The sequence below is a fragment of the Levilactobacillus sp. HBUAS70063 genome, from assembly GCF_038374745.1.
Taxonomy (GTDB): domain Bacteria; phylum Bacillota; class Bacilli; order Lactobacillales; family Lactobacillaceae; genus Levilactobacillus.
Genome location: NZ_JBANSM010000002.1, coordinates 57672 through 115342 on the forward strand (window position 1 = coordinate 57672; position 57671 = coordinate 115342).

Sequence of the window (57671 nt, forward strand, 5' to 3'; positions counted from 1 at the left end):
TTGATGAAAGCGCTTAACCTTTTCTTTAGCTGATTTGGCCCTGTAAAATCCACCGTTTCGCCGAACAGGCATGGTATAATAAAACCATAATTAACCAGCGGAGGTCTTTCACTTTGAAAAAATGGGTATGGGTCGTGGCAACAATCGTTGTGGCACTGCTGATTGGTGGTTACGCGTATTCGAATCATCACGCGACAGCTAAAGAGTACCAAGCGGCAATGGCCAACGGGCGTACTGCCATTGAAAGTAAACACTACACGCAAGCTGAGAGCTATTTCCAAAATGCTCTCAAGCGGCGTTTAAACGATAAGACGGCACAAAGATACCTGACGCAGACGCAACGGTATGTGGCCGGTGAGGATGCCTTAGAGGCCCGCCATTTTAGCGCGGCTGAATCCCACTACGTTGCCGTCAAGAACACCAAGAAGGGCTCTTCGGTGCTGGTGACGCGGGCCAAGGCACGCTACAAGCAGGTCAAGGTGATTCGCGCCAACGTTAAGCAATTCAAGAAGATCTTGAGCAAGGCCCAGGGTGAGAATCGAGCACTGAACTATGGGCAATCCAATACCACGTTGGATGAGTTGTTTAACAACGCCAAGTTCCGTCAGAGCTACTACAAGGGCTTGTACGCCCAGGCCTTAGCACTGCGGAAGGCTAACAACGCCGGTCAGACCAGCGAGACCAGTTCGGCCGCATCGACCGCCTCATCGTCTTCGGCCGCGGCCAGCAGCAGTGCCACGGCTAGCAGCTCCAGCGCGTCGTTGACCTCTTCCGAGAAACAAGCGGCCAAGAACTACTCCGGTAGCAACGAGTACACCGTGACGCAGAGCCAAAAGGAACTGGACGGCAAGACCATCACGGCCCAACAGATTGCCAGTGCCCGCAAGACGATTGATTCCGCGGGCGGTAATGCCAGCGCCATGAGTGATCAGGACGTGCGGGTCGCCATGCAACAAGCCAACAAGAAGAACTTATCGTTGGCGAAGTACACGAGTCAGTATTTAAAATAAGCGAAAGTTTCGGGGGAACGTTGCTGCGGCGGCGTTCCTTTTTGTATCGTCATTGTGGCGGTCGCTCATGGGGAAACCCAGCGATCGTGAAACGGCGGTATTTCGGCAATTTGGAAAGAAACCTTACCATTTTGAACTTATGAGTCTTAGAATTTGACAGGATGGTAAGTTTAGCAAACAAATAGTTTATCCGGGTGTATAATGGAGTTAATCAGCAAGCAGGTGATATAATCGCCGGAACGTCGGGCTTTAGCCGGTGTTTTGGCCGAAAATATCAGGATTGCCCCACAAAACTTCACAAGTCGTTTTTCACGCTAAATTGGTAAGCGTGATTTACTATATATCTAGAATCAGGAAATTCTACTAAGGGGGGTAGAGTAATGGGCCTGATAGCTGGCTAGGTGAGCACCAATCTTGGGGGATGGGGCGAGACCTAAAAACTGATTTGATTCCCGAATCACCACGAAGCCAGGTGCCGGGTACATTACAGAAAATTATGATTATCAACAAACATATCATGCGTACGACCAATGAGAAGCAAGTTCTTCAGCAGATTGTGAACGCAGGGCCAATTTCGCGTAGTCAGATTTCCCGAAATCTTAGTTTAAATAAAGTGACGGTTTCCGATATTTACAGCCAGTTACTGCATGAAGGCCTGATCCGTGAGGTTGGTCACGGGGTCAGCACGCGTAACGGTGGCCGGAAGCCGGTCATGGCATTGCTAAACGTGGGGTATGGCTATGTCGTTAGCATCAACATTTTACGTCAACGGTTCTCGATGATTACCAGTCGTTTGGACGGCCGGTCCGAGAACTACGCCAGTGTGTCCACCCGTGATGTGGATTTAACCACGGTGCTGGATATGATCGATGAGAAGATTGCGGCGACCGTGGCCGATAACGACAGTCGGCTGCTGGGCATCGCGTTTGGGTTAGACGGGATTATTTATGAAAACCAGATTTTAGGGGCGTCCCTGAAGGGCTTCAAGAACTTTGACTTGGCGAAGTACTTCAGCGATAAATTCCAGGTTCCCGTAATCTTGGAAAACTTGGCCAACGAGTCCGCCATTTACGAACGGGACTTTGCGGGCGAGGGCATCTACAAGAACTTAATTTCGGTGACGATTCGTGACCAAGTGGCGGCCGGCATCGTGACGGAGGGTCACCTGTACCGTGGTCACAACGGAGAGGCCGGAAATATCGGCACCTGTCCGCTGGCCGATCGGTATCAGGAAAAAGACGTGCGGACGGTCAACCAGTACGTGGCGGAAGGAACCGTTTTACAGCGGATCATGGCCTATCAGAAGCTTGACCACGTGGACGTCAACCGGATTCGCCGGGACTATCTTGGTCACCGGCCAGAACTGTTGGCGATTCTCGACGAGTTCTCCTTCTACCTGGCCAAGGTGCTCGGCAACCTGTCGAATACCTTCGCACCGGACGCGATTATCGTGAATGCGCCGATTCTGGAGTTGTTGCCGGAGATGATGGACTGCGTCAGAAAGTACGTGGACGAACTGGCCATTATCCGCAAGGCACCCCTGTTGTTAACCAAGAACGCCAAGGAAGCGTCCTTGAAGGGTGGGGCTTCGGCCATCATCCACAAGGCACTGGGCTTGGACGACTTACAACTGACTTTTAGCAATCAGCGGTCGGCAGTTTTAGAGGGCGTCGAATCTTAAAGAGAAATTGAATGGAGTCGCGATGGACGAGGCTGTGAGGCCGCGGTTTGTCGCGGCTTTTTTGTGGCTCTCGGGGGCTGGACCTAGCCGCCGGGTCAACGCGACATTAACGATCAAGAATCCGGGGCAATGCGGTATAATAAAATTAAGATGGGAATGGGGGATTTATAATTGAGTTTATGGGAACGATTTATAGCTAACGTTCGCCTACGCCGCTTCACGGTGCTAGTCGTCCTAATCTTCATCCTGTGGCTCATTCGAGCCGAGATGAACATGATTTTACTCACGTTTATTTTTACTTTCTTGATTCTTCAATTGGTCAAGGCGGTCCGCAAGGTCATCAAGTTACCACCGGCGCTGATTGTTTCGGCGGCGTATATCATCCTGATTGGTGGGCTGTATTGGGTGATTACCACGTACCTGCCAACGTTGATCACGTCGACGGTGAAGGGCATCCAGACGTTGATTAAGTTCTACCAGAGTCCGCAGGCGGATAATAATGAGATTGTTCGGTGGATTTCGGATTACATTAAAGGGTCGGACATCGTCAACCAGCTTCAGAACGGGGCGAAGGTCGTCTTCACCTACGTGTCAACGGTGGGGACGTTCGGCGTCACGCTGTTTATGTCGTTGATTTTGAGTTACTTCTTTACGATTGAGAGTAAACAGATGGCGGCCTTTTCCAAACATTTCCTAACCAGTACGTACGGGTGGATTTTCCAAGATATTAATTTCTTCGCGACGAAGTTTGTGAATACCTTCGGCGTGGTCTTGGAGGCCCAGTTCTTTATTGCCCTGTGTAATACGGTGATTACGACCGTGGTGCTGGCCATCATGCGGATGCCGCAGTTGCCGACGCTGGCGATTATGATCTTCATCCTGAGCCTGATTCCGGTGGCCGGGGTTATCGTGTCGGTGTTTCCGCTGGCTTTCCTGGGATATTCCGTCGGGGGCGTGCGCTACATCGTCTACATTTTGGTGATGATTGTGGTGGTCCACGCGCTGGAAGCTTACGTGCTAAATCCCAAGTTCATGTCGAGCCGAACGGAACTGCCAATCTTCTACACGTTCGTGGTCCTGCTGGCGGGTGAGCAGTTATTTGGCGTCTGGGGCTTGATTGTCGGGGTGCCAATCTTCACCTTCTTCCTAGATATTCTGGGGGTACGACCGGTTCATGGGCTTCATCCGCGGCCTCAGGTCGATGTCCAGAAGATTCGCGAGTACCGGCACCATCACGGCAAGGATAATCGTTCCGACGAAGATGAGAAGTAAAGGTTAAAAATGGCCAACCGCTACCCACAACGGCTAGCCATTTTTTCGGAAACGCGGTAAGTAAGCGGTGTCACGAAAAGAAGCGCACAATAAAGCTGAAATTAACCGCTAGATGGTGTAAAATAACTAGGTATTCTACCAAAGAAAGAGGTTATAAGTGATGGCAAAATTAGTATTGATTCGCCACGGCCAAAGTGAATGGAACTTAGCTAACAAGTTCACTGGTTGGGTTGACGTTGACTTGAGCGAAAAGGGTGTCGAAGAAGCTAAGTCAGCTGGTCAAAAGATCAAGGAATCTGGCATGAAGTTCGACTACGCTTACACGTCAGTTCTGAAGCGGGCAATCAAGACGTTACACTACGTCTTGGAAGAATCCGATCAACTTTGGATTCCAGAAACCAAGACTTGGCGTTTGAACGAACGTCACTACGGTGCTTTACAAGGTTTGAACAAGAAGGAAACCGCTGAAAAGTACGGCGATGACCAAGTCCACATCTGGCGTCGTTCTTACGATGTTTTGCCTCCACTTTTGGACGCAAACGCTGAAGGCTCAGCTGTTAAGGACCCTCGTTACGCTAACTTGGACCCGAACATCGTACCTGGTGGTGAAAACTTAAAGGTTACCCTCGAACGCGTTATGCCATTCTGGGAAGATGAGATTGCTCCTAAGTTGCTTGATGGCAAGAACGTCATCATCGCCGCTCACGGTAACTCATTGCGTGCCCTTTCCAAGTACATCGAACGGATTTCCGACGATGACATCATGAACCTCGAAATGGCAACTGGTGAACCCGTTGTCTACGACTTCGATGACAAGTTAAACATGACTAACAAGACGAAGTTGGGCAAGTAATTACCTGATTAAGTCAGAGCCGCCTCGTTTGTGGAGGCGGCTTTTTCGTGGGAAAAAATGTCACTAGCGGTCACTAGAGGGGCCACTAGCGACCGAAAATTTAGCATAGAGAAAAGAGATTGAATTTTGGCAGACAAAGCAGTAACTCAGATTGAAATGATGAAGATTATCGCGTTATTCCGGAAAGAAGGCTTCAAGGGAGAGTATGAATCCTTCCAACGGGTGAGCGGTACCGACCGCGAGTTTTTCGTGGTCATGAGTAACGAACAAGGTATCAAAGCGTTATTCCGGGCTAGTTTGATGTTGAATGCCGTGGAATTCCAGTATGTGTTGGATGACAAGCATACGTTTGTGACGGAAGACGCGGACGCTAGCTAATTTAAATTACGACTAGACTCCAATGATGGAGTCTATTTTTTTGTAGATAGTAGGTCTGCGACACGCTGAGTAGTAGAATATTTGTTATAAGCTATTTGAAAAAAGTATGTCGATGATTGAGTACCATACAAGAAAACAAGGAGTGAAATTCATGACGGAAAGATTGTATAGTCCCAAAATGCTGGCACTGATGTTATTTACTGATGATCAGTTAAAAGATAGTAGTAGTGATATTATCCATCCAATTAGTGACTCTTTACCGACTAGGGTGGGTGGAACATCTGCTGTAAGATTTCAACGCGATTCTTTTCGAAAAACGATTAACCTCATTGGTTTATCATTTGGACATTTGCTTTACTTTCTAAATCATGACAACCTGCGTATATATTTTCCTCATTTTGTTCAGCTGGGCTATCTAATTGATGATGCTAATAGGGTCCGGCTGAAGGTCAAGCCCGTCCAATTGAAGAGATTCAAATATACTCGGATAAAGAGGAAAAGATCTTCTCGTGTGGAGCAGGCCCAGTTTATTCGTATAAAGAGGAGTCAACGTGTCTGTTTAAAGAAAGGGAAGTCTGTTGAGCCATTGTTAGAAGGTGAATATTTGGACTTCTATAGTTATGATAAGGAGCGAGTTTGGACCCCATTGGAATCTATCTTGATAGTTTACCTGATGAATAGTATGAGAAATATGAGTCGTGGAAAAAATTTTGATATGGCATTTCGATGGAATGTCGACATGCTTGATGGTATATACACAGAAGAATTCTATAGTCAAAAGAGATCAGAAAATATTGGTAGGTCTCAGCTTAAGAGTCAATTTCGTTTCTGGGTTGAAAGTGAAAAGGAATTTTCGCGTTTTGACCGATGGTTGATAGGCCACCCATTTAGCAAGCAGAAAATTCCGTTTTACTTTGTGCCTTTAAAACCGACTATAACGAACGCTATCAACAATGGGGTAATGACTGATAAGCAAATTCTTAGCCTGACGAAGGAAAAATATTCAGCAGATGCTTTAGTCCGCGAGGGTATTGACAATTTTGCTCATGCACTTACTGTCTGGGAAGTGAAGCCACGGTCCAGTCAAGAAGAAATGAAATGGGATCCATACTCTTTTGATTTTGAGGAGGGTTCGAAACTCAGAGGAAAGGAAATGAAGTGGGATCCAGAAGATTTTGATTGGGAAAAGAATCCTTGGAAGGGAGAAAAGCAAGTCAGTTGGCCGCAGGGAGCAAGTATTGATGAATGGATAGGAGGAACAGGAGCGTTTATAGAGAGGGATCCATACGAGGTCTATCATGTGCTGGTACAAAGGTTAAAGAAAATTTCTAAACTTAAAAGAAAGAACGTTGGAAGTACTGATGACTTGACACTGGCTAACAAAACATTGGTTAACGATGGAATGTACAGATGGTTAACGGTTATGTACTATTATCGTTATATTTTAGCAGAAATATTTATGCCAGGGATAGGCTCTGAAACCTATTCTTGGGAAGGTGCTACGGATGAATTTCCTGGGGACATAAATGTCGATTTTTTTGCGATGTATTCAGACTATTTTGACTATTTGAAGAGGCTCCACCTTGATCCAGTCGATCTCTATGGTGTGGATGAGCAATTAGAAAAAGAAGATGCAGCTAATATCCGAGAGTATTTGAAGGCTAGGAGGATTAAGCTTGCGGCGGAAAGAAAACTGGGCGACCAACACGAGTGACTTTACCCAACAAGCTCACTTGATAGTAGTTTTAAGAGGGTGACGGATAAAAGCTTTCTAGATAGCCGCTGTCCCTCTGTAAATTCATTCTCAAAGTAAGTAAAAAAGGCTGACACTACTAATGTAGAGTCAGTCTTTTTGGTACACGTTTAACAGCATGAATGATTATGATTCTCGCACTATAAGACCGAGATTGTTGTAGGTATATTTGATACATAAGTTAATTGCATTGCCCATTCCTACTGCAAGCAGAGCGTGATTGATTTGCGATAAGGGAATTGGAATCCTTTGTAGCGTTGGCGCCGATGCTACAAAGGTATCCGTGGGGTAACGAGTTAACCTAGGATGAAGTATAGGAGGAATTATAATGTTGAATTCAGAAAAAATCATTCATATTCAGAACGGTGACGATACCAGTGTTGTAAATATCTGTGGGCAGTCGCTTCCGGCTTCACTTGTCGTTGAGAGTATGGGATGGAATGCCAATACGAAGCTGACCGATAAAAATGTACAGAGTGCAAATAACTACTTGGAACGATATGGTTTCTTGAAGCACAAACTTGAATTGATTGCAAAAGTCCAACCAATTATTGACCAAGTTGACGAGGGTATCGCTCAAAGCATGGATTCTGAGTGGTATGACCAGGTCATTCAGCCAAAGGTTTCCGTTGCCCTGGGGCAAAGCGGAATATTGGGCAGGAACGCGGGTAGCCGTCTTCAAAAGCTACAGGTAGCCGATAAGATGAATAAGAGAGTAGCTGTTCAGAATTATTGGTTGGATGCCTGTTCACAAGCTAATCGGTGGCGAACGAGGGGCCTGACGCACTACGAAAAGTTCCGTGACCCATTTTACAGAAAATATTATAGTTATTCAGGTGTATATCCGTTGTCCGAGATGTTCCATAAAGCATTGGTTAGGGAGAACCTGATTTCCATTAACTTCCACGGAATTGAACTGAGTGTCGCTGTGGCATTATCGGGATGCAAAAAGCTACAGCATATGTTCGATGCAGGAAAAGATGTCTACCTTATGCTGGGACAACGATTTGCTAAGACGCTAAAACTGGTGGGAAATATTAGCACTAGCGAGGAGGGCCTCAGAGAATTGGCCCGCCGCATTACGTATTTCCTTTTACGAGGGAATACTATGTTGATGAGGACTGTTCTGATGGAATTGCACCAGGTTGATGACGACGATGCCTACGAACGGTTGGTAGAGGTTAGAGATGACTTCTTTACTACCTATCCTGAATTGCAGAATCCGGGGAGCATCATCAATAATATTCTATATACTCCGTGGGGAACTGCACCTTTGCCACGGCATCTCGATCAGCGCACTAAGATGCGGACTGAAATTGAGACAGTGTCTAACACGTTGGTCAAGGAAGCCATGATTTCTTGTTATGAAGCATTGGCAGGCGGTGGCGAAGCCAAGCTGGTATTACCGCTTCAAAATGAGTCGTTATGGAAGATTGCGGACGGGAAGAAAGATAAATTCATGGATAAAATCATTAAATCGTTGGAAGACTTTTTTGAGACTTCGATTCCAAACCTAAATTTGGACTTTGTTAAAGTTCGAAATTTTGGAATTTATTAGTACATGACATGGCTAGCGAGAAGGAGTACTTCGTGAAAAATATTTTAATCCGTGGTCAACCAGGTGCTAATATGGTGAGATTTTTGTGAGTCTCACATTCTATAAATTGATACCAACTTTAGAAAGGGTTGATTTTCTATGTCTAAATTACCGGGGTATGTGTTGGAGAAAATGGCACTGCAACCATCGAATTCTTTAAGCTCTAACCAATTGAGACATTGTGAAAGGTATCTCCGTGGTATGGGTATGTCGACTGCTTTAGATGTTCAAATTGCTGTGCAACCGTTGATTGAGGCATTGGATTCAGAGTCGATTACTTTGGATTATGACAGTTGGCTGACAACGGGTCTAGCACGCCGAGAAGACCAATTAAGTCAAGTTCTTGATGAAATTCGAGATTATGTACCCACATTGGGAATGTATTCGGTCCGCGATGACCAGCAAATTGTTGAGCGATGCCGCCAAATGGGAATTCAGTTGAACTCGCTTAGCACGCAGTGGTTGGTGGAGCACCGTCATGATAGTCCGATTATTCAGCTATTACTGAAAAAACGTAACCTTGATGTATTCTTACATCGTTTTCGTGATCGATTGCGTCCCACGAATGGTGGCCGATATGTTGAGTTGTCTGGACACTGGGACGCCTATGCTTCGTTAAGCGGTCGGATGACGGCACATAATCTACCAATGACGGCTCTGCCTAAGGAGATGCGTAATTACTTTGTGGTGCCTGACCAAGAAAGTTTGATTAGCTTCGATGATAATCAAATTGAACTCCGACTTCTAGCTGGCGCCTCGAACTGTAGACGGCTATTAACTCAAATTCGTAATGGTGATGACATACACTGCTATATTGCAAGCAAGTTGTTTGAGGTTGAAAGCAAGGATGTCACGCCTAATATGCGGAAGACAGCCAAAACGGTGGTCTATGCCTTAATATATGGTGGAGGACCAGAGACATTAGCCGGGATTGTAGCGAAAAACAAATTAAACCTTTCGAAAAATCCGTACCAACTACTACAGTCGCTTTATCCTGAGATGATGCGTCTGTTAAACGAATTTCGTCATAGTCGGTATCTTTATTATGGGTTACGCCAGACACAGTTAGTGCCTCGAATTGGGAGTTCTTGGTTGCGTCCGACATTGCGTCAAAATCTTCCAGTCCAATCGGCTACATCGTTACTTACAAAGCAGGTACTTGTGAGGCTACCAATTGATGTTCATGTGGTGAACGTCATTTATGATGAAATTATTTGCGCTTGTCCAACTCAGAATATTAGTGAATTAAAGTCGACAATGTTGAAAGCCTATGTTAATGCTATTGATGATTTGGGCCTTGTATTGCCTGCCAACAACTTATTCACAATGGAAAAAATAGGAGGAAATTATCATGAATAATAACTTTTTGAATTTGAGTCAATTTTTACCGCTGCAAGAGGGCCATTACGATGGCTGTATGTTGAAAGGTATCGAACAAAGATACTCTTTAGAAAATCCTCAACAGCTAGACTATCTAATTCTTCGTTTTGTGATTGATGGGCGCGAAATCGAAGATCGTTTATTTGGAAAGGGTGATGTACGGTTGATTGATTTTTCTAAGTCATTAATGAAATATGCACAATCTGATGGGAATTCTAACTATGCTATTAATCTAGACGACTGGGTAGACGTTACGTGTTCACTTGATTATGAAAACTATATGCGAAATGACCGTGTGTACCCGCGTACTAGAAATTGGTCATGGAATCCCGGTAGTACAAGTGATGATAGCCGAGGGCTACAAGGCGGACTGAGCCAATATCCGACAAGTAGTGACAACGAATTTAGCGATTTCAATTAGGTATTGAGAATAATACCTTTGTAAGGAGGAAAGTAGTTGTGAAAAGGCAATACCGCGAACGGGCACCCTAAAAACACATAAATAATATAATAAAACTTTTATACTGAAGACTAGTGAAAGGTGAGTTTCAAATGCCTTGTATTTCTTCAAGCTGGTCAGGCAGAGTAAATTATTCGATATCAATTGGAGGCACAGGATGGATAGCTTAATTTCAGATTTAAAAACTGAAGGGGACCCCTTCGTAAGATGCAATGAGAAATTCGTCAAAGAAATCAGAGGGGGTGGTACTGGTGGTATTAACGCCTCATCATACGCAGATGAAGTTAGATTGTTGTGCGAGCAAGCGGGCAAGATTGGTTCGATTGTCTCTTCATTACTGGGATTAGGGTCGCGCAACGAGAGCGTGCAGCTACCAGTTGTTTCAGACGCAGCAATTCAAGCGTTCAAGCAGGCTTTACGATTAGTGATTGGACTAATTACGCAGAAAAGTGGAAACTTTCACTTGGATAGCGAGAAGCTGGTCATCTTTGTTTTGGCCAATATGAAGCTTATCGTAGTAGATGATCAGTTGCTCGTTTACAACTACAGTGAAGGTATCTATGTTGATGCTACTACTTTAGGAAGACCAATTGCATTGTTGCTCAATTATTCGGGTGGCGATGTGTGGACACAGAATGCCGAACAAAAGCTTTTTGAGTTGCTTCGTAGGCGAGCTCGAAAAGTTGATGCCGATGAGATGAATAGACGATATTACATCTTCAAAGATAAAGCGCTGGACTTAAAGAGCCTTGATTTGGTGGATTTTAGTCCAGAATGCTTATCCACAATGAAGTCGCAGGTGAGCCCTTGTAGTATGCCCACCCCCAAGTGGGGAAATTTTCTTTCCACGACGTTTGATGATGATGAAACCGCCACATTTGTGCAAGAGTGGATGGGGTATCAATTGGATCGTGAGCATGCAGGCGAGTCTTTCTTATTCATGATTTCATCTGGAGCGAGTGGAAAGTCTACGCTATTAACAGTTATGCGTAGTCTGGTTGGTGGAGCAAATACCACAAGTACCAAACTACAACAGTTAGGAGGCGACTTTGGGCTGGCACCATTAGTTGGTAAAGCATCACTACTCAGCGATGAATCGCCTGATGGCGCCTTTCCTACTGATATATTAAAGTTATTAACGACTGGTAGCCCAGTTACGGTAAATCAAAAGTATCAGGACGCCAAGGAAATGGTTCTGCGAATTAAGCTGACCTTCGCTTTTAACAGTCTACCGCAGGCGGAACAGACTATAGGCTTTGAGCGTCGGCTAATATTATTACTATTCCCACATACCTTCACAGAGGATGTGGCGAACAAGGACTTGTCTAAGCAGTTGGAACGCGAGATGCCGGGAATTGCTTTTCTGGCAATCAAAGCTTTGAGACACTTGCGTAAAAATGGATATACGTTTACCGAATCGGTAGCGATGAAAGAAGCCAAACGCGAGTATCTTGATAAGGGGAAACCCAATGTGCTGAAGTATCTTGAACGTCGTATCCATCGGTCGCAGAGTGGTAGAGTTCGTAAACCAGATATTTATAAGGACTATCAGTCTTGGGAATCAAGAATGGCTCTACCCGTATTGTCTAACAAGCAATTTTGGAGGGAAGCTAACAGTTACTGGCAGCAAGCTGTTAGAACCGCAAAAGAGCCAGTGAAAGTCCGTGGAGTTGACTACTTGGACCACATTCGCTTGGGAGATGATACAGATGAAAGAGTCAGCAACTAGTGAGGAGTTGAACGATTCTGTGGAGTACAAAATGCTGACGATAGCTAAAGCTGCTAAATTGCTTGGTATTTCGTCAGACGATGTGAAGGAATTGCTTCTTGATCCCGAATTGCCACGGCTAATATTCAATCGAGGCAGGGTGAGATTACCCCGTCGAGGCCTCTTGGATTATATCAAGAGACGTACTCAGAATTGGTATGACTAGTAGGAATGCACTTGAAAAGGAAGCTGTTACAGGCTCCCTTTTTTAGGAGGAAGAGCAATGTCTAGAATTGTAAAGAACCCCTGCAAGGGTAAGCAAGCGCGACCCTGGCGAGCTGAATTTACTCAGGGAAGTGGTAGCCACCGTATGCGGATTTGTCGGGTTTTTGATAGCAAGCGTGAAGCGCAAGGGTGGTTGGCGGAGACGGTTGCGACTCATGCTAGAAACCAGTATTTTAGTCGTGATATGTTGTTGGCAGATTACTTGAAGGTGTGGTTCGCGCTGTTCAAAAAGGGTGTTGCTCCAGCCACCAAAGCAACTTATACGGCAACGCGCAAGCATGTTCAAAATTACTTGCCCACACTAACGTTGGCTGATTTGAGTCGTGTGGTTATCCAAGGATACTTCAATGCCTTGGGTCGCAACCATTCCATTGAGACGTTGCGCAAGGATTTAGTTCATCTTAGAACAGCGTTGGCGGACGCAGTGGCTGATGGGGTCATACCCCACAATCCGACTCAGCGTATACGGTTAGTTGCGAATACAAAGCATACTCGTGGAAAAGACAAGAAAATCATGACTAAGGCCCAATATCAAGCAGTGCGCGATAGGTTGATGAATCAAGAGCTAAGTACAAAGCAAATTCCGCTGATAGTTTTGGCAGTTATCTGTCAGACTGGTTTGCGAGTGGGTGAAGCCCTGGCATTACGCGAAGATGATGTTGATGTTTCACAAAGACTACTCCGTGTGGATGAGAGTTTCGATACCTGTACGCGAGATTTGCGGCCAACCAAGACGGCAAATGCTGTCAGAGATATTCCCATGACTTCGCAGCTAGTGACGATGTTGACATCTTGGCAAAAAATGCACGATGAATGGCTGGCAAAGCGAGGCATCGCCAATCCCAAACGATTACTATTTTTGATGGGCAATGGTGAACTTCCTCGGGCAACTAGCGTCAATTACTATTACCATCAGTTACAAAAAAAGCTGGGGTTTGAAACATTTTTCAGTACGCATACATTGCGACATTTCCTAGTGTCTCAGATGATTCAAAATCCTAGTATCACGCTGACGTATGTCTCTCGATTTCTGGGACATAGTTCTGAAGCGATTACGCAGCAATACTATTTGGGCCTTATTCCCGATGAAATTGAGGGCCAACGTTCTCAAGTGGCTAACGTGATTGCTGAAATTTGAGACTAGTTTTTCTTTGATAGACCCCCTAGGCCACCTAATCCACCCGGTGAATCTATGGTGTGGAAAAAGAGGGGTATAAATATATATTATTATTATGTACAACTGCTTACCTATGAGCTCATGGCCGATTTGGTCATGGGCTTTTTGGATTGGGTGGCCTGGTGGGCTAGGGTGGTCGCCAGAAAAAAACTTTTTAGGAGTGGTGAAAATGGCAACAGGTGACGAACGAAAGCACTTGTCAAAAGCAACGATTGAAGTGACGCAAAAGTCTAAGGGAGATGATGTTTATTGGATCAAGGAAGTGTGGGATACAGCCAAACCAGTTGTTTTAGTGCTGGCTAACTATCCGGCAAGTCACGGCTTGTTGGAACAAGACCTAACGGGCACATTGATTAGAAATGCCACACTTGATATGGAAACGTATGGCGGGGTTATCATTGCTAATCTATTCACTCAAACAGTCAAATGGCCAACTAATAAGAACTTATCAGTGGCTTATGCTGAAGATGGCATGGATGAACTAATGAAAGTTTGCAAGATTGCTGATCGGGTCATTGTGGCTATTGGCTCCCTACCAGATCGTTCAGAGATAGCAATGGCACGTATTCAAGAATTTTGGCAAGCCATTGGAAAGGCAGAAATGTACAAGAAGGTGATGGTGCTGGTAAACGGAAAGGGCAAGCCAGTACATCCACTAGCCATTCGAAATGAGCGTTGGCAACTTTCCGCTTGGCATACTGATTGGATGTCACTAAAGAAAGGAGAAAAGCAAAATGAGTCGAGTGTATCCAAACCCAATGAAGGGCGGCAGGGCGTATAAGGCGGAGTTCACTATAGGGTCAGGTTCTACGAGACGCAGAAAGACCAAAACATTTGATGACCAGAAACAAGCCAAAAGTTGGCTCCATCAGATGCAAGTGGACTTCGATACAGGAACAACCTTTGAGATGGCTAACTGGCCATTCGTTGACTATTACTGGCACTGGGTTCAGTTGTACAAAGCGCCTGTGGTTAGTCCCAATACACTAGAGACATATCGAGTAAGTTACCGCCACTTCAAACGGCTAATGGGAAACGTTAGAGTCGAGCAATTAGACCGTAACAAAATTCAACGTTACTTGAACGTGTTGGGTATGAGTCATGAAACAGCTCGTAAGGACTTAATGCATATACGAGCATGTTTACGAGATGCCGTTGTTGATGGCGTTATAGCCCGTAATCCAGCCCTAGGGGAGTTGAATATTATTGCGGATCCTAGTCTAACTAAGTCGGATGATAGAAAGTTCATGGCTATCAGTGATTTTAGGAAGGTGCGAGATTTCTTGCTGAATTACGATTACCAGATGTATAGCACGAATAGGCTAGCTTTGATGATTATTTCTCAGTCAGCCTTACGAGTGGGCGAGTGCCTAGCCTTAAAGTATGAAGATATTGATTTACTGCATAATACGATTCGAGTTGATGAATCATGGGATAGCGCCCATCACACGTTAAGAGTACCTAAGACTCCCCACGCTAACCGAACTATCCCTATCCCACCTAAGGTTTCACAGATTTTACGTCACTGGATTAGCTTTCATCGAAAACGGTTATTCCAATTGGGTATTGCTAATCCTCAACACTTCTTATTACTAAATCGGCGGGGCGTATTGGTGAGAGCGACAAATATTAATTCAACTTATCATCAATTGCAAAAACGCCTAGGCATCGAGCCAAAGTATAGTACCCATACGTTACGACATACGTTGGCCAGCTTAATGATTGCAGATAAGGATATTTCGATTAATTATATTTCTCAATATTTAGGACATGCGAGTGTTCTAGTGACTGAGAAGTATTACATTGGATTGCTTCCAGAGCAAGTGGAAAAATTCAATACTCAGGCGCTTCGGGTCATTAGTGAATAGTCATTAAGGACAAATGCTTTGGAAGTGTCAGGCAAAGTTCAAGGAAAGGTGATGGCCAAAGTGCTGTTCCGAAAGGATAACGACATCTCTAATATTAAAGATAAAGGTGGTGAGAGTGAGATGAACGAAAAAGTCGAGATATCGGCGTTACATCACTTCTATCGAGGACTTAGTGAATTAGTAGGGGTGGACTCAATGTTGAAAATCTATCAGCAGTATAAGGGCATGCAAATGACGATTCCAACACATCTGTATGATAGAAATTTAGCGGCAAAGAGGGTGAGAAAAGAATACACCGGACGAAATCAGCAAGAGCTGGCTAGAAAATATGGTTACTCTCAAAAATGGATTCGTCAGGTAGCACGAGAGAATGAGAATACAAATAATCATGAGGAGTTGTTGTAAGAATGAAGTATTGTGTGAAATGCGGTCATGAATTAGCTGAAGGAGCTAAATTTTGTCCAGCTTGTGGTAATCCAGTAGCAGTTACAGAAATGCCGGTGGCAAATGATCCTGTGGAGAAAAGCGTGAAGACAGGTGAGCCAACTCAAAAGGCAACAGTTGTTCAGCCTAGTCAAGATACGAAGACGGATTCGGTAGAAGCTGAAGGGGCACAGCCACAATTGGGTTTTGTCGGAAGTGTTCAGTACATTATGCAACATGTATTTGAATTCAATGGGAATACCCCAGAAAGTCGAAAGTCAGTCTTTTGGTGGGGATTCGTGGCAGTCTACTTAGTGAATTTCATTTTGATCTTTATCCCGGTAGTAGGAGAGCTTCTCGCTTGGGCCACTAGTATTTTGTTAGTGTCAGCTATTATGCGGCGTCTAACGTATATCGGAAAGAACGCAGGGATTGGCTGGTTGATGATGATTCCTATTGTCGCTATCTACCCGATTGTTTTGATGTTCATGGATAAGAAAGGGTAAGGCAATGAAGAAAAAAGATATAATCGCATTAGTTATTGTCGTTTTAGTTGTCCTCGCAGGGGGCCTTCTGTTTGTCAAAACGCGAGTGGCTGTTTCTGAGAATCGGTTAGCCGATAACATTACAAAGGCAGTACAAAAGAAAGATGGTAAGCTCTTCTTGAAACAATTTGCCAAGGATAACCAAGAGACTAAATTTAGCGATATTGGTGCTCAAAGCGTTGTGAAAGACATGTACAACAATTCTACGGATGCTAGAAGTGAGATTGGTCAGATTATTGTCGATGGGCGGAAAGTGACTGGAACAAAGGCAACTTATCACTTCGATGTTGAAAGTAAGAAGGTATTAGGAATCTTCAATAGCTATTATCTGACGACCCGCAAGTCGCCGGTTAAGGTTTACAATTACACAGGGTATGGCAGTGATTTTACCGTTAAGCTAACAGACGGCGGTAAAAATCAGACAGTAACTAAGAGCGACCTTAGTAGCGGATTCTTCCCAGGAACCTACAACTTTGACATCACATCCGGTGATACAGAGGGTACTTATTGGATTAGACCCTCTGGTGATGGTGACACCATCGATTTGACCGTTACAGATTATTAGGCATTGAACACAGATAGACCCTCAACTTTGAAATAGTTGAGGGCCTTTTTGCGCTGGCAATGGATCATAGGAACATAGAAGAAAGTAGGTGTTGACGTGATTGACCAAAAGATGTGGCAAGACTGGATTCGGTCAAAGATGGAGAAGATTGGTTGTAAGCGTATTAACGGTGAATTATCCAGTGAAGCCTACAGTCTAGAACGAAGTGAACTGGATGAAAGCTATTTACCCTTACGTTTAGATATTGATGAATTGCCTAAGTTCTTAGTCGTTTATCTGTATGGTGCATACGACAATAAGGTGTTGGGCTACGTTCTGACCAACGACGAGCTAAGTGTCATGTATGCGGCGGGAGTTGTTGTGAATGGTAGGCTGAGTTGGTCAGAATTAGGAGGCGAGGTTGAGTGATTATTGACATATATTTGGCTAAGCGGATTTTGTTGAAAATGGCTGCAGCAGTGATTGTGGAATTAGTTAGGGTTGTGGATATGCAGGCTAAAGAGAATCGGAAACGAGAAGGTGTTTAGATTCAGAATAGAATGTGGTAGATGCCGCTGTGGTGTCTACTATTTTTTTTGCTTTGGGAAAGCATTAGTCGATTTATTTTATATTTGAGGCTTTCTTCTTGTCACTACCTGGCAACTATCCAGAGAAAAGATAGTTACGTAAGTCAGTGTTATCAATGGATCTGGTGTACTGCCTTCAACCCATTCTGGGAAGATGAGATTGCTCCTAAGTTGCTTGATGGCAAGAACGTCATCATCGCCGCTCACGGTAACTCATTGCGGGCCCTTTCCAAGTACATCGAACGGATTTCCGACGATGACATCATGAACCTCGAAATGGCAACCGGTGAACCCGTTGTCTACGACTTCGATGACAAGTTAAACATGACTAACAAGACGAAGTTGGGCAAGTAATTACCTGATTACGTCAGAGCCGTCTCGTTTGTGGAGGCGGCTTTTTCGTGGGAAAAATTGAGAGTGTGGCGAAGAGCGATTAGGCAGTGAGCATTAACGGCAGTGGGCGGATTAGCCAGCATGGCTGATACGACCGCTGGAGTTAAGCGCAACTGGCTGCTCGGTAGCCACACGTTTAGTCACTAGCGGTCACTAGAGGGGCCACTAGCGACCGAAAATTTAGCATAGAGAAAAGAGATTGAATTTTGGCAGACAAAGCAGTAACTCAGATTGAAATGATGAAGATTATCGCGTTATTCCGCAAGGAAGGCTTCAAGGGAGAGTATGAATCCTTTCAACGGGTGAGTGGTACCGACCGCGAGTTTTTCGTGGTGATGAGTAATGAACAAGGCATCAAAGCCTTATTCCGGGCTAGTTTGATGTTGAACGCCGTGGAATTCCAGTATGTGTTGGACGACAAGCATACGTTTGTACAGGAAGATGCGGACGCCAGCTAACAGAAACACGGCCAAACTCGATTGGAGTTTGGCCGTGCTTTTTTAGGACGACGAATTGTCAAACCAAGCGCAAAACTTTATCAAATAAAGATTCCTCAGGGGGGAACGATAGCTTAAAATCTTCTTAGAATGCCGATTTAGTTGGTTCTGGCATTGCTAAACCATTAGTATTCTCGTTAGTACCGCATTGTTCTGATGAATAGGGATCGGGCTAGTAGATTGTCATATTCAGGTCATCTTGAATATTTGCGAACTGTAAGAACCCTGTGCCGTGATCTGGCATAATCGAAAGAAATACTGCGCAAAGATTTAGCGCATGTTCGAAGTGCATTAAAGGACGCTGTGATTGATGAGGTAATTCCTAGAAATCCAGCTTAACTCAGATTAAGATTAATGGCAATCCAACCCGAATCAAATTAGATGCCAAAAAGTTTATGAGTGAGGAAGAATATCGAAAAGTTCGAGGCTTTTTGGAGGATCAGTGGTTCTCGATGCGTCAACTCAATCAAGTAGTGTTACTAGTAATTATGCGGTGGTTTTCGGGTAGGAGAAGCATTGGCCCTGAAGGAGGATGATATTGACTCTGAGACGGTAATTACCTACAGTTGATGAAAGTTATGATGCCCATCACTACCAAATCAAAAATCTCAAAATACAAAATATGATTTGGATAGTTCCAATTTCATCCAAGTTGATGCAACAGCTTAGACGATGGATATTGTTTCATCGACAATCACTATTTCAACGTGGAGTAGAGAATAATAAGCGATTGTTGTTCATGAAGTTTGAGCATCGACTATCGCGGCCTAGTTCGATTAATCGGTCTTATCAGTAATTGCAGTACGATTTTTGATACGAACTGGTATTTAGTACTCACACGATTTGCCGCACTTTAGCATCAATCCAAATTCGTGACCAGGAAGTGAGTGTTAGTTATATTTCTGAGCTTCTAGGTTATAGTTCGAAAGCCGTGACGCGTCAGTATTACCTTGGACTGATTCCAGAAGCGGTTGAGGAGGGACGGGATAAGGTGATTGAGAATATCTAAGTTGGTAACAAAAAAAGAACAGGACATGAAGTGAACCCTTAAAGTTGGACACAGAATTTACGCTGCTTGCTGGATGGCGAGTTCCCGGTACTTTCCGGGGACTTGCCATCCAGTTTTGTTTTGATTCGACGCTTGTTGTAAAAGTTAATCCACTCAGTCATGGCTTGAATCAGGTCTTCCTTGTTCTTAAAATGTTCATCCATAACTTCGACCTTCATAACGTGAAAGAATGACTCAACTGCCGCATTATCCAGACAAGTTGCTTTGCGTGACATGCTTTGAAATACGCGATACTCTTTGAGTGTTTCTCGCCAGAATTTATATTGATATTGGAACCCTTGATCCGTGTGGACGGTTGCTCGATACCCTAGTTTGGGCAATCCTTCTAAAGCTTCTCTAAGCGGTTTTAAAGCGAACTCCACTGTCGGATGGTCACTGATGTTGAAAGCTAATACTTCACCTGAGAAGAGGTCAATAACCGGCTCTAAATAGACCCGTTCACTTTGGCTCATGCTACCGTATCGAAATTCACTGACATCTGTAACGAGCTTCTGGTAAGGACGAGCGGTTTTGAATCTTCGATTTAACCGGTTAGGCGCAATTCTGCCAACGGTTCCTTTGTATGAATTGTACTTACGTTTTTGTCGATTATAAGCTAAACAAAGCCAGTCGTGTTCATGCATTAAGCGTAAGACTCGCTTATGATTCGCCGTGAACCCTCGTTCTTGTAAGGCTTTGGTTAGTCGTCGGTAACCATACTTCTTGGTGTACTTAGGATCTTCCTGTCGAATCTCATCGATTGCCTGGATAATTGGAGAGTCATCTAACCTTTCCTGCTGACGATGTGAGCGTGCGTAATAATACGTACTTCTTGGGACCTTGACTACTCTGAGTATAAGTTTGATGGGTACTTGAAAGACCTGCCTTAACTCGGTCACTGTTTGCGAGATTTCTTGTCTGCTGACTTCTTCTGAGCTAAGGCCTCGAGTTTTTTTAGGTATTCGTTCTCAATCTTTAACATCAAGTTCTCTTGTTTCAGTTGCTTCAGTTCATCGGCAGTAGTAGGTTTATTGCTACTCTTTGAGGACTTTATTTGCTTGTGCTTAACCATAATTTTAGGCTTTCCTCGCTTTCGTTCAAGGCCAACGATCCCTTGTTTCTCAAAGCGCCTTTCCCATTGCCAAATGGTACTTGGCGAAGACCGGTTGAAGTTCAGAGCTGCTACCGGAAGCGAGGCCTGATGTTGTTTTCTCCAGTTTAATACATCGACCTTGAACTGACTAGAATATTCTGGCTTCCGACTCTTTAACTTCAATCCGTCAATACCGTACTTTTGGAAGCGACTAGCCCAAAGGAGAATGGTTCCCTCCTTACTGATTCGGTATTTCTTAGCTAGTGAAGTTGAACCAATACCACTTAAACATTCAGTGACGACTTTAATCCTAAAGTCTAAATTAAACTTAACCATAGTAAAACCCCAAAGATTGGATTTTTCTGTCCAATCTTGGGGGTTCACCTCAACAAATGGCTGTTCTTTTTTGTGAATAATGTCTTTTGAAGAGAGATTAGATGATGAGAGGTTAAGTCCAGAGGATGACTTGACCTTGGTGATTGGAAAAATTTGTCATTTTAATGCCACGTTGATATTTAACTGATGTGTCTGGAACAAAACTGAAGTAGCGGTTTAAGGTAGATCCCGGTCCAAGAAAAATATCCTGAATAACCCCAGTCAGGGGTTCAGTTATAGCAATGAGGTAGCGCATGTTAGCTGTATTAACTTCATCATGAATTCCAGCGAGTTCCTTAGGAGTTTGGACGTTTTGTGGACTATACTTACCCAAATCAACAGTAGGAGAATCTTGAGTCTTAACTTCCAATAGTTGGTTAGGGACATCAGGATATTGAGGATACATGGTTGTTGGAAGTTGGTACCCAAGGTTTTGAACAACTGCTTGTTCGAGAGCTAGACCTCGAGTTCTGGTAGAGTTTCCGAGAATCGATGTGCCAATCAAACTTTGAACCAAGTCTTTAATTTGAGTTAATGGCATAATCTTGTCATTATTGACTGGGAAAGCACGAAAATCGGTGTTGGATTTAGCGTGTTCTTTCAGAAGGTGGCTTAACGAAGATGAGTCTTCAAAAAGTGCAATATGATTAGGACTTTGGTTAACCAAGTGCTTTGCAGATTCTGAGATAATGAGTTGATATTTAGCAGTTGGAACACCGAATTTACCAAACATGTCCACAATCTTATCGGGAGAAGCAATAAAAATAGATTCTATTGTTTTAGTATCCATATTGATCTTGCCAAACACTAAACGAACGTCTTTTGAGCGTAAAGCTTGATAACTATTAAGATATTCTATTTGAACCATATCTGTATCGGGGTTTCTATTCCAGACTTGAAGATTATAATTCTCACCAGAGGTAATGATGTAAGTATCAATGTATTCGCGGAGAAATTTAGGAACTCCTTTGTATACACCTCTGCTTTTAGGTGCTAGAATATTAAATTCTTGTTCGTCAGCGGGTGCCGGTGGTGTATGAGACATCAAGGTTTCTATAACCAAATGCAAAAATTTATTACCATCACTTCTGGGCTTACCAGTTAGTGGAAAAGGCTGTCCAATCAAGGATTGAAGCTTAGTTGCTAATATCTGTGGGGAGGATAAATCTGAAATATTCTTTGGCGGAAGTTTCGCTTCATTGTATAATGTCATAGTATCACCTCAAAGTAAGTATACTTGAAATGATTCTTCCTGAACACGCGAAAAAAGGAGCCAAAGCTTTGGATGCTGTTGAAAAAAAACAAAATGGTGTAGTTTATACACCAGAGTCTTTAGCCAATTACATGGTGAAAAAACTTTTTAATACTTTTATTAAAGACAATGGATGTTACCGAATTCTTGACCCCGCATGTGGTGATGGCGAATTACTTGAAGCTACAGCGCGTTATGCCAAGAAAAATGGCATTGAAGTTAAATTATTTGGGTTTGATACAGACGCTGGTGCTTTAGCAATTGCTAAAGCACGTTTAGAACAATACGATTTCAAATTTAAATTAAGCAATACGGAGTTTTTGGAGTTCTGTTTGAACAATGTCGATTTTAAAGTTGACGGAGTAATTGCTAATCCGCCTTATGTTAGAACACAGGTATTAGGTGGTGATATTTCAAAGGAAATTGCTAAGAATTTCCATCTATCTGGAAAAATTGATTTATATCAAGCGTTTTATGCGGCATTGCCCTATGTTTTAAGTGAAAATGGTGGCATCAGTGTTATTACATCCAATAAGTTCATTATGAATAAAACAGGTGCTGATTTGCGTAAATTTTTGATAAACAATTTCCATATTGATTTATTAATAGATCTTGGCGATACGAAATTGTTTGATGCTGCAGTATTACCAGCAATTGTAGTGGGTAATAAAGAGTTAACCAAGCATCAATCAATCATTGATTTTTATAGAATCTATGAAGCAACCAGTGGTGAAAAAGATGAGAATTTTGAAAACGTAGATAACGTTTATTTGGCATTAGATTCTGGTCAGACAGGTTTTTTGAGCACGGACACCAACAAATATCACGCAACAACTGGTAAGGTTAACATCCCTGAAAATCCAAAGGATGTTTGGGCATTAGCTACGGATGAGGAGTATGCATGGGCAATCAATATGAAGAAATGTTTTGGTTCAGTAATTTCTGACTTTGGCAAGGTTAGGGTGGGCATTAAGACAACCGCAGATAATGTTTTTATAAAAGATAGTTGGGAACATGTTGAACCACACCCGGAAGATGAGTTGATTCATCCTTTGTATTCTGCAAAGAAATCACATAGATGGTTTATAGAAGATGAAGATGCAAAAAAATTAAAGAAAATTCTGTATCCTATGCAGGTAGGTGAGGGGCGTAAAAAGGCCAATCCTATTAACCTTGAAGATTATCCTAAGACTGCTAAATATTTGGCGAAACATTACGAGCAGTTATCTGGAAGATCTTATGTTATTAATGCTGGACGAGAATGGTTTGAAATTTGGGTTCCACAAGACCCGAAGTTATGGCAAAGTCCTAAAATTATTTTCCCAGATATCTCTGAAATACCTAAGTTCATGATTGATATGAATGGAATGTATGTAGATGGAAATTGTTATTGGATTGTATTAGATGATGATGTTCCAGAAGATTATTTGTATTTAATTGCTGGTGTAGCGAATAGCAAAGCGATGCAAAAGTTTCACTCTATAATGTTTCAAAATAAGTTGTATTCTAATAAATTGAGATTTGTATCTCAGTATGTAGAAAAATATCCAGTTCCTGATTTAAGTAGTACTGAGGCGAAAATTATTGTTAAAACGGTAAAAAAGTTGCTAATCAAAGAGTTGACGGTTAATGAGGCTGAAGAGTTAATTGAAGTTGAAATTATGAAGATTTTAGATGGAAAATCTGAGATTCATCATGCCGGACAACAATCCTTGTTTTAAATAAATAGATCAATGACTCAGAAACAAGATGTAGTATTAAAACTAGTTAAAGGTATTTAAGTATTAAAATGTGTTGGATGATAAACATACATTTATGCAGGAAGATGCGGACGCAAGTTAGGGTAGGGTGAACCACTAGAATACGGTTAAAAGAGAAGGCCCGTCCTCAAAAATCGAGGACGGGCCTTCTCTTTTTACTACAATTCAATACGGTCAGTTATTGGGTGCTTACTTTTGACTTGCACGATATCTGGTTTGTCCATAATAAAAACCTCACCAATTTATTTGATGAGGTAATCATATCGTGTTGTGACCATCAATCTCAGACGGTCGGTTATTAGGTGCTTACTGTTCAGTAGCTTTTGTTGGATTTTTGCTAATTCTTCCATGGTTAGCTGGGTGACTGGTGCAGTGGTTATTCGTTGCTTGGCATCAGTGGAATGGGGATGCCATTTTAGCATTCAACCTTTGATCAGTTTAGACTATTAATAGAAAAATATTATCCAAATATAACCATTTGTAACACACGTATCTTATACGGCTTAAGAGCGAAGATTGTTGGTCTACTGACGAAATAGAACGTGCTAATTTCATCTACAGCGGCGATTAGCGCCGGATTGATCGAAAACAAAGCCATCTATAAGTTGATGTTTATAACGATAAACGGTTTTCAGTATGTGGTAGATTTATTTGATAATTGCAGTTATAATGAAATTGTAATAAGGCGACATCGTTGACTGGAAAGAATAGGGGCACTGTCGATCGTTTAGATAGTTGCAAATAAAGTTAGCGCATACTCGAGGAGGACTTATGATGTTTTATTCGGGAGATAATAACGTTCGCTATAAAATGTATAAAAAGGGAAAGACGTGGATTTTTGCGGGTATCATGACGGCAGCTTTGACATTGGGAATTATGAGCTCAACGGCTCATGCTGATACGACGGCTGCCAATACGTCGACAGTTCAAGAAGAACAGGCAGTTAAGGACGTTGATGCAGTATCGAAGGTTGAGACTAAAGTTTCTCCTGAGACGGATGAAACCGCTACCCAAGAGACGCAGCAAAAGAAGTCACAATCTGAAGAGGGAGCAGGACCAGAAAGTGATGTTAATTCAACGGCGACGAAGGATTCTGTCAAAACTGATCAGGCGGACAATAATGTAACCGGAGACGAAAAGGTAGCGACAGCCACGCCGCCGGTTAAACAATCAGCGAATAATGACGCAACGACTAATGATGAATCGGTAGGCCAGGCCGATAAGCAGGTTCAACGACTGGCCCGTTCCGTTTCGGCGCCCGTTGCCATACCTAAAAACTTAGCTAAAGCCACCGAGACGATTGATCAGTGGATGCCCAATAAAAAGTTGCAGCAAGTTGTTCTTCTACAATTGCGAAAACAGAATCCTGGCAAGACCTGGAATAGCGTTGCGGATATCACGCAGGATGATATGACGTTGCTAACCAGCCTGGTGGCATATGGTTCTAACGAGTCAGGCGGAATTGATACCTATAATGATCGGAAGCCGTTTTCAATTGAGGGCTTGCAGTACGCTGTGAACTTGACTCGAATCGAAATGGGGACGAATTTTAACTATGCCTCACGAAAGTATTATGGAGATATCGTTGATATTTCACCGCTGACTAATCTGACGAAGCTTCAAACGGTTAACTTGCAGCAGAACCGAATTGAAGATACTTCACCACTTTCAGGTTTGAACAACGTCACAACACTTTATTTAATGTTCAACGCGATTTCTGACTTTTCACCGCTTGCCGGACATACGTATCAATCATTCACTGCTAGCAATCAGATTGTGTTCTTACCAACGATTAAGATTGATGCCAAGACGAGAAAGAGCCACCTTGTCTTTCAATTCAAGAACGAAAACGGTGAAGTTGTTCCGCTCAAAGAACGAAGAGGAATTGCCTATCCAGATCGCCTAGAAGGAACCACGCCGACCTTGATTTATAAGCTTTATTGGTCTGGTGGTACGTCAACGCCAGATGGTGAGGGTGGTCTGTACTTTACGAATATGAAAGATCAGATTCCAGGAATCACGAATTATCCGGGTTATACTATCGACCCGCTTGAAGAGAATTTTTATCTAACGGGAGCGGTTACCACCGAATTTCCAGGTGGTTATTCTGTCGACATTGGGGTTATTCAACCGTATGTCATTGGCGAAATGGCTGGCGTTGTGACAGCCCATTACCAGGATAAGGACGGTAAGAAATTAGCACCGGATGTAATCTTGGATGATGGCTTTATTGGAGACGACTACACCACAAAAGCTGCTGAAATCGACGGCTATACGCTGATGGAGACTCCAGTGAATGCGACCGGAAAGTATACTGAGAATCCGGTGGATGTTTACTATATCTACGAAGCAAAGACGGACCCGGTTGATCCACCAATTGAAGTTCCTGACACCGTCGTCACTGTGACCGTACACTACCAAACTTCGGACGGTAAGACAGTTGCTCCGGACCAGACTTTCACGGGGAAAAAGGGAACAGCTTACACAACAAATCCTGTTACCGTTGAAGGCTACACCCTGGTAGAGACGCCTGAGAATGCTTCTGGAATCCTAGGCGATGGCGATATCGCGGTTACCTATATCTATGCGCCGCTCGAGACTGATGGCGATGGCGATCAAGTCAATCCAGAGACGCCGGACACCCCGGATACGGATACAGCTATTGATGATAATGATAATGATGGGGATTCGACCGGCACGCTCCCAGATAATGTTAATAACCAGGGCGGCAGTGGCGATCAAGTCGTCATTGAAAAGACACCTCTTATAAATGGTCCGGCTAACTTGACCAGTCGTTCGACCACAAGTGCTGCTAAAATGGTGTTACCTCAAACTGGGGAACAGCATAGTACGGTAGGATTATGGGGGATTGTAATCTTGATCGGATCACTCCTCGGTTTAGCTGGAACGAAACGCAAAGAAATAAAGAAGTTCTGACTATAGTTAAAATGTAAGACTTGAAACGGTGAAAAGGTCTGAGGACTTAAACGACGAGTTAGTATTTAATTGCTGGTGTCCAATAGAAAAGGTTGATGCAGGTCCATCAACAGGATATATACTGGTGAATCTGATTTTTAATTAAGTAAGACCGACTGGAAAATAGAATTGGTGGTTACAAACACCAGCTAATGAAATACGGTCAAACCCCGATTTGGGAGTTTGACCGTATTTTTAATTTGCTAGTATTTAGCTGACGACAGTCATTAATGCTTCGGGACACCACAGAACCCATCGCAGGCGCACTTGCGCTCGGAAATCATCGGGCAGTGGCAAATGCCATCAGCGCTGGCACAGCCGCAACCTGGGGCACAGGTCATTCCGGCATGACAGAAGGGATTATCTTCAGTTTTTGCTTCGTTTGGTTTCGTATTTTCAGCCATTTCAATCGTCTCCGTTTCGTTGGTTAACAACTTTCTAGGTTATCGGTGCTAATTAGGGTGAAACTTTCGTCGAGCTTCTGGGTCAGCCGAGCTTGTTCCGCTTCGGTGAGTTGCGGGCGTTCACTACCAGCCGCGGGATGCGTTAAGACTTGTTGGTATAACGCGGTTTTGGCATTGGCAGGGGTGTTTTCCTTCACGGCGACGGCGACGTCCAAGCCGGCGGCCGTGTCGACGTACGCGGCGCCATTATTGATGATAAAACCAGCCGCGAAGTAGTCCTGTTGGTTAATCAGAAAATATTCTGTCATACTTATCCTCCTTTAGGGGCGAGAAACCATCGCATACTTGAATTATATACTAGCCAGGATTGGAAAAACAACCGACTAAGATTTTTCATAGGTTCGCGTACCGGACGAATCGGCAAAAGCGACTTTCCCACAAACCAATGAACAGTCGATCTCAATTTGGTGGGGATTAGGGGTGGCTTGACGGGCGTGAAACGGAAGGAAGAATAAGATACCCAATAAGACTAAGGGTGTTAAACAGGTGAGTAAAACAGATGAGCCGAGTCTATTGGTGCCATTGAATGGGTTAAGCTATGCAGAAAGAATGAAGCGGTGATGACATGAATAAGTGACTTAGAGCCACCTGACATCTGGGGTGGCTTTGGGTGCAGATTGCTTTGAAGTTTTTAGGTCCCGTCCTGTTGAAATTTTGCCCAAATTAAGCCAACTTCCAACACTTCGTTTGCCAATCTCACATATCTATAAATGTTGCAAGTAAAATGCTCAGGTAGTGCTATACTGAACTTGTACATCGGTTAACTAAATGTTAGTTCAATAATTAAACTTTGAAAAAGTTAGACGGTGCATGTTAGTTGACGAGACAACTAACTGGTCGGGGCTAGATGAACTTACCAAGGAGAAGGGAGTTTGAGAGCAACTAGACGACCAGAATTGCTTTCAAAGTGGCTAAATATGAAAATCAGATCAGGATTATTGACCTCTGCAGTTGTATTGGGAATGGCGTTACCATTGGCATTACCGGTGGTTGCGAATGCGGCGGATGGTTCAACGGATGCAACTTCATCGTCGGCGGTAACGAGTGCAGAAAAATCCGCGAGTGTGGAAGTCACCGGTGGTAATTTAACGTTCACTCGAGATGATAGCGGAAACGTAGAAGCACCATCTTTTCAATTCACTGGGGCAGAGGCTTCTGCCGATGCTCAAAAGGGGTTGAAAATTGCTGGCAATCAGCATGAGAACGCTGATGGTACTAATGCGACGGATACCTACACCGGGACTAAGCTCTCCGTTGACGACAACACCGGTACCGGGGCTGGTTGGACGGTTACGGCAAAATTAGGAGAATTTGAAAATTCAGATAGTACGCATTCTTTGAAGAGTGCCGTTCTGCATATGACGAAAGAGGCTGCGGCAACTAATCTGACGGCCGGTGGTGATCTAACAGCTGGCGGGGATGCTGTTTCTGTATTTACCGCCGCTAAGGGTGCAGGCCTTGGCAATTCAACGACCGATTTTGCTGGTTCCACGTTAGACTTGCCATCAGCCGAATACGCCGGCCACTATGTTGCCACGTTAACCTACAGCTTGACCAGCGGGCCTACTGCCTGAGCAACTTAGTTAATTTGCTAGTTAATCTTAGGGGGTCCAACTATGTCGACACAAAAATCAGCGAGCGTCACGATTGTTAAACAGTCGAATAGTCGGACGTTGCCGCAAATTCCGAATCAAGCGCTCTTGGTTTCGGGAAGTAAGGTGCCCCGGTCGCCGGCGTTTAACAGCGTTTCAACCGGTTCGCCTGCGAGTGATCGACGGGCCACGGTGGTCCCATCTCGGGTGGCGCGCGCCTCACAAAAGACGCGACCGGCTCGAACGACCAAGTTGGTGCGAACGCAACCCAATCGGTCGACCACGACCCTTGCCGTTGGTCGACTGCCTCAAACCGGTGAAGCCACGCTGGGTTTTGCCGTGCTCTTGGGACTATTACTCTTGGTGACGCTGGGGATTAAAGCGTTTCACCATGCACGTATCCTAAAAAAATAATGGCTGATGACCGCGTTAATTGATCTCAAACACACTTCCTTAGTCATTCGACTGGTGAAGTGTGTTTTAAGTTTGAAGGGATAGCCACGGAGGAGAGAAATATTTCATGAAACTGCAGAAGAATTGGTTTAGCTTCCTGACGGTAGTTCTACTGACAATATTGGTCGGTATGGGGATGGTGAACGCCCCCACAACGGCACGAGCCGCTAAGAACCAGCCCACCGCTAGCTTTACGGTTGCCCCGGAATTGCCGGCGGACAACGCCAAGCAGGTCGACTACTTTCAATTTAAGGTGAAGCCAGCCCAGAAGCGGGTGCTGGTTCTAAAAGTCACCAACAATTCCAGTAAGACCAACACCTTTGACATTACGCCGCGGCTGGCCTCGACGAATGCCAATGGGATCTTGGATTATGGCACGAATAACACCAACGCCAAGCTGCCGGCCCAGCTTGACCAATTGATTTCGCCGGCCCACACGCGTTCGGTTAAGGTGCTGGGCAAGCACACGGTTAAGGTGCCGTATAAATTCACCGCGCCGGCTAAGTCGTTTAAGGGCTTGATGCTGGGGGGCTTTACGATTGCCGAGCATAACGCGGACAAGCGGACGGGCTCGAAGAAGGCGACCGGGGTCGTGGCCAAGGTACAATACGTCATTGGCCTGGAATTTTACAATAACCTGGAGGCCAATCAGTCGGCGCCGCAAGTGAAGATTCATCGGGCGGGCTACCAACTCGCCCAAGCACGGCCCACGGTAACTCTGGGGATGGCCAACCAGACGCCAGGCTTAGTGGCTAAGGGGAAACTCAAGCTGAACTTGAACGATGCCAAACGAAAGAAGATTATGTCGTTTACCAAAGACCAGATGACCTTTGCGCCGCAGAGCCAGTTTATACTCAATCTGGATTTGAAAAACAAACAGTTGGCGGCTGGTCACTATACACTCGATGGAGCTTTGACGGCCAAGGGGGGCTATTCGTGGGCGATCCACCGGTCGTTTACCGTCACGAATGCCCAGGCGAATAACGTGAGGAAGCATGCGGCCAACTTTGGCCCACGGAAGACCTGGAAGGATTATTTGATGGACATCATCATCGGGTTAGCCGTGTTGGTTTTGCTCTACGAACTGGTCAAGTGGATCAGAAAACATCTGGGCAACAAGTAGGTTTGCCGAAAAACTTTTGGGGAGCGAGGGATGCCTTGTGTCAAATAAATCAATAATGATTCGGCTCGTCGATGGCCTGCTGGTCCTGGTCCTCTCGTTGGCGTTATTTTTACAGTCGGGAAGCGCCGTGGCTGAGGCGGCCACTAGCCAAAGCGATGCGTCTAGCGTGACGGCGGATGAGTCGATTGATGATTGGATGCCGGATAAGACCTTACAGCAAGTTGTCTTGGCGGCCCTGAAAGATTCTGCCTGTTCAGTTAATACTGGCTCTAGAAGTGATCTGACCCTATCAGAAGTGAAGCCAGCCATGTTGGCGGACCTTAGATATCTCAACACCGGTGCCGGGGGTACGACACACGTTACCGGGATTACCGATTTAACGGGGCTCCAGTACGCGATGGGGCTTGTGCAGGTTAATTTTAGTGGGTCAACCGTTAAAAAGTCACCAGGGGACTGGTCAATTTTTGATGACGTCAGCGAATATAGTGATTTGGGAAATATCGATGCCACTTCTACGGATGCCGATTTGAAGGACCTGGCTAAATTGCCGACGAAAATCCCTTATACACTAGTGAATGGCGGTAATATGGGGATTATCAATCACGCTGAGAATCCCGAACCGGCCGATAAAGGTACGGGCATTCAGATTACGACCCTAAAACCAGGCGTCAATATGACTTACGATAGTGACTTATCTTCAATGAAGGCGTATATTCCACTGTCGAACTGGTATAAGGGGATTATGACCACGGATGGAAACTATACGTATGGCAGTGTCGGGTTTGAAAATTTAAACTTACCTGAGGGTGTGACCTTTGATCAGCCGAATCATCGATTTGTGGTCGATTTGAATGTCTGCGGCGGCAAGAAGGTCGTTATTCCTGCCTTTACGGTCGGTGACAATGTGACCGAGAATGGGATGACGGCGAACTTTTATCTGGGGAAGAATACGTTGGATGCCGTTGTCCCCATGTCATCAGCGCCAGCCGACACATCGCAAACCGTTCAGATTGACGATCGGACAAGTTCCACGGGGAGCATTAATACCGCGACGTTTGGTTTTGGTGACGCAACCAGTGCCGATTTGACCATTAAGTCTGGTGACTTGACCGCCGACGATGTGACTTTTTCACCGGACCTTGCGGAGAACAAAATCAACTTTACATTGACCGACAGTGGTCTGAAAAAGCTGCGTAGCGGAGATTTGAAGTCGGTTATCACGATTTCCGCGGGTGATAAAATTATCGATTTGACCCTATCGTTGAAGGAAGCTTTGGCTGCCTGGCTGCCGGATACCAATCTGCAGAGTGAGCTCCAGACTGATTTGACCGCGCAAGGCCTCGGAAGTTTGACGAAGGCCAATCTCGCCCAGCTAACCGCGGCGGATAATTTAACGGACGTTAGTAATTTAACGGGACTGGAATACGCCAGCAAACTGGATAGTCTCAAAATTACGAAGAGTGACTTGTACGGTGATGGCGGCGTGGAGAAGACCACGAATAGTCAAGTGCTGTCTAAATTGACGAGCTTGGAGAAAATTGAGATTGATCACTCGACGCTGGGGGATGCGGCAACCGATGGAGCCATTTCTTTAGACGGTTGGGGATTAAATCGATCGGATGGTGAGACCAGCTTAACGAGCATTATTGCTGAGGGGGACGGTCTAACCGACCCGGCGCTTAGCGTTTATGAGGACGACGCTGCACTATCTGTCCTGGACCTTTCCAACAATTCGCTTACGGGGGAGCTGAGCCAGTTTCCAGTGACAAAGTGGCCTAATTTGAAGCAACTACAGTTAACGTCAAATCAAGTGACGGGCGAAATTCCGGCGGATTGGGCTAATTTGACGAATTTGTCCATTTTAGCGCTCAGTTCTAATAAGCTAGGGGGAAACCTGGATAATATTGCTCAATTGCCCAATTTGACCGAGGTTTATCTTGATAATGATGGCTTTGAGGGGAGTCTACCATCTGCTTGGTTTACCGCTAAGCTGACCCACTTTGAAGCTAATAGTAATCAGTTGAGTGGTGATCTGCCCAAGACGCTTAGCGATGCGACGAACTTGAAATGGTTAGATATCCAGAATAATCAGCTGACGGGGGCCCTGCCAGATCTGACGAACGATACCAAATTAACCACGTTGGCGTATGGTGTGAATCACATTACCAGTGGGAGCGCGCTTCCCAATGCCAGTGGTGGCTACCAGACTTGGTCGATTGATCAGCCGGATTGGCAAACGTCAAGCGATGGTAAAACCATGACGCTGGATTTAAGTAAGTATTATGGTGGTGAACAGGGGCAGAGTGGCTATCAATATCTTGGCTACAGTATGCCCAGTGGGGAGACCGGTGTTACGCTGAATAAGACCGATCCGACCCATCCCTTGTTGGCGATTGATACGACGAACACAACGGTAACGAATGGAACGCTTAGTGTTAATGTGTTTGATCAAGCTGGGAAGCAAGCGGTGTTTGAGTCCGACTCGAGCTCTGACAATGACCTGAATTACTTAGCAACGATTGCTATTCCGGTGACCTTGTCCCTGCCCAAGTCCTATGACATTGAGACCAACAGCGGCGACATTGATTTTGGTCAACATACAGTCGGATCGGGGATGGTTAGCACCACCGCCAAAGCCTTTAGCCTGGCCGTTCATTCAGAGAATGCGGCTGGAGATTCTTACCAGTTGACCGCCCAAACGGATGGCCTTACCTTGGCTGGACGCGCGTTGCCGCTGTATTATACTACCGGTCAGCACAGTGTATTATTGACCAATATGGCACAGAATATTTATGATTATCAGCCGACGTCCAGTGATGATACCACGGTCGTCGGGGACAGTAGTGATTCGACCAAGGGAAACTTGCAAACGGATATTCCCGCCACCACCCATACCGGTAAATATACCGGCGACATTACCTACACCCTAGCCAGTGCACCGGCCGATGATCCGGCTACAACGAGTCAAGCTAGTGATGTCGGTCAAATTGCCGTTACCACGCTGAGTCGGATGGCGCCGACCATCTCCGCGGCATCATTGGCGGTAGACGAAGAGGCCGTGCGAACCAAGCTCCAGTCCAACATGACCAGCTTCATTGGAAACAAGTTGGCGGATAGTTCTGGCGTGCTCTATTCTGGCTACAAAGCGTCGCAGGGAACGGGAGATAATCCCTACCAAGAACTCTCGGAGACCAACGGCTTGTGGTTATTGGCCCTGGCCGAGTCGGGTGATGAGACTCGCTTTGACGCGAGCTTTAATGCCACGGTTAAGCGGTTCTACGATGATGAGACCCAGACCTTTAACTGGCAGGTCACGGGGGCCGATCACGACACCTCGGCGACGAGCAATGCCTCGGTCGATGACTTGCGGATTATTCAGGCCCTGTTGGTCATGAACGCCAAGCATCCCAGCAACGACCGAACGTTGTGGCTTAATAAGTTGATTGATGGCTTCACGAAGCATGACCTGAACGCTTATTATCAAATGATTGATAGCTATAGCCAAACGAATGGTCAAGAAAAACGGATTCGGTTGGATTACCTGGACCTATCCGCGTTGAAGGCCGTTTATGAAGCGAAGGGGTTGGGAACCGCCGGCGATACGGCCTACAACCAACAACTTCAGCTGATCAAGGATGGCTATATCAGCGATAAATTACCACTGTTCGATACTTATTACGATTACAGCACGGGTAGCTATCAGATTGGCGATGATGGCGCTAATAAAGATAGCCAGGTCAACATTACCGATGGGTTACTAACGATGTTGAACCTAGCCAAAGTCGGCCAATTACCGCAAACGTCATTGGATTGGCTCAAGGCCCATACGGCTGACCGCACCATCTATAACAACTACAAGCTAGATGGCACGCCGGTCGATGATTACACGGCGGCGTCTAACTACGGCTACGTCGCGCAAATTGCCGCGGCCGTGGGAGACACGACACTGTACAGTCAGGCCATCACGGCACTAAACGAGATGACGTCTACTGACGAAAGCGATCCCCTGTACGGCTCAAACCACGATGATGGTGAATCGTATGCCTTCAATGATTTAAATATGCTACTGGCTTATAATGCCGTGTTTGCTGGTGAATAAGCCTATAGAATTGGAAAAGGTCGTCCCGCAGTTACGAGGCGACCTTTTTGAGTAGGGTCAAGTTTAAAATTGAAGCGACGGGCGCTCGCAAGAAATACTAATCAATAAAACCGGCTAATCTCAATTTCGTGAGGTTAGTCGGTTTTATAATGCTGATTCAGTTTCCGCCAACCCAACGCTTTAACGGGAGATATCGGCTTTCGTTCACGCCCGCGAAATCCCCATGAACAAGATATCTTGATACACAATCACTTTGAAAATGACCGGGGTCTGGCCATCCAGATAGGGCGTGGTCAGCTTGATGAGTTCGCTAATGGTTGTGAAAAAGCGGGTATTTTCCGTTGTTTTGGTGATCCGCCCCGTCCCGTCTTGGCCGATGAATTGTAGTTGGTGATTCTGGATAACGCCGGCAAAATACCGGTTTCGATGCTTACGCAGGCGTTTACGGAACTTAGGGCTTAACGTATCGGGAACGGGAAGTGCCCGAAAGACGCGACCAATCTGATCGAGACCGTAATCCTGAGTTTGGGTGTCGTGACGGGTGTAGAGAATGGGTTTCGCCGTGAACGACACGATCTTGCCGAAGTTTTTCTCCTGATCGCCCCGCCGCGGGTGAACAAAGTGCTGGAGCCAAACATGATCGGTGATGCGACGCCCGGACCCGTCCTCGACGTTGGCAATGGCGGTGGCTGACCGACCACTTGGCGTCTTGCCGTAGCGGGAGATGGTCCCGGTAAAATGTTGCGTTTCGTTAGGCAATGCAAAGGGTCGCATGAAAAAGGTTCACTCCTTATAGAGACGCAAACCCTCAGGGCTGGTTCAAGGATCAATCTTGGGGATTAAATGTCATTTGTTCGTTAAAACTAAGATAATCGTCCACCGATTATCCTTACAAGAACCAATCCCGCAGATGATCCGATACCGACCGCTGGAAATTCTCAAACCAGTTCGGGTTTTCCGTATGAATCTCATCGTACAGGCTGTCATTGATCTTGGTTAAGATCGCAATCAACTGGTCCAATTCGGTATCCGTCAAGTCATCCAGATAGGCGGGAATCTTGGCGGATTCCTTACTGGCCGTCTGGCGACCGTGGTCGGTTAAACGAATGATGGTCTTGCGCCGGTCGACCGTGGATTTTTCCTTGGAGACCAGCTTCTTTTTGACCAGTTTATTGACGAACTCCGCCGTGGACTGGGCCGTCATATTTAAACGATTGGCCAGCTCCCTTTGTGAGAGGCCGTCCGTTTGGGACAGTGCCAGAAGAATCTTCCCTTGGCCCTGAAAGGGGGACTGCTGGTCGCCTTTGTTGGCGTGGCGGCGGTGGGCGAGGTCATCGGCCATGTGTTGAACCATGCCGTACTCGATGAGCTTCCCGGCCGCATTTCTTTTTTTCGTTAAATTAGGCATGTCATCGCCCTCCCTACAGCCATTATACCCGACCCGGTGGTGAAGTGACATTTGATTTTGAGAGAAATTGTTGACATTTTCATCAGGGGGCCTTACTATGTATTTGCTCAGGGGGACCTGATTAAAAATGACAAAGAGGGAATTTTAAATGACAACAACACCAGCAATTGAAGTAAAGCATTTAACCAAGCGGTTCGGGGACATGACGGCCGTGGATGATCTTTCGTTTAGTGTTCGTCAGGGTGAAGTGTTCGGACTTCTAGGGCCTAACGGTGCCGGCAAGACCACCACGCTACGGATGATTACGACCTTACTCAAACCGGACGCCGGCCAGATCAAAATCTTTGGCCACGATACGGCGAAGGAGGGCCGGTTGGCGCGGTCTCTGTTCGGCTTGACCGGCCAATACGCCTCGGTCGATGAAGATATTTCGGTGCGGGAGAACCTGATGATTTTTTCACGGCTAAATGGTCTATCCAGAGCGGACGCCAAGACCCGGACGGCGGAGCTACTCAAGGAGTTCTCGCTGGAACACTCGGCGGATAAGGCGCTTAAGAACTTTTCCGGGGGGATGCGGCGCCGTCTCGATCTGGCGGTGAGCCTGATTACGCGGCCAGCCCTCATCTTTCTGGATGAACCCACGACCGGGCTGGACCCACGGACGCGCAGCCAGATGTGGGCGACCATCCGGCAACTGGTGAAGCAGGGCTCCACGATTGTCCTGACCACCCAGTACCTGGACGAGGCCGACCAGCTGGCCGATCGCTTGGCCGTCATCGACCACGGTAAGCTCGTGACGATGGGAACGCCTGATGCGCTCAAACAACAAGTTGGGGGGACCGTCCTGAATTTCACGGTCAATCAGGCTGCCCAGGTGACCGCGGCTGTCAGCGTGCTGGCCGCCCAAGCTTTGGGTGCCGTACAACAGGCCGGTCAACGGCTCAGCGTCAAGATTAGCCAGGTCGCCCAGTTGACGCCAATCCTCGCGCAATTGGCTCAGGCCAAGATTGCCATCAGTCATTTAACCATTCAGGAGCCATCCTTAGACGATGTCTTCATGGACTTGACGGTTGGCCAGAATTAAGGAAAGAAGGATACGACATATGGATGTACAAACGCATAGCGGCAATTTGATTGCCAACACGGCCACGATGGCCTATCGAAACTTATTGAAGACGGTCCACAACCCTGACCGATTCATGGATGTGATTATCCAGCCGGTTTTGTTTATGGTGATGTTTGGGTATTTATTCGGTGGCGCGATTGCCGGTGGGGTGCAGGACTACCTACCGACCATTGTCCCGGGGATTTTGGCCCAAGCGATGCTGTCGGCGGCTTCCGGCTCGGGTTCACAGATTAGAGAAGACCTGGACGCCGGTATTTTCGACCGGTTCAAGTCCTTACCTATGGCCCATATCGCCCCGCTGGCCGGGCAGCTATTCGCCGACAGTCTGCGGCTGATCGTTGCGGCCATCGCCTCGCTGAGTACGGGCTACCTCATGGGGTGGCGGCCGGCCGCCGGATTGGGCTGGGTCGTAGTCAGCGCCCTGCTCGCCATCTTTACCGGTTGGGCGTTGTCCTGGGTCTTTGTTCTGCTGGGGCTACTGGCCAAGAGTGCCTCGGCCGTGCAGAGCTTCTCCTTGATGACGATGCTGGTCTTGACGTTTGTCTCGAACGCCTTTGTCCCGCTGAAGTCTTTGACGACGCCACTGCGGGTGCTGGCGGACCTCAATCCCGTGACTTACGTGATTACCGCCGTTCGGCAAATTCTCGCCACCGGTGGTTGGACGCCGGAAGCCTTGGTGGTCTTGGCGGCTGGCGTGGGCATCGTCATCGTCTTCGCGCCACTGGCCGTGTGGGCGTATGACCGGAACTAGTCGGATTAAGCCGAAAGATAACGTGACGAGCGACTCTACCGAAATTTATTTCGGTGGGTCGTTTTTCGTGGTACGGTTAGGGGAAATGGGCGTACTTAGAGATTAGCCAATCGCCGCGGGAACTTTGCTGTATACTTAAAGTATCTCAGCTTTCTAGGAGGCACCATCTTGAAACCACAGGCACTGACTGAAACGGCGCTTTTCTCGGCTTTAGCCATTATTCTCAGCTACATCATTATCTTTCGAGCGCCCCAGGGCGGGTCCATCTCCTTGGTGATGGCGCCCATCCTGATTATTTCTTTAAAACAGGGTGTGGGGCCCGGCGTCTTCTGCGGTGTGGTGACCGGCGCCATTACTTTTATGTTCGGCGGCTTCTTCGTGGCACCGCTACAGGTCGTCTGCGATTATCTGTTGGCCTACGGTGCGATTGGCCTCGCCGGTTTATTTTCACGGGGCTTCTTGACGGCGATGCGGCGTGACCAGCGTAAACTGGCGATGACCTATACGCTGACGGCTGGCGTGCTCGCCGGGGGTCTTCGCCTGTTCTTCCACACGCTGGCCGGGATTGCCTTTTACACGTCCTACGCGCCCAAGGGCCAACCGGTCTGGCTGTACTCGCTGATCTATAATAGCCTGTACGTCATTCCCGACACGATTCTGGCAATTATCTGCGTGCTGTTGTTGACGGGACGATTGAAGCGAGTCTTTGTCCGCGGATAAATGGACAGAGACCGTTGGCCTAATGGAAAATGTATGCGGCCCTTAGTCATTTGGCCGATAAAGCATCATCTAAAAAACAAGGATCATGAGTTGAAATGCTCGTGGTCCTTGTTTTTATGGTTTAATTATTGTGAGATTCCTTGTCATAAACGAGAGTCAGGCAACTTAAAGCCAGCATCAGAACTAAGAGCCCTAAGCCTAAGACGACCCAAGCTGGGTTGGTGTTCTCGTTGGTTTGTGGCAACGTTGCGGCGTGCTTACCAGCGGCAGTTGTGTTGGACTGTGCTGAAGCGGCGTAGACGGGCTGCGTAGAATCTTGGGCCGGTTGTTGAGCGGCGGCAGCGGTCGTAGCAGGTGCAGCCTTAGCGGTATTAGCCGCGTTGACAGCATTTTCGGCAGCCGTGCTGTGATTTACGTTAGTGCCAGCCATGGTGCCAGTCCCTGAGCCGGTATATTCTGACTGTGCTTCGTTAGAAGGTTGGTGAGCATATTCCGAATGCTCAGGTTGGGTTGTTTCTGGATGCGTGGAGCTAGGCGTTTCGGTGCCGGAGACATCAACGCCAGGGGTTTCAGCGCTAGGATGTTCGACGCTAGGCGTCTCAGTGCCAGGTTCTTCAGTGCCAGGCATTTCGGTGCTAGGATGTTCGGTCCCAGGCACTTCAATCCCAGGAACTTCGGTGCTAGGATGTTCGGTACCAGGTTCTTCAACGCCAGGGGTTTCGGTGCCAGGATGTTCGGTCCCAGGTTCCTCAACGCCAGGGATTTCGGTGCCAGGTTCTTCAGTTCCAGGTTCCTCAGTACCAGGTTCTTCAACGCCAGGGGTTTCAGTGCCGGGTTCTTCAGTGCCGGGTTCCTCAACGCCAGGTTCTTCAACGCCGGGTTCCTCAACACCAGGCTCTTCAACGCCAGGTTCTTCAGTGCCAGGTTCTTCGACACCAGGTTCCTCGGTGCCGGGTTCTTCAACGCCCGGATCTTCAAGGTCACCGTCAGCGTCGCCGGCACCGATGACATCAAGACGGATAAAGCCACGACGCATAATCATATTGTTAGAGAATGTGTCGTTAAAGACAATCACACCCACGTGAGAGCCCTTGGTAATGGTCGTGTCACCGAATGAACGGCCACTCCAAGCGGACATTGGAAATGTTTCCGTTTCAGCTATTTGAACGTTGGCTGGAATGTAGAAGAACATTTGATCGCCGCTACGAATCTTTATCTTATTATCAATGGATAGGTTGTATTTAACGAAGAAGTGCTGATCTTCCGGTAAAACTTCCGTGTGTGAGTAAACTTTTCCCTTTTTATCCGTAATGACCGCTTCGGATGCGCTCGTTCCGTGACCTTCAATCACGCTGGCTTCGCCGATGACGGGTTTTCCGATTAAGAAGAAGCCAATCAAACAAGCGACAGCAAAGAGGCTAAAATGCCAAAACTTTTGCATAATTAATACCTCCTATCGATAAAAATCTATTTTCTTCTCTCACACCATCTCCAACCTAACACGTTTATCGGCCGGGAGTTCACAATCCAATTTTTGTTTGTCAAGTAAGCAAACAACGCATCGGACTTGATATTACTGGATTCGTCAATGAAATAAGAAAGGGCGTGTGTTAACTATGTGAAAATTGGGATAGGGGGTGTCGATTATCCCGGTACGGCGGTGGCCGCAAGATGTTTGCATATTCAATCAAAATTTAAGCTTATGGCGACTGCGTACAGCTAATCAAGGAAGAGTGTGAAACCTATCTTCGTGAGTTGAGTAGGCATCACTAGCTCCAAGATCATTGAAGCTTTAATGAGTTAAGACATAGTAGGGCAATGGTTTTACGAGCAAGATCAGTCAAATTAATAATCTGCAATCACTACCAGAATAACTTTAGACTTATGAAAAAGTCTGGTGTATTATGAAGTGCAACACAAAAGTTAGACAAAAGTAAATAATTATTACGTTGCTAAGGCATGTTCTCGATATTCACGTGGGGACATGCTTTTTGTTTTTAATGAAAACCGATGATGATTGAACCAGTTCACGTATTCTAAGGAGACTGCTCTTAGTTCATCTAAATCCTTACGGGGTGGGAATCCAGCCAAGCATTCAGTCTTATAGAGATGGAAAAAGCTTTCAATTGGGGCATTGTCATGACAGTTTCCTTTACGCGACATGCGTTTAACTTGTTTACTAGGTAGTTGATAAATTCTTGCTAGTTCAGCTCCAGTCACATCACCATTTAGATAGTCACTGACAATTTTGGCTTTTAAAGTGGCTATATTTAACCATGAAAGAAGTACCTCACAATCGTTAGACTTTTTTGTCTAACAATTATGAAGCACTTCATTATAAGTAAAGTGATGAAGAAAATTTTTTTATGACGATTAAGCGTAGGACCCCGGACTTGGCCGACTTCTCGGTGGTGGATTGGCGCCAACGGTCGTTAATTTGCCTATAACCACGGGGTTTAGCGAATGCGGCGGTTTGCCGGCAGAGTTACCGGTCATTGTTCAGGCACTTTTCGTGGAAAGTGGGGAGGATAAGTGCAGTTACTTAAATATTCGCAAACAATTACAATTTAGCCTAAGGAGGTGGCACGGGCAATGGCGGAGCGAATTGAGCTGGAGGCATTACACCAATTTTATAAGAGCTTAAATAATCTGGTCGGAACGGAATCGATGCTGGTGATTTACGAACACTACAAGGGAACCCAGTTGAACTTTCCCATTCATCTGTATGATCGGAAAGTCACAGCTCAACGCGTGTTAAAGGAGTTCGACGGTCATAATCAACATGAATTGGCCCGAAAGTATGGCTATTCGCAGAAGTGGATTCAGATGGTTGTGCGGGAAGCGAAAGAAGACAAATAGGAGTGAGTGACGATGGCAGATTCAAGAATTTTTAAATTGAGCGATGGCTTGGATATTGAGAAGGTTGGTCAGGCGATTCAGAACTGGCTACGCGAGAAGAAACAGTTACACGCGGAGGGCATGCACACTAACGAAGGCTACTTGGTGCAGGCCAAGCAGGAGGATAGTTGGAAGACCATCGTGGGGATGGACTCGGCCATTCAAGTCCAAATCTTCAAGGCCGGGGACGACCAGATCATGGTCAACGTCGGTTCCGGTAAGTGGGTCGACAAGGCCGGTGCGGCCACGATTGGGATGATTGCCTTTGCGCCGCTGGCGGTGACGGCCGCGATTGGCGCTTGGAATCAAAAGAAGTTGCCCGACGAACTCTTTAGCTACGTTGAGCAGTTTATTATGAGTGGCGGTAAGTCCGTTACGGTCTCGATGTCGGCGAGTCAGGACATCAAGGATGGCGAGGTCGTTTGTCCCAACTGCCACGCCACCAACAAGGCCGGCGCCAAGTTCTGTGCTTCCTGTGGAACCAAGCTGAGCAAGGAATGTCCGAATTGCCACGCCGCAGTGGGCCTGGATACCAAGTTCTGCCCGAATTGCGGAACGGATCTGAATCCCAAGCCGGCAGAGAAGACCTGTCCGGATTGCCAGAACGTTGTGGCCGCCGACATGAAGTTCTGTCCGAACTGTGGCCACGCCTTTAATTAGTGGGGGTGCGGCCGATGAAGATTTGTCCAAATTGTGGCCATGCCAATGCCGATGACGTTAAGTTCTGTGAAAATTGTGGGACCGGTTTGGCGGCCACTGAAAAGCGCTGCCCCCGTTGTCAGACCCTGAACCCGCAGGCTAATCGTTTCTGCGAGAACTGCGGGTATGACTTCACGACCGCCGTGGCTGACTCGGCAGCGATTGAGCCTGCAGAGCCGGTGGAAACAGTTAAGACGACCGCCACGCCGCAAAGCGCCGCTCGCACGCCAACGAAGGCGTCGACGAGTGACGGTCCGGCCACGTCTGAAACCGTGGCGACACCGCCGGATCGACCGACCGCCGACTCGGCGTCTGCTTCGTCGACAGCCCCGGAAACGGTCGGGCCAGCCGACACCGCGGCAACTGAGGCAACCCCATCGGCGGGACCGGCACCGGCGACATCTGCCGCAACGGCACCGACCGCACCGACTCCCGCGCCGTCGACTCCCCAGACGCCCAAGCCCAAGTGGCAGTGGCTCGTGAGCGGACTGATTTTGCTGGTCCTGATTGGCGGTGGCGCCTACTTTCTGACGCGCGATACCCATCATTCGGCGAAACCGGCTACCAGTCGGACCACGAAGAAGGCGGCCAGCAGTTCTGCGGCGACGTCTAAATCCGCTAGCGCAAGCACGACGACGTTTGACCAGTTTCAGATTGAAGACGAGGTGACGACCGCGCTGAATGGCCTGAGCGGAACGACTTCCGCCTACGTCTCGCCGGTCGACCAGAATAAGACGGTGCTGGTGAATAATGGGGCCCAAAGCTCGGCCAGTAGCATCAAAATCTTTATCCTAGTGACGGCTTATGCCATGGCTAAGGAGGGCGTCTTCGACCTCGATGGGACGCACACCCTGACGTCTGCCGAGAAGGTTGGTGGCACTGGTGAGCTACAAAACATGTCGTCCGGGACGAAGCTGACTTATCGTGAAATTCTCGGATACATGATTGATAGTAGCGATAATACCGCGGCCAACATTATCATGGACAAATTGGGTGGCTTTGACCTGATTAACAATAAAATCAAGAGCATGGGCGCCACGAATACCAAGCTACGGCGGAAGATGATGGATACCGATGCCATCGAGGACGGTCGGGACAATACGACCTCGGCCCGCGATCTTGGCGTGACCCTGAAGAAGATGTACAATCACCAGTTGGTCTCCAAGTCGGCGGATACGGCGATGCTGGATATTTTGGCCAAGAATACCAACCGGACGAAATTGCCTAAGGATCTGCCCAGCACGGCGAAGGTGTACAACAAGACCGGCGAGTTTGCCGACTATGGCGTCCAAAATGATGCCGAAATTGTGGCGAACCGTCACGGTGCATTCGTGGCTGTGGTCCTCTCGCAAGATGGTCAGGAAGCCGATCAGATTGCGGCCATGAATGACTTAGGACTGAAATTGTATCAAGACATTTTAGAGTAGTGAGGGTTAAGTATGAAATATTGTTCACATTGTGGGAAACCAGTTAAGGAGACCGCTAAGTTCTGCCCAAGCTGTGGGAATCCGCTGCCGGTGACGACGCCGGCTGCGACGTCGGCTCCAGCGCCGACCAATCCGGTTGCCGGTCAGACGGCTAATCAACCGGTAAAAGGCCTGTACGATAGTGCCACGGCCAAGCTCAATCAGTACACGGGTGAGGAGGGCGCCGTCAAAGTTAATCTCTCGGCACTGTTCTCCGAGGTCTTTAAGCACCATACGAAAGACGAAGCCAATTCAATCTTCATTGCCGGGACCAAGACGACCACACCGGCGTTGGCCGATGTGTCCGATGAATGGGCCAAGCCGTGGTTGTTCTCGCGTGTTCTCTTAGGATTTCTGATTGCGTTTGCGGCGCTTTTGTATATGGCCGATGCCTTTCACAATTCAAACGCGATAGCCGGATTGATCTTGGTGGGCGCCTTTGCCGTACCGTTCTCGGGATTGGTCTTTTTCTTCGAGGCGGACGCCTTTAAGGATATTAGCCTCTTTGAAATTGTGAAGGTCTTCTTTATTGGCGGGATCTTTTCGCTGATCGTCACGCTCTTTTTCTACCAGTTCGTGAGCTTTAGCGATAATAGCCAGATTTACGGCGTCTTGACGTTGAAGGATTCCCTGTCGATCGGAATTGTGGAAGAATTAGGGAAAGTGTTAATCGTCACGTATTTCATTAGCCAGTTGAATGCCAAGCACATCCTCGACGGCCTCCTGATTGGGGCGGCCGTGGGCGCAGGCTTTGCGGCTTTTGAAACGGCGGGTTACATTTACAACGCCGAGGGTCAACTGGTGGCCGTGGCCATTCTGCGGGGATGGTCGGCCATCGGGGGACACCTGGTTTGGGCGGCAATCACCGGTGGGGCCTTGATGATTGTCAAACGGGCCCAGCCGTTTAAGTTCAGTCAATTGCTGGATGGACGGTTCCTAGTCTTCTTCGCTCTCGCGGTGGCGATGCACGCGGCATGGGATTGGGACATCGTCCTGTTAGGCAGTCCCTATCTCAAATTAATTCTGTTGATTGTGGTGGCGTGGATCGTGATCTTCGTGCTGATGAATGCCGGTCTAAAGGAGATTGGCCATCTGAAGCAGGGAGAACAACCCGTCTAGAACTTTAGTGAATGGGAAACACGAATGATGAAGAAAGGCTAGATTCCTGGTGAGGAATCTAGCCTTTTTAAGTTGAAAGATTGGTGACGCGTCGCTGGGCCCGAATAAGGAGTCGGGTGTCCAGCTCGGCCTCTAAGTCGATGGGTGGCGTGGTGTGTAAAGCCTTGGCGGCGGTCGTGATGTTAACCACAGGGGTGAGAACTAGAAAGTCTTGTAAAACTTGGGTCACGAAGTCATTAACTCTCATATACGATAAATGAATAGCATGGAATTTAAACTAAGCATTTTACATCATTGTGCATGACGCCTATGATGAGTGTCAATCGTTGCTCGTAGAAGTGGCGGTGAGGCTTTACCGCTACAGATTAAAACAACTTGAAAAGGAGTTACTAAATGATGAAGAATCCACAGATTGCTTTAGGAACCTGGGCTTGGGGCGACACCAGCGATGGCCAAGTCTTTGGGGAACAGTTCACGGCCCAAGACTTACAACCGGTTGCGGACGCGGCCATGGCAGCCGGGCTTAATTTATGGGACACCGCCTTTGCCTACGGTGCCGGGAAGTCCGAATCATTACTGGGTGAGGTATTACGTCGTTATCCCCGTGATAGTTATCAACTCTCGACGAAATTCACGCCGCAAATGGCCGGCGATGGTGATGATGAAGTCGAGCAAATGCTGACGGAGAGCCTACAACGCTTGGGGACCGACTACATTGATATTTACTGGATTCACAATCCCGCGGACGTTGAAAAGTGGACGCCGGCCTTAATTCCACTGGTGAAGAGCGGTCGGGTCAAGCGCGTGGGCGTTTCCAACCATAACCTGTCGCAAATTAAGCGGGTCAATGAGATTCTAGAACCGGCTGGAATTCAGATTTCCGCCGTGCAAAATCACTTTAGCTTGCTGTATCGGTCGTCGGAAGAGGCGGGGATTCTCGACTACTGCCGCGACCACAACATCACTTTCTTTGCCTACATGGTCCTCGAACAGGGATTATTGTCTGGGCGGTACAATGCGGCCAATCCTTTGCCGGCCGGTAGTCTGCGTGCCAGCGTGTACAACCCCGTTTTGCCGCAGGTTGAGGCCTTGACCGCGGGCCTGCAACAGGTCGGAGAGAAGTATCAAGCCACGCCGGCCGAGGTCGCAACGGCCTATGTCCTAGCTAAGGGTGCCACGCCAATTATCGGGGTGACCAAGTCCAAGTACATTGCCAGTGAGGCCAAGGCGGCGAGCCTGAACCTGAGTGCCGATGATATCCAGAAATTAGAAACCTTAGCGGCGGCTACGCACGTGGATACCAAGGGATCGTGGGAAGCACCAATGGTCTAAGTTGGGGATTAACAAAAAACTGGTTTTTGGAGGTATGATGATGCAATGGTCTAATGAGCAACTCACTTTGTTTAAGTCGGTTCCGACGTTAACGATGGAACCTTATAATCCAGATTTTAAAACGTTCGAAGAAGTCTCGCCCATCTGGGAAGTGGTGGTTGATGGCCGGGTCTATTCTCGCGGTTGGAATGGGAAAAAGACCAAGTGGTATCAGGCGGCGGTCAACCAGCGAATCGGAGAAATTCAGTTGGCAGATCGGCGCTTCGAGGCCGAGTTTGAACCCGTGACCGACCCACAGCTGCTGGCGACCATTACGGCGGCCTACCAGCAGAAGTATCCGGGCGATGCCTCGCTGGCTAGAATGATTTCTGCAGAACCGACGGGCGCCACGATTCAGGTGCGGCCACGCGAGTAAGGAAGGTGGGGGGTAAAAATGAAAATTGCTGTGATTGGGGCGCTTGGAAGAACGGGACAAGCCGTGATTAAGGAGGCCCAACGTCGCGAGCATACGGTGTTAGCCATCGCCCATCGGCAACACGATGACGTCGACCTGGGGCAGGTTCAACTGCTAATCAAGGATATTCGCGACTTGTCGCAAGCTGACCTGGTTGGCGTGGACGCCGTTGTCGATGCGATTAGTGCGTGGACGCCGGCGACTTTCCCCGTGCACGCCGCGGGTATTTCGTGGATGGCGCACCTGCTGACGGGAACGCAGACGCGGTATCTGAAGGTCGGCGGTGCGGGGACGTTATTCATCAACGCCGAGCACACGCAGATGCTAAAGGACCGCGCCGACTATCCTTCGGAATGGTTGCCGCGAGCCACGGCATTGGCGGATAGCCTGACGCGTCTGCGGTCTTACTCGGGCCTGCGTTGGACCTACGTGACACCGGCGCTGAACTATGATGCCGCGGGCGAGTGCACCGGCGACTACCAGGTCGGTGGCGAGGAATTTCATGCGGCAACCGATGCGGACCACTACATTAGCTATGCGGATTACGCGGTTGGCATGCTAGATATTATCGAACAGGGGACCTATATTCGCCAGCGGATTGTGTTAACTCACGGCCGTTAGTCGGTCGTTTTCGCGATGAAATTAAAAATGACGAGTACCGTAAGTTGCGGTGCTCGTCATTTTTGTGTGGGTCTTGGTGTTGCGTTTTTGAAGTCGGTGTTTTGAGTGGCCTGCTGATAGTGCGGGCGTGACTGAACGACTAGACCGAATCGGATAATTAATTTAGATTGTAAACGATAAAAGTTAATCGGTGGTGTTTCTTTCCCTAAATCGGCAAGGATGTGTTAATTTAAACGCGTAAGGTAAGTTAAGCTCTAGTTGGGAGGGGTAATCGTGAGGGGGAAAACCGTTGTGTTGAGCACAACGTTCAAGGGAGAAGGATTTATACGTAATATAGAACGGATTGTAAAACCGTTCAAGACGCTGCCTTCTGTCAATCGTATTTGGTGTGTGAATGAAGATGTTCAAGGCGCTCAGAAGGATAAGTATGCCGTGGTGGCTTTTGATCGGGGAGATAATCAAGAGCTGATCCGGCAGCCGGTTTGTCGCAACCAACGGCTATACGTGGGGATTCTTAAGCTGGCAAACGCGAAAGAGACCCTAGACGCCGATGCCGAACCGGATTCGATTTATTTACACCGTATTCATTGATGGGGGTCAATTGGTATGGTTAAGTGAAGGTCAAGTCAAGCCTTTTTTTGGGGGGATCACGATGATGGAAGTTGTTAATCAATTTTTACAGGGAAGCTTTATGGATTTTGTCGTGATGATTGTTTTCTTCTTTTTAATCTACGGGGTTGTTTCATTCTGTTTGTTAATCTGGAGTCTTTTCAAGAAACGCCGCGATCACCGGAATTGGTGCAAGCGAGTTAAGCCCGTGGGCGTCCAGATTGACATTCAGAAGCGTGGACCGAAGTACCGGGTTCAATAGACCGGTGATGACCGAAACGAATCTTCTATGATTTCACCAAAAAGTTACGTTCCGGCGATGCGGTGCTGAGCGTAACGGAAGTGGATGTGCTGGGCATGAAACGTGATGATTGTTGAAGGGGCCGTTTCTCTTATCTGAGAGAGGGGCCCCTTTTTGTTGTGCCTTAGGATTTCTGATGGGCCTCGCCCCAGTTGCAGAGGTCTTCCATCACGGGGATGAGCGATTCGCCCAGTGGCGTGAGGCGATACTCCACCTTGGGCGGGATCTGCGGATATTCCTTGCGATGAATGAGACCATCGGCTTCCAGTTCTCGGAGCGTGTTGGTCAGGGTTTTAAATGAGATTGGCACCAGCAGTCGTTTGAGTGCATTGTACCGTAGGGGTCCGTGGTTGAGGTCCAGCGCATAGAGCAGCTGCATCTTGTATTTGCCACCAATTAGCCGTAGCGTGTAGGCAAAGCCAGTTTCTTCCAGTCGATTTTCTTTGATGTAATCAATATCAGCCATGACACTCTCCTTTGGGTGAGTACCGCACCTTAATTTGCGTACTTGTTTGTCCATTCATTGTAGCATAGACTGTGAGCAATCACTTGAAGGAGGAACCGCGCGATGAAAACCATTATTTACGCCCATCCCTATGAGGGCAGTCTCAACCATGCCATTTTGGAGCGAATGACGACTTATTTTACGGCAACCCAACAGGCCTATCAGGTGATCGACCTCTACCGAGATGGGTTCGACCCACGCTACTCTAAGGAAGAGCTGCGATTGTTCAGTCGGGGCGAGACGCCTTACCAATTAGTCAAGGACTATCAGCGACTGATTCGCCAGTCCGATGAACTACTCTTTATCACGCCAATCTGGTGGCACCAGCTACCGGCCGAACTGAAAGGATTCTTCGACAAGGTCATGCTGAAGGGCTTTGCCTATGAGGAGACGCCAACCTGGCGCGGCCTGTTGACCTACATTCACAAGGCCACGGTTATCACGACCGCGACGTATTCGAAATCCTACTTTCAAACGCATTCGGGCGATCCTATCCAGCGGAATCTGATTGACCGAACTTTCGCCGACATCGGGATTGACCCGCAAAAGTCGCAGTGGATTCATCTGGGTGAAGCCAACACGACGACCGATGCCGTTCGTCACCAATTTTTGACAGACTTACCGACGCTGTATTTGCGGGGGCAGGCCTGAATCTGGCTGGGAAAAGATTGACGTCCTAGGCGTTGACAGGCTCGGCGGGTCTTTGGTAAGCTACTGGCAAGGCGAGAGCGCCAAATAAATTTTAGGAGAAAATGCCTATGATTGCGGAAAGTGGAAGTGTCGCATAATCGGGAGGTTTGACCGATTGAACACCACACACAGGCCTCCCAGACGGTGAAATTTTGACCTCGGAGGGAAATCATGATTAATTTAGAAACAACTGATTCAGTGACTGACAAACAACTAATCGTTCGGCAGGAGCAACCGGCCGACTGGCCAATTGTGGAAGACCTGACGCGCGCGGCGTTTTGGAATTTGTATGCGCCCGGTTGCGTGGAACATTACTTGGCGCATCGTTTGCGAGGACACGCTGACTTCATCAAGGACTTGGACCTCGTGATCACGCTAGATGGGCAAATCGTCGGTAACATCATGTATACGCGGGCAACGTTAACCGATGAGTCCGGGCATGTCAAGCCTATCCTGACGTTCGGCCCCCTCAGCGTGCGGCCGGGCTACCAACGGCGCGGCTATGGAAAGCTGTTGATTCAAACGTCCTTTAAGATAGCACGCGAGATGGGCGAGGACACCGTGGTCATCTTTGGGATGCCTGCCAACTACGTGGCCCGCGGTTTTCGGTGCTGTGCGGACGTCAACGTTTCGTTACCCGGCGATCAGTATCCGACAGCCATGCTGGTTAAGGAGCTGACGCCTAAATGTCTGGCGTCCCATCACTGGGTCTACCGGGAAAGTCCGGCGATGGCCGTGGATATGGCGGCCGTCGAACAGTTCGATAAGGCCTTGCCACCACTAGAGAAAAAGTGGCAACCGAGTCAAGAAGAATTTAATATCATTAGTCGCTCACGGGTTCAGCCGGCCGACTAATTAGCGCTAGCGGCGAAAAATCGCGTGGCGGATCGTCAAGTTCATTGATGATTCGTCACGCGATTTTGGTGTTGTCAGTAAACGTTGCTGTCTTCTATTTTGCTGCTGTCAGGTAGTTGGCCCGCAGTTGTTTCAATTGGGTGTTCGTTAAGCCGAGACCCTTGTGTAAGAAGTTATCCATGTTGCCGTACTTCGTGTTCACGGCCTTGTACATGGTGTTTAAGTAGGCCATCTTGACGCCATTTTGGGCCTTGAAGTTGGCGACTACGGTTGGTGTTAACGTCTTGCCTTGCGCTTTCCAACCGGCTTCTTGATGCTTCAAGTTTTGCTTGTTGGTTTGTTTTAAGTAAGTATTTGATTTCAGGTAGTCTTGGGCAATGGCCTTCTTGTTAAAGTTGAGAGCGGACAGAACTAAGACGGTGCCCATTCCGGCGCGGTCCTTACCGGCGGAACAGTGCCAGAGGACGGCCTTGTTCTTCGGATTCTTCAATAATTGATGGAACAATGACTTGTACGCCTTACGTCCCTGGGCCGTGGTGATGGCATCATGATAGGATTTCTTCATCATCTTATCGGCTGCGCCCTTCTTGGAAAAGTCGGGGAAGGCACCGAAGGATTTAAAGACGTTAGCTTTGACTAATTTGACGCCCTTCATCTTCACATCGGGGCTCTTCTGTTGTTCGATGACGGTCCGCAGATCGACATCGGTTGCCACGTGATAGGTCTTGACCAGCTTCTTTTGGTCGGACTTGGACAGGGTGGAGAGACTGTTGGAACGGATTAAACGGTGCGCCTTAATCTTTTGCCCCTTGCTGTTGACGTAGCCGCCCAAGTCGCGGGCGTTAGAAGCCCCCTGTAACTTGATATGCGTCGACGTTGACTTGGCCTTCTTGGCCTTGTGTTTGGTCGTCTGCGTCGTCGTGGATTTAGCAGATGCCGTGAGAGTGGACAGGGGTTGTTGCCAACCGAGGGTGGTGGTCAACAATAGAGCGGTCACTAAGGTACTAACGCGTTTATTCATAAGGTAACTCCTCCTCTTAATTGGGTACGTCCTTAGGATACTAAGTGAATGTAAAGCGTCAGTGTAGATTGTGTAAAGATCAGGGGCACCTCTTTAGTATTAAATTTATGAAAGGGCCTCATTGTGGCTAGTGTCGCCGGTCCGATGAGTGGGGGATGCCCCATTTTTTTGCAAAAAAAGCCGCGGTCTGCCAAAGACAGGTCGCGACTTGATTTTAGAGGAGGCTACTCATCGAGATAGTCCTTGATCTCAATGGATTCGCCGACATAGTAGTTTTTACCATTAACCTTATAGGTGGTCCAGGTGGCATCTTCGGTATAGCCGTCTGGGAAGAAGACCTGGTGATGTTGCTTGGTGTTGTGCACAATCTTTAGGCGGTAGTGGCCCTTGCTGAGCTTGCGGTTAGGTAAGCCCTTGAGTGGCTTAGTGTAGTCGATCGTGGTGGTCTTACCCTTAACGGTGACTTTGTGGACCTTGACGGAAGCGGTTGGTTTCCAAACGTTGCGGCCGGTCACGGACTTATAGAGGCCACTCGGTGCGTACTTCGCGATATCCTTGGCGCTGTAGTATTGCAGATAGTTATCCAGCGTGAGGTAAAAGGCCGGAGTGGTGACCAGCGTTTCCTCCTTGGAAGCAACCTTAAAGCCGGTGCCCTGCTGAAAGAGCAAGGTGCGGATCGGCGCCTTGAGCTTGACCGGTTTGAAGTTGGCCTTGGTGATGGGAATCGTCATGGTCTTCATGGGATCCATGGCGGCGTAGTGTAATTTCTTTAGCCGGTTGTAGTGGACGGCGCCCGAGGTGAAGCCCCCGGTTTCGACGAATTTCCCCTTGATGGTCGTGCCGCCCCGTCCCGTGACTTCCAGTAAGGCGCCCTTTTTCTTCAGTAACTTGCGATAGTGGTTCCCCGATTTTTGCGAAAAGCCGACGTCCATGTTCTTTTTCAAACGAACGTAGCGGACGTGTTCCGGCAGGTAGGGTGATGAGCTCGCAGCGGCCGTCGTTGCCGAGACCCCCAGCAAGCCGGCGACGCCTCCCGTCAACACCAATGACCCGATTAACCATTTTTTCATGTAAACGCTCCCCGATGAATCGGTCCAGTTCCGCGCTAGCTTGGGATTGGCTGAGCTAACGGGGACCGGCCGATCAAATTTAGTCAACTAGATCGCCGACTAAGTCTAGTTTACACCCATCGTGCCGAGAAGATAAAGCGCGGATTGTAGCGGTTGTGCCAGACCATTTTATTTTACCGAAGGGATTTGGTATAGTGAAGTCAAAGTGCATCGGGAGGCGGTTAACGGATGGATTGGGAAGCACCATTTCGGTCACAGATTTTGGATCGCGGCTACGATTACTATCGGCAGGGTTTGGTGATTAACGGGCAGAAGTCGCCCGACAAAATCCAGGCAATCGTTCAGGGGACGCAGCGCTATCACGTCACGATTACCTTGGCGGACGATGCGGTCGTAGATGCCGCGTGCGATTGCCCCTATGCCGCCGATGGCAAGCACTGTAAGCACATGGCTGCCGTGCTGTTCTGGGCATTCGATGACGCTGATCAGTCAGACCAGCCAGGCAGTCCGGTTCTAACCGTAGCAGACCTGATGGCGCGGGCTTCGGATCAACAAGTGCGGGAGTTCTTGACCCAGGTCCTACAGCAAGATACGCGGTTGGCCGCGCAGTTTGAGTGGTTGGTGGCGCCACGGATGATTCAGGACAATCTGGGGGGTTATCGGGACGCGGTTCGCACCATTTGTGAGGCGTATATGGACGACGACTTCATTGGCTACGATGTGGCCGGGGATTTTGAAGCAGAGATGACCGACTTTATTCAAACCAATATCCGGTTGACCGATGACCAGCAGCAATTAGCGGTGGCCTTTAAGCAGTTGGCGGCCACGGTGGTCATTCTCGCCAACATCGAGATTGACGATTCCAACGGGGAGATGATGCGGCTGGATCAGGAATGCCGCGATATCTGGGAACGGATGATTCAGCAAGCCCACCTGCCCTTACAGCGCGAAATCTTTAGCTGGTTACAGCGGCATGCCAACGCATCGCTAATGGCCTTTGAGGAATCGGTGACGGACTTGATTTTTACCCATTTCACGGCCCCGGAATTCATGCGAGCAAAAATGATGTGGACCCAGGCGCGCCAGCAACAGGCCGAACAGCAGGCCAACCAGTGGGATGCCGAGAAATGGGCAACCCGTCACGTCCAGACCATGATTGACTTAGGACTGGATCGTGCGGAGTTAGACCAGTTTTGTACGGCTAATGCGGCCTACGCGGCAGTACGGCAAGCATACATTGACTATTGCTTGAAACGGCAGGATTATTCGACCGCTCTGCAGCAGTTGACTGCGGGCAAGCACCAGGCCCAAGGCGACCACCGTGCGGGATTAGTCAGTCGCTATAGTCGACAGCTCAAGGATCTCTATCACCGATTGGGACGGTCAGCCGATTATCAGCAGGAGTTGTGGCAGTTGGTGACGGTCTACGATCCAGCCAATTTGCAGGATTTTCGGGAACTCAAGCAACTGTACGCGACCACCGAATGGCCGGCACAACGGCAACACTTATTTGAAGTGTTACCGCAATCGGCCGAAGTAGCACCGCTGTACGCCGAGGAAGGGTTGCTACGTCAGTTGTTACAAGTCGTTTTAAAATCCCCCGGATTGGGTGAAGTCCAGGCCTACGAGCAGTTGCTGAAGCCCAAGTTTTCCCACCAATTGTTGGAAAAGTACGTAGCCGTGGCCGAGCAGATGGCCAGTCACACGGGGACACGCCAGCACTATCGTCAGATTGTTCGGGTCTTGAATCAGATGACCGCCTATCCGCTGGGACTGAACACGGCCCAAAAGCTCATCCGGCAGTGGCGGACGGATTATCCGCGGCGGTCGGCCATGTTGGCGGAACTCGCCAAGTTTAAGGGATAATCGTTGGTAGCAGTGAGAAAGGAAAATACGAATGAAGAAGCAACGAACTTACAAGATTAAGTCATACGTCAATGCCAGTCACGCCGTTCGGTGGAAGTCTGGGACGGGCAAGAAGCACAACCACACCTGGGAAATCGTGTGTGAACTCCACGTGTTCGAGGGGATGGTGTCCTTCTTTGATATTGAAAAATCACTGAATAAGGCGATTGACGAGTTGTCGGGGAAGTATCTGAACGATCTGCCGGAATTCAAGGTGATTAATCCGACGGTGGAAAACGTGACGGAGTATCTATTCAACGAAATTGACGGGATTCTTCGGCAGAATAACGCCGTACTCCTGCGGATTGAAGTCAGTGACTCGCCAACGCGGTCGTACTGTATCGACGTGACCGAACGGCAATTTCCAACGCTCGAAGAGGTGCAAGCCGAAAAGGATCAACCCGCGGAGGATCACGGTTAGCCGCGATTTGAGCTGGTAAGGAGAACTTTTAAACTGGAAATGTAGACCGGCCGCAACTAAGAGACCGGTCTTTTTTTATGCTAGTTGACGTTTAAGACGGGTAAACGTGAAAATATGTAGGCCGTTTGTAGTAATCACCACCCCGGCAAAAAGTTTTTACCGTCATCAATAAACGATAAACTGGTCGTATCGTTTGGTCGACTGATTGGCCTAAAGAATGGGTGAGTCCGCGAAACACCCCTAAATAACCGCATCCATCCGATTGAAGGATGCGACCGAACACCTGAATATTTTACCGAATATGCGGATTGCTCAGATTCTGAGGTGTGGTTAAGCGCTATGTATTTCCGTAGCTTTCCCCCAACTTTTTTGTTAGGATAGCTCCATGCTTTTGCAATTAACTATTTTTGGGAGGAATAGCTTGTGGCACAAGATTTACAGTACACGCACTATTTAGACTCGTTGCAGTCCTATCTAGCGCACGATCAGACCGCCAAAGCACTGATTTTAATCGGTTACGTGGAACGAGATTTCATTCGCTTTTACCGTGCCGGTCGGTTGACGGAAGGGTTGAAATTTGTGGAGGAAAACCTGGCCCGGTCGCGGGCATTACTCGGCCAGCTGACCCCCGATGAGAAGGTCGCCCAGCTCCATGCGTTGGTCGATATTTTATCGTTCGAAGGAATTCAAAATCATGCGGATATCCTAGCGTTCGTTCAGCTGCGGACGCAATATCATCAACAACTGGCCGCATTGCCGGTGACCACGGAAAAGTATATTCCGTGGATGAAGCGGATTGTTCAGGACTTTGGAAAATTAGCGCAGAAAAACGCCTTATCCTTTGCCAATCACCTGGAATCGACGCTGGACGTTATTTACTACGTCAATGCCCATTTGCGAGATAAATTGACGGTGCGGCAGGTCTTGACCCACGTCAATCGGCGATGTAATCCGACCGGGGTTCAGCGCGGGTTTAACACAGAGATGGGCATGTCAATTCGAGATTACATCAATGCGAAGAAGATCCGCGAAGCCCAGCGAATCTTGCTGATGGACACGATCCCAATTCGTCAAATTGCTCGGGATCTGAATTTTTATGATGCGGCGGATTTTTCGAAACGGTTCAAACGCGAGATTGGGGTCACCCCCTTGGAATATCGTCAACAAAATAGTCAGGTGGATTAATCAATTCATGGCCACTCGAGGTGGCGTGATCGATGGAAAACCGACCTTGTATTTTTGTGGGTAACTTTAAAAATTTGAATACAAATCGGCGTTTAATCCCCCTGTGACCCGGTATACTCAGAACCATTCCACACAGTGTACGTGGGTTAGCAAGTTTGGTTGGGGGGATTTATTCATGCAACGTCGACAGATTTATCGACAGATTGGATTATTTTCGGGAACGGTTTTGTTAGGGCTGAGCTTAAATGCGATCAGTGGTCATGCGGACAACCTAACAACGACAGTGGTACCGGATATGGCTATGTCTGCAAACGACGAGCCAGCCGCAACTCGCGATGAAATTGAGGTGAGTCCGGCAACGACTGCGCCAGCGGACGAAGTGGTCGTGGGTGATGATGGCAGTCAGATAGAAGCAAGCCATTCAACGACCGAGCAAGCGACGGATACAACGCCGCCGGCTACAGATCCACAATCGCCGGCTACCGAGTATCGTCGGCAGACGCCGGCACCAACGGATAAGGTTGCACCGAGACAGCCCGAGATGACTGTCCGGCAAAACGTGGTGACGGCGGTCAAACGTACCGTCCAAGCCAAGCGGTCGACGCCGGCTGAACGAACCGTGACGGTGACACCGAAAAAGACGCGCGCGGCCAGTCGGATTCACGTGACGCCGCAGAATTTTCTCGACTACTTTGGCTTAAACGGGTCGGCCACCTACGATGAACAAAGTGGGATTGTGACGCTGACGCCGGATAAAACCAACCAGGTCGGTAACTTCTCGTTGAAGAGTAAAATCGCGATGCAGAACAGCTTTACGCTGCGCGGTCAGGTCAACTTGGGCAGCGATCCCGGTGGCGCCGACGGCATTGGCTTTGCCTTTCATAATGGCAACGTCACCGACGTGGGTAATGCGGGCGGTAATCTGGGAATCGGTGGATTGATTGCGGCGCTGGGCTTTAAGCTCGACACGTGGCACAATGATGCGGTCAGACCAGACAGTAGCTTGCCGGGCGCGCAGATTGATCCCACGGATTCGAACGGGTTTGGCTGGGCGGCAGATCCCGCTGGCAAGTGGTTCGGTGGGTTTGTCACCACCTCGCTGAAGGATGTTGAAATGGCCGACCATCGCTTTGTGGACCGCTGGTGGGCTGAAACGGACAAGTCTTCCGTCCAGAATTTGGCGGCCAGCGACCTAGATGGTCAGTTTCACGATTTCGAGGCGAATTATGCCGGCGATACGCGGGTTCTGACCATCACCTACCAGCAAGATGCACAGTCGACGTTGACGTGGCAACGCGTCGTGCCGGCATCGGACGAAGCGTTAGCCATGATTGTGAGTGCCTCGACTGGGGCGGCGAAGAACTTGCAGCAATTTAAGCTGACCAGCTTTGATTATCAGCAGGCGGCGACGGTGAACGTGGCTTATGTTGATTTGACGGGTCATCGGATTGGCAGCGCGGTCGTGGACTATCCCGATGGCGCGGTCGTAGGGGGAAGCTATAGTACGAAACAGCTCGATATTCCGGGGTATCGGTTTGTCAGGATGGACGACAGCGGTGAGGTAAGTGGCCATAAGAGTTTGGCGCCATCTGGGGAACTGACACAAAGTGGGGACAACGGGACGGTGGTTTACATCTACGCACCGGCCTATCAGGTCAGCCAACGTGTGATTCATGAGACGATTCATTACGTTGATGAGCAGGGAAATCAGGTGGCGCCGACCTTTCAGGACCATGCCGTAACGTTTGTGACCGTCACGGACCCAACGACCCACGAGACCAAGATTTTTTACGCGTCGGGCGACCAAGCGGCGCCGCAGTTGAATGCTGACGGGGTGCCAGTTGATCAAGCGGATGTATCTTGGACTGC

56 protein-coding genes and 2 pseudogenes (1 of these 58 only partly in view) are annotated in these 57671 nt (G+C 47.7%); 45 read left to right on the forward strand and 13 right to left on the reverse strand.

Going from position 1 to position 57671, the window contains the following annotated elements; translation table 11 throughout:
• The first annotated feature begins 113 nt into the window (after positions 1–113).
• From V8I28_RS03160 to V8I28_RS03260, 21 genes and pseudogenes are all read left to right on the forward strand, one after another.
• Positions 114–1010, forward strand: a complete 897-nt coding sequence (locus V8I28_RS03160) for a hypothetical protein (RefSeq protein WP_341778672.1) — start codon at positions 114–116, stop codon at positions 1008–1010.
• 517 nt (positions 1011–1527) lie between these two features.
• Positions 1528–2691: an ROK family protein gene (locus V8I28_RS03165; RefSeq protein WP_341778673.1), complete on the forward strand. Its 1164-nt coding sequence runs from the start codon at positions 1528–1530 to the stop codon at positions 2689–2691.
• A 171-nt stretch (positions 2692–2862) separates the two neighbouring features.
• The gene (locus V8I28_RS03170; protein ID WP_341778674.1) at positions 2863–3963 is read left to right on the forward strand and encodes an AI-2E family transporter; all 1101 of its coding nucleotides are present in this window, start codon (positions 2863–2865) and stop codon (positions 3961–3963) included.
• A 160-nt stretch (positions 3964–4123) separates the two neighbouring features.
• Entirely contained in the window at positions 4124–4816 is a 693-nt protein-coding gene (locus tag V8I28_RS03175; protein ID WP_341778675.1) for a 2,3-diphosphoglycerate-dependent phosphoglycerate mutase, read from the forward strand.
• A gap of 126 nt (positions 4817–4942) precedes the next feature.
• A complete protein-coding gene (locus V8I28_RS03180; RefSeq protein WP_341778676.1) occupies positions 4943–5194 on the forward strand; it encodes a hypothetical protein in 252 nt (83 codons plus the stop codon).
• Positions 5195–5345: 151 nt separating this feature from the next.
• The gene (locus V8I28_RS03185) at positions 5346–6908 is read left to right on the forward strand and encodes a hypothetical protein (protein WP_341778677.1); all 1563 of its coding nucleotides are present in this window, start codon (positions 5346–5348) and stop codon (positions 6906–6908) included.
• 367 nt (positions 6909–7275) lie between these two features.
• Positions 7276–8505 carry a hypothetical protein gene (locus V8I28_RS03190; protein WP_341778678.1) on the forward strand — a complete coding sequence of 410 codons (1230 nt, stop codon included), beginning with the start codon at positions 7276–7278 and terminating at the stop codon, positions 8503–8505.
• Between the two features lie 138 nt (positions 8506–8643).
• Entirely contained in the window at positions 8644–9903 is a 1260-nt protein-coding gene (locus V8I28_RS03195; RefSeq protein ID WP_341778679.1) for a DNA polymerase, read from the forward strand.
• On the forward strand, positions 9896–10345 hold the full coding sequence (locus tag V8I28_RS03200) for a hypothetical protein (protein ID WP_341778680.1): 450 nt from the start codon (positions 9896–9898) through the stop codon (positions 10343–10345). The genes V8I28_RS03195 and V8I28_RS03200 overlap by 8 nt, the downstream gene beginning before the upstream one ends.
• 196 nt (positions 10346–10541) lie before the next feature.
• A complete protein-coding gene (locus tag V8I28_RS03205; RefSeq protein WP_341778681.1) occupies positions 10542–12113 on the forward strand; it encodes a DNA primase family protein in 1572 nt (523 codons plus the stop codon).
• 31 nt (positions 12114–12144) lie between these two features.
• Complete coding sequence (locus tag V8I28_RS03210; RefSeq protein ID WP_341779007.1) at positions 12145–12318, forward strand: helix-turn-helix domain-containing protein; 174 nt, start codon at positions 12145–12147, stop codon at positions 12316–12318.
• Between the two features lie 57 nt (positions 12319–12375).
• Positions 12376–13515 (forward strand): tyrosine-type recombinase/integrase, encoded by a 1140-nt coding sequence (locus V8I28_RS03215; RefSeq protein WP_341778682.1) that lies wholly within the window; start codon positions 12376–12378, stop codon positions 13513–13515.
• Between the two features lie 208 nt (positions 13516–13723).
• Positions 13724–14335 (forward strand): DUF1643 domain-containing protein, encoded by a 612-nt coding sequence (locus V8I28_RS03220; RefSeq protein ID WP_341778683.1) that lies wholly within the window; start codon positions 13724–13726, stop codon positions 14333–14335.
• Positions 14289–15422, forward strand: coding sequence for a tyrosine-type recombinase/integrase (locus V8I28_RS03225; RefSeq protein WP_341778684.1), 1134 nt, complete (start codon positions 14289–14291; stop codon positions 15420–15422). Before V8I28_RS03220 ends, V8I28_RS03225 begins: the two co-directional genes overlap by 47 nt.
• A gap of 24 nt (positions 15423–15446) precedes the next feature.
• A complete protein-coding gene (locus V8I28_RS03230; RefSeq protein ID WP_341778685.1) occupies positions 15447–15827 on the forward strand; it encodes a Mor transcription activator family protein in 381 nt (126 codons plus the stop codon).
• Between the two features lie 2 nt (positions 15828–15829).
• Positions 15830–16351 carry a zinc-ribbon domain-containing protein gene (locus V8I28_RS03235; RefSeq protein ID WP_341778686.1) on the forward strand — a complete coding sequence of 174 codons (522 nt, stop codon included), beginning with the start codon at positions 15830–15832 and terminating at the stop codon, positions 16349–16351.
• A 4-nt stretch (positions 16352–16355) separates the two neighbouring features.
• On the forward strand, positions 16356–16955 hold the full coding sequence (locus tag V8I28_RS03240; protein ID WP_341778687.1) for a hypothetical protein: 600 nt from the start codon (positions 16356–16358) through the stop codon (positions 16953–16955).
• Between the two features lie 96 nt (positions 16956–17051).
• The gene (locus V8I28_RS03245) at positions 17052–17363 is read left to right on the forward strand and encodes a hypothetical protein (protein WP_341778688.1); all 312 of its coding nucleotides are present in this window, start codon (positions 17052–17054) and stop codon (positions 17361–17363) included.
• Positions 17360–17482, forward strand: coding sequence for a hypothetical protein (locus V8I28_RS03250; protein ID WP_341778689.1), 123 nt, complete (start codon positions 17360–17362; stop codon positions 17480–17482). Before V8I28_RS03245 ends, V8I28_RS03250 begins: the two co-directional genes overlap by 4 nt.
• 180 nt (positions 17483–17662) lie before the next feature.
• A pseudogene (locus tag V8I28_RS03255) lies at positions 17663–17875 on the forward strand (2,3-bisphosphoglycerate-dependent phosphoglycerate mutase); the annotation flags it as partial.
• 245 nt (positions 17876–18120) lie between these two features.
• A complete protein-coding gene (locus V8I28_RS03260) occupies positions 18121–18372 on the forward strand; it encodes a hypothetical protein (RefSeq protein WP_341778690.1) in 252 nt (83 codons plus the stop codon).
• Between the two features lie 58 nt (positions 18373–18430).
• Here the strand turns inward: V8I28_RS03260 and V8I28_RS13100 are convergent.
• The 4 genes and pseudogenes from V8I28_RS13100 to V8I28_RS03275 form a co-directional block, all read right to left on the reverse strand.
• Positions 18431–18664: pseudogene (locus V8I28_RS13100) on the reverse strand (IS30 family transposase); the annotation flags it as partial.
• 794 nt (positions 18665–19458) lie between these two features.
• A complete protein-coding gene (locus V8I28_RS03265; protein WP_341778691.1) occupies positions 19459–20358 on the reverse strand; it encodes an IS3 family transposase in 900 nt (299 codons plus the stop codon).
• Positions 20355–20936 (reverse strand): helix-turn-helix domain-containing protein, encoded by a 582-nt coding sequence (locus V8I28_RS03270; protein WP_341778692.1) that lies wholly within the window; start codon positions 20934–20936, stop codon positions 20355–20357. Before V8I28_RS03270 ends, V8I28_RS03265 begins: the two co-directional genes overlap by 4 nt.
• Positions 20937–21000: 64 nt before the next feature.
• Complete coding sequence (locus V8I28_RS03275) at positions 21001–22140, reverse strand: hypothetical protein (RefSeq protein WP_341778693.1); 1140 nt, start codon at positions 22138–22140, stop codon at positions 21001–21003.
• Between the two features lie 29 nt (positions 22141–22169).
• On the opposite strand from V8I28_RS03275, the gene V8I28_RS03280 reads away from it, so the two are divergent.
• The gene (locus V8I28_RS03280) at positions 22170–23900 is read left to right on the forward strand and encodes an Eco57I restriction-modification methylase domain-containing protein (RefSeq protein WP_341778694.1); all 1731 of its coding nucleotides are present in this window, start codon (positions 22170–22172) and stop codon (positions 23898–23900) included.
• A gap of 813 nt (positions 23901–24713) precedes the next feature.
• Positions 24714–26876, forward strand: a complete 2163-nt coding sequence (locus V8I28_RS03285; protein ID WP_341778695.1) for a MucBP domain-containing protein — start codon at positions 24714–24716, stop codon at positions 26874–26876.
• Between the two features lie 466 nt (positions 26877–27342).
• Here the strand turns inward: V8I28_RS03285 and V8I28_RS03290 are convergent, their stop codons facing one another.
• Entirely contained in the window at positions 27343–27627 is a 285-nt protein-coding gene (locus V8I28_RS03290) for a hypothetical protein (protein WP_341778696.1), read from the reverse strand.
• Between the two features lie 669 nt (positions 27628–28296).
• Between V8I28_RS03290 and V8I28_RS03295 the strand changes: the two genes are divergently transcribed.
• The 4 genes from V8I28_RS03295 to V8I28_RS03310 all read left to right on the forward strand — a co-directional run bounded on the left by V8I28_RS03295 (position 28297) and on the right by V8I28_RS03310 (position 34646).
• Positions 28297–28953 (forward strand): WxL domain-containing protein, encoded by a 657-nt coding sequence (locus tag V8I28_RS03295; RefSeq protein WP_341778697.1) that lies wholly within the window; start codon positions 28297–28299, stop codon positions 28951–28953.
• 42 nt (positions 28954–28995) lie between these two features.
• Positions 28996–29385: an LPXTG cell wall anchor domain-containing protein gene (locus tag V8I28_RS03300; protein ID WP_341778698.1), complete on the forward strand. Its 390-nt coding sequence runs from the start codon at positions 28996–28998 to the stop codon at positions 29383–29385.
• 106 nt (positions 29386–29491) lie between these two features.
• Positions 29492–30547, forward strand: coding sequence for a DUF916 domain-containing protein (locus V8I28_RS03305; RefSeq protein WP_341778699.1), 1056 nt, complete (start codon positions 29492–29494; stop codon positions 30545–30547).
• 55 nt (positions 30548–30602) lie between these two features.
• Positions 30603–34646 carry a leucine-rich repeat domain-containing protein gene (locus tag V8I28_RS03310; RefSeq protein WP_341778700.1) on the forward strand — a complete coding sequence of 1348 codons (4044 nt, stop codon included), beginning with the start codon at positions 30603–30605 and terminating at the stop codon, positions 34644–34646.
• A 204-nt stretch (positions 34647–34850) separates the two neighbouring features.
• On the opposite strand, the gene V8I28_RS03315 is transcribed toward V8I28_RS03310, so the two are convergent.
• Both V8I28_RS03315 and V8I28_RS03320 read right to left on the reverse strand, forming a co-directional pair.
• Positions 34851–35420 carry a hypothetical protein gene (locus V8I28_RS03315; protein WP_341778701.1) on the reverse strand — a complete coding sequence of 190 codons (570 nt, stop codon included), beginning with the start codon at positions 35418–35420 and terminating at the stop codon, positions 34851–34853.
• Between the two features lie 115 nt (positions 35421–35535).
• Entirely contained in the window at positions 35536–36054 is a 519-nt protein-coding gene (locus V8I28_RS03320; protein WP_341778702.1) for a MarR family winged helix-turn-helix transcriptional regulator, read from the reverse strand.
• A 148-nt stretch (positions 36055–36202) separates the two neighbouring features.
• On the opposite strand from V8I28_RS03320, the gene V8I28_RS03325 reads away from it, so the two are divergent.
• The 3 genes from V8I28_RS03325 (at position 36203) to thiT (ending at position 38651) form a co-directional block, all read left to right on the forward strand.
• Entirely contained in the window at positions 36203–37138 is a 936-nt protein-coding gene (locus tag V8I28_RS03325) for an ATP-binding cassette domain-containing protein (protein ID WP_341778703.1), read from the forward strand.
• A 19-nt stretch (positions 37139–37157) separates the two neighbouring features.
• Positions 37158–37931, forward strand: coding sequence for an ABC transporter permease (locus V8I28_RS03330; RefSeq protein WP_341778704.1), 774 nt, complete (start codon positions 37158–37160; stop codon positions 37929–37931).
• A gap of 168 nt (positions 37932–38099) precedes the next feature.
• A complete protein-coding gene (gene thiT / locus V8I28_RS03335; protein ID WP_341778705.1) occupies positions 38100–38651 on the forward strand; it encodes an energy-coupled thiamine transporter ThiT in 552 nt (183 codons plus the stop codon).
• Positions 38652–38772: 121 nt separating this feature from the next.
• On the opposite strand, the gene V8I28_RS03340 is transcribed toward thiT, so the two are convergent.
• Both V8I28_RS03340 and V8I28_RS03345 read right to left on the reverse strand, forming a co-directional pair.
• The gene (locus tag V8I28_RS03340; RefSeq protein ID WP_341778706.1) at positions 38773–40092 is read right to left on the reverse strand and encodes an LPXTG cell wall anchor domain-containing protein; all 1320 of its coding nucleotides are present in this window, start codon (positions 40090–40092) and stop codon (positions 38773–38775) included.
• A gap of 503 nt (positions 40093–40595) precedes the next feature.
• Positions 40596–40814: an IS3 family transposase gene (locus tag V8I28_RS03345; RefSeq protein WP_341779008.1), complete on the reverse strand. Its 219-nt coding sequence runs from the start codon at positions 40812–40814 to the stop codon at positions 40596–40598.
• A 429-nt stretch (positions 40815–41243) separates the two neighbouring features.
• On the opposite strand from V8I28_RS03345, the gene V8I28_RS03350 reads away from it, so the two are divergent.
• Genes V8I28_RS03350 through V8I28_RS03365 form a run of 4 tightly spaced genes read left to right on the forward strand, consistent with a single transcriptional unit; the run spans position 41244 to position 44833 of the window.
• Positions 41244–41510 carry a Mor transcription activator family protein gene (locus V8I28_RS03350; RefSeq protein WP_341778707.1) on the forward strand — a complete coding sequence of 89 codons (267 nt, stop codon included), beginning with the start codon at positions 41244–41246 and terminating at the stop codon, positions 41508–41510.
• A gap of 12 nt (positions 41511–41522) precedes the next feature.
• Positions 41523–42209 carry a zinc ribbon domain-containing protein gene (locus tag V8I28_RS03355; protein WP_341778708.1) on the forward strand — a complete coding sequence of 229 codons (687 nt, stop codon included), beginning with the start codon at positions 41523–41525 and terminating at the stop codon, positions 42207–42209.
• 14 nt (positions 42210–42223) lie between these two features.
• The gene (locus tag V8I28_RS03360; protein ID WP_341778709.1) at positions 42224–43675 is read left to right on the forward strand and encodes a serine hydrolase; all 1452 of its coding nucleotides are present in this window, start codon (positions 42224–42226) and stop codon (positions 43673–43675) included.
• A 12-nt stretch (positions 43676–43687) separates the two neighbouring features.
• Positions 43688–44833, forward strand: a complete 1146-nt coding sequence (locus tag V8I28_RS03365) for a PrsW family glutamic-type intramembrane protease (RefSeq protein ID WP_341778710.1) — start codon at positions 43688–43690, stop codon at positions 44831–44833.
• A gap of 67 nt (positions 44834–44900) precedes the next feature.
• Here the strand turns inward: V8I28_RS03365 and V8I28_RS03370 are convergent, their stop codons facing one another.
• A complete protein-coding gene (locus V8I28_RS03370; protein ID WP_341778711.1) occupies positions 44901–45080 on the reverse strand; it encodes a helix-turn-helix domain-containing protein in 180 nt (59 codons plus the stop codon).
• A gap of 146 nt (positions 45081–45226) precedes the next feature.
• Here V8I28_RS03370 and V8I28_RS03375 point away from each other — a divergent pair, with 146 nt between their 5' ends.
• From V8I28_RS03375 to V8I28_RS03395, 5 genes are all read left to right on the forward strand, one after another.
• Positions 45227–46165 (forward strand): aldo/keto reductase, encoded by a 939-nt coding sequence (locus V8I28_RS03375; protein ID WP_341778712.1) that lies wholly within the window; start codon positions 45227–45229, stop codon positions 46163–46165.
• Between the two features lie 40 nt (positions 46166–46205).
• The gene (locus tag V8I28_RS03380; RefSeq protein ID WP_341778713.1) at positions 46206–46580 is read left to right on the forward strand and encodes a DUF2255 family protein; all 375 of its coding nucleotides are present in this window, start codon (positions 46206–46208) and stop codon (positions 46578–46580) included.
• Positions 46581–46598: 18 nt separating this feature from the next.
• Complete coding sequence (locus tag V8I28_RS03385; protein ID WP_341778714.1) at positions 46599–47240, forward strand: NAD(P)-dependent oxidoreductase; 642 nt, start codon at positions 46599–46601, stop codon at positions 47238–47240.
• A gap of 291 nt (positions 47241–47531) precedes the next feature.
• Complete coding sequence (locus V8I28_RS03390; RefSeq protein WP_341778715.1) at positions 47532–47831, forward strand: hypothetical protein; 300 nt, start codon at positions 47532–47534, stop codon at positions 47829–47831.
• A 61-nt stretch (positions 47832–47892) separates the two neighbouring features.
• The gene (locus tag V8I28_RS03395; protein WP_341778716.1) at positions 47893–48111 is read left to right on the forward strand and encodes a hypothetical protein; all 219 of its coding nucleotides are present in this window, start codon (positions 47893–47895) and stop codon (positions 48109–48111) included.
• Positions 48112–48274: 163 nt separating this feature from the next.
• On the opposite strand, the gene V8I28_RS03400 is transcribed toward V8I28_RS03395, so the two are convergent.
• Positions 48275–48616 carry a winged helix-turn-helix transcriptional regulator gene (locus tag V8I28_RS03400; RefSeq protein WP_341778717.1) on the reverse strand — a complete coding sequence of 114 codons (342 nt, stop codon included), beginning with the start codon at positions 48614–48616 and terminating at the stop codon, positions 48275–48277.
• A 102-nt stretch (positions 48617–48718) separates the two neighbouring features.
• On the opposite strand from V8I28_RS03400, the gene V8I28_RS03405 reads away from it, so the two are divergent.
• Both V8I28_RS03405 and V8I28_RS03410 read left to right on the forward strand, forming a co-directional pair.
• Positions 48719–49306: an NAD(P)H-dependent oxidoreductase gene (locus V8I28_RS03405; protein ID WP_341778718.1), complete on the forward strand. Its 588-nt coding sequence runs from the start codon at positions 48719–48721 to the stop codon at positions 49304–49306.
• Between the two features lie 210 nt (positions 49307–49516).
• Positions 49517–50200, forward strand: coding sequence for a GNAT family N-acetyltransferase (locus tag V8I28_RS03410; RefSeq protein ID WP_341778719.1), 684 nt, complete (start codon positions 49517–49519; stop codon positions 50198–50200).
• Positions 50201–50294: 94 nt separating this feature from the next.
• Here V8I28_RS03410 and V8I28_RS03415 read toward each other — a convergent pair whose 3' ends face one another.
• Together V8I28_RS03415 and V8I28_RS03420 are read right to left on the reverse strand one after the other, a co-directional pair.
• Positions 50295–51221 (reverse strand): tyrosine-protein phosphatase, encoded by a 927-nt coding sequence (locus tag V8I28_RS03415; RefSeq protein WP_341778720.1) that lies wholly within the window; start codon positions 51219–51221, stop codon positions 50295–50297.
• Positions 51222–51445: 224 nt separating this feature from the next.
• The gene (locus V8I28_RS03420; protein ID WP_341778721.1) at positions 51446–52291 is read right to left on the reverse strand and encodes a hypothetical protein; all 846 of its coding nucleotides are present in this window, start codon (positions 52289–52291) and stop codon (positions 51446–51448) included.
• Positions 52292–52519: 228 nt separating this feature from the next.
• Here V8I28_RS03420 and V8I28_RS03425 point away from each other — a divergent pair, with 228 nt between their 5' ends.
• From V8I28_RS03425 to V8I28_RS03440, 4 genes are all read left to right on the forward strand, one after another.
• Entirely contained in the window at positions 52520–54157 is a 1638-nt protein-coding gene (locus tag V8I28_RS03425; protein WP_341778722.1) for an SWIM zinc finger family protein, read from the forward strand.
• A 31-nt stretch (positions 54158–54188) separates the two neighbouring features.
• Complete coding sequence (locus V8I28_RS03430) at positions 54189–54617, forward strand: 6-carboxytetrahydropterin synthase (RefSeq protein WP_341778723.1); 429 nt, start codon at positions 54189–54191, stop codon at positions 54615–54617.
• A gap of 423 nt (positions 54618–55040) precedes the next feature.
• Positions 55041–55802: a helix-turn-helix domain-containing protein gene (locus V8I28_RS03435; protein ID WP_341778724.1), complete on the forward strand. Its 762-nt coding sequence runs from the start codon at positions 55041–55043 to the stop codon at positions 55800–55802.
• Positions 55803–55977: 175 nt separating this feature from the next.
• Positions 55978–57671: the 5' portion of a lectin-like domain-containing protein gene (locus tag V8I28_RS03440; protein WP_341778725.1), read on the forward strand. 598 nt of this gene lie beyond the right edge of the window; the window shows 1694 of its 2292 coding nt (coding positions 1–1694); it begins with the start codon at positions 55978–55980; its stop codon lies off the right edge, out of view.

What these genes read in the sequence shown, in the direction of transcription:
- V8I28_RS03310 (WP_341778700.1), top strand. Translation starts at nt 30,603, where the DNA reads ATGATTCGGCTCGTCGATGGCCTGCTGGTCCTGGTCCTCTCGTTGGCG.
- V8I28_RS03380 (WP_341778713.1), top strand. Translation starts at nt 46,206, where the DNA reads ATGCAATGGTCTAATGAGCAACTCACTTTGTTTAAGTCGGTTCCGACG.
- V8I28_RS03195 (WP_341778679.1), top strand. Translation starts at nt 8,644, where the DNA reads ATGTCTAAATTACCGGGGTATGTGTTGGAGAAAATGGCACTGCAACCA.
- V8I28_RS03360 (WP_341778709.1), top strand. Translation starts at nt 42,224, where the DNA reads ATGAAGATTTGTCCAAATTGTGGCCATGCCAATGCCGATGACGTTAAG.
- V8I28_RS03365 (WP_341778710.1), top strand. Translation starts at nt 43,688, where the DNA reads ATGAAATATTGTTCACATTGTGGGAAACCAGTTAAGGAGACCGCTAAG.
- V8I28_RS03190 (WP_341778678.1), top strand. Translation starts at nt 7,276, where the DNA reads ATGTTGAATTCAGAAAAAATCATTCATATTCAGAACGGTGACGATACC.
- V8I28_RS03400 (WP_341778717.1), bottom strand. Translation starts at nt 48,616, where the DNA reads ATGGCTGATATTGATTACATCAAAGAAAATCGACTGGAAGAAACTGGC.
- V8I28_RS03350 (WP_341778707.1), top strand. Translation starts at nt 41,244, where the DNA reads ATGGCGGAGCGAATTGAGCTGGAGGCATTACACCAATTTTATAAGAGC.
- V8I28_RS03280 (WP_341778694.1), top strand. Translation starts at nt 22,170, where the DNA reads ATGATTCTTCCTGAACACGCGAAAAAAGGAGCCAAAGCTTTGGATGCT.
- V8I28_RS03220 (WP_341778683.1), top strand. Translation starts at nt 13,724, where the DNA reads ATGGCAACAGGTGACGAACGAAAGCACTTGTCAAAAGCAACGATTGAA.
- V8I28_RS03395 (WP_341778716.1), top strand. Translation starts at nt 47,893, where the DNA reads ATGATGGAAGTTGTTAATCAATTTTTACAGGGAAGCTTTATGGATTTT.
- V8I28_RS03385 (WP_341778714.1), top strand. Translation starts at nt 46,599, where the DNA reads ATGAAAATTGCTGTGATTGGGGCGCTTGGAAGAACGGGACAAGCCGTG.
- V8I28_RS03165 (WP_341778673.1), top strand. Translation starts at nt 1,528, where the DNA reads ATGCGTACGACCAATGAGAAGCAAGTTCTTCAGCAGATTGTGAACGCA.
- V8I28_RS03345 (WP_341779008.1), bottom strand. Translation starts at nt 40,814, where the DNA reads ATGTCGCGTAAAGGAAACTGTCATGACAATGCCCCAATTGAAAGCTTT.
- V8I28_RS03420 (WP_341778721.1), bottom strand. Translation starts at nt 52,291, where the DNA reads ATGAAAAAATGGTTAATCGGGTCATTGGTGTTGACGGGAGGCGTCGCC.
- V8I28_RS03290 (WP_341778696.1), bottom strand. Translation starts at nt 27,627, where the DNA reads ATGACAGAATATTTTCTGATTAACCAACAGGACTACTTCGCGGCTGGT.
- V8I28_RS03340 (WP_341778706.1), bottom strand. Translation starts at nt 40,092, where the DNA reads ATGCAAAAGTTTTGGCATTTTAGCCTCTTTGCTGTCGCTTGTTTGATT.
- V8I28_RS03225 (WP_341778684.1), top strand. Translation starts at nt 14,289, where the DNA reads ATGAGTCGAGTGTATCCAAACCCAATGAAGGGCGGCAGGGCGTATAAG.
- V8I28_RS03370 (WP_341778711.1), bottom strand. Translation starts at nt 45,080, where the DNA reads ATGAGAGTTAATGACTTCGTGACCCAAGTTTTACAAGACTTTCTAGTT.
- V8I28_RS03305 (WP_341778699.1), top strand. Translation starts at nt 29,492, where the DNA reads ATGAAACTGCAGAAGAATTGGTTTAGCTTCCTGACGGTAGTTCTACTG.
- V8I28_RS03275 (WP_341778693.1), bottom strand. Translation starts at nt 22,140, where the DNA reads ATGACATTATACAATGAAGCGAAACTTCCGCCAAAGAATATTTCAGAT.
- V8I28_RS03405 (WP_341778718.1), top strand. Translation starts at nt 48,719, where the DNA reads ATGAAAACCATTATTTACGCCCATCCCTATGAGGGCAGTCTCAACCAT.
- V8I28_RS03355 (WP_341778708.1), top strand. Translation starts at nt 41,523, where the DNA reads ATGGCAGATTCAAGAATTTTTAAATTGAGCGATGGCTTGGATATTGAG.
- V8I28_RS03205 (WP_341778681.1), top strand. Translation starts at nt 10,542, where the DNA reads ATGGATAGCTTAATTTCAGATTTAAAAACTGAAGGGGACCCCTTCGTA.
- V8I28_RS03300 (WP_341778698.1), top strand. Translation starts at nt 28,996, where the DNA reads ATGTCGACACAAAAATCAGCGAGCGTCACGATTGTTAAACAGTCGAAT.
- V8I28_RS03320 (WP_341778702.1), bottom strand. Translation starts at nt 36,054, where the DNA reads ATGCCTAATTTAACGAAAAAAAGAAATGCGGCCGGGAAGCTCATCGAG.
- V8I28_RS03215 (WP_341778682.1), top strand. Translation starts at nt 12,376, where the DNA reads ATGTCTAGAATTGTAAAGAACCCCTGCAAGGGTAAGCAAGCGCGACCC.
- V8I28_RS03375 (WP_341778712.1), top strand. Translation starts at nt 45,227, where the DNA reads ATGATGAAGAATCCACAGATTGCTTTAGGAACCTGGGCTTGGGGCGAC.
- V8I28_RS03200 (WP_341778680.1), top strand. Translation starts at nt 9,896, where the DNA reads ATGAATAATAACTTTTTGAATTTGAGTCAATTTTTACCGCTGCAAGAG.
- V8I28_RS03315 (WP_341778701.1), bottom strand. Translation starts at nt 35,420, where the DNA reads ATGCGACCCTTTGCATTGCCTAACGAAACGCAACATTTTACCGGGACC.
- V8I28_RS03330 (WP_341778704.1), top strand. Translation starts at nt 37,158, where the DNA reads ATGGATGTACAAACGCATAGCGGCAATTTGATTGCCAACACGGCCACG.
- V8I28_RS03240 (WP_341778687.1), top strand. Translation starts at nt 16,356, where the DNA reads ATGAAGAAAAAAGATATAATCGCATTAGTTATTGTCGTTTTAGTTGTC.
- V8I28_RS03415 (WP_341778720.1), bottom strand. Translation starts at nt 51,221, where the DNA reads ATGAATAAACGCGTTAGTACCTTAGTGACCGCTCTATTGTTGACCACC.
- V8I28_RS03430 (WP_341778723.1), top strand. Translation starts at nt 54,189, where the DNA reads ATGAAGAAGCAACGAACTTACAAGATTAAGTCATACGTCAATGCCAGT.
- V8I28_RS03185 (WP_341778677.1), top strand. Translation starts at nt 5,346, where the DNA reads ATGACGGAAAGATTGTATAGTCCCAAAATGCTGGCACTGATGTTATTT.
- V8I28_RS03295 (WP_341778697.1), top strand. Translation starts at nt 28,297, where the DNA reads ATGAAAATCAGATCAGGATTATTGACCTCTGCAGTTGTATTGGGAATG.
- V8I28_RS03175 (WP_341778675.1), top strand. Translation starts at nt 4,124, where the DNA reads ATGGCAAAATTAGTATTGATTCGCCACGGCCAAAGTGAATGGAACTTA.
- V8I28_RS03410 (WP_341778719.1), top strand. Translation starts at nt 49,517, where the DNA reads ATGATTAATTTAGAAACAACTGATTCAGTGACTGACAAACAACTAATC.
- V8I28_RS03325 (WP_341778703.1), top strand. Translation starts at nt 36,203, where the DNA reads ATGACAACAACACCAGCAATTGAAGTAAAGCATTTAACCAAGCGGTTC.
- V8I28_RS03235 (WP_341778686.1), top strand. Translation starts at nt 15,830, where the DNA reads ATGAAGTATTGTGTGAAATGCGGTCATGAATTAGCTGAAGGAGCTAAA.
- V8I28_RS03425 (WP_341778722.1), top strand. Translation starts at nt 52,520, where the DNA reads ATGGATTGGGAAGCACCATTTCGGTCACAGATTTTGGATCGCGGCTAC.
- V8I28_RS03210 (WP_341779007.1), top strand. Translation starts at nt 12,145, where the DNA reads ATGCTGACGATAGCTAAAGCTGCTAAATTGCTTGGTATTTCGTCAGAC.
- V8I28_RS03285 (WP_341778695.1), top strand. Translation starts at nt 24,714, where the DNA reads ATGTTTTATTCGGGAGATAATAACGTTCGCTATAAAATGTATAAAAAG.